This window comes from Prauserella cavernicola (genome assembly GCF_016595675.1).
Lineage (GTDB): Bacteria > Actinomycetota > Actinomycetes > Mycobacteriales > Pseudonocardiaceae > Prauserella_A > Prauserella_A cavernicola.
The window spans coordinates 113,592-170,204 of the sequence record NZ_JAENJH010000010.1 but is presented as its reverse complement, the minus strand read 5'-3'; the positions used below and the strand labels follow the sequence as shown (position 1 = coordinate 170,204).

The 56,613-nt window shown below is 70.6% G+C and carries 54 protein-coding genes, 1 pseudogene and 1 riboswitch (2 of these 56 running past the window's edge); of the genes and pseudogenes, 19 read left to right on the top strand and 36 right to left on the bottom strand.

Annotation, left to right across the window (positions count from 1 at the left end):
• The 3 genes from JHE00_RS29435 to JHE00_RS35990 all read right to left on the bottom strand — a co-directional run.
• Nucleotides 1-490: the 5' portion of an NAD(P)/FAD-dependent oxidoreductase gene (locus tag JHE00_RS29435; RefSeq protein ID WP_200324411.1), read on the bottom strand. Its footprint begins 476 nt before the window's first position; 490 of the gene's 966 nt are visible here — the first part of the coding sequence; its start codon is at nt 488-490; its stop codon lies beyond the left edge, outside the window.
• Nucleotides 491-577: 87 nt separating this feature from the next.
• Nucleotides 578-1,375: an ABC transporter ATP-binding protein gene (locus JHE00_RS29430; RefSeq protein ID WP_307832170.1), complete on the bottom strand. Its 798-nt coding sequence runs from the start codon at nt 1,373-1,375 to the stop codon at nt 578-580.
• An 88-nt stretch (nt 1,376-1,463) separates the two neighbouring features.
• Nucleotides 1,464-2,474, bottom strand: a complete 1,011-nt coding sequence (locus tag JHE00_RS35990) for a Gfo/Idh/MocA family protein (RefSeq protein WP_200324409.1) — start codon at nt 2,472-2,474, stop codon at nt 1,464-1,466.
• Between the two features lie 167 nt (nt 2,475-2,641).
• Here JHE00_RS35990 and JHE00_RS29420 point away from each other — a divergent pair, with 167 nt between their 5' ends.
• Nucleotides 2,642-3,913: a YeeE/YedE family protein gene (locus tag JHE00_RS29420; RefSeq protein ID WP_200324407.1), complete on the top strand. Its 1,272-nt coding sequence runs from the start codon at nt 2,642-2,644 to the stop codon at nt 3,911-3,913.
• Nucleotides 3,914-4,322: 409 nt separating this feature from the next.
• On the opposite strand, the gene JHE00_RS29415 is transcribed toward JHE00_RS29420, so the two are convergent.
• A complete protein-coding gene (locus JHE00_RS29415) occupies nt 4,323-4,811 on the bottom strand; it encodes a glutathione peroxidase (protein WP_200324405.1) in 489 nt (162 codons plus the stop codon).
• A 129-nt stretch (nt 4,812-4,940) separates the two neighbouring features.
• Nucleotides 4,941-7,217, bottom strand: coding sequence for an ATP-binding cassette domain-containing protein (locus JHE00_RS29410; protein WP_230425172.1), 2,277 nt, complete (start codon nt 7,215-7,217; stop codon nt 4,941-4,943).
• Nucleotides 7,218-7,331: 114 nt separating this feature from the next.
• Between JHE00_RS29410 and JHE00_RS29405 the strand changes: the two genes are divergently transcribed.
• Nucleotides 7,332-8,114: a TetR/AcrR family transcriptional regulator gene (locus tag JHE00_RS29405; RefSeq protein WP_200324402.1), complete on the top strand. Its 783-nt coding sequence runs from the start codon at nt 7,332-7,334 to the stop codon at nt 8,112-8,114.
• A gap of 1 nt (nt 8,115) precedes the next feature.
• On the opposite strand, the gene JHE00_RS29400 is transcribed toward JHE00_RS29405, so the two are convergent.
• The 3 genes from JHE00_RS29400 to JHE00_RS29390 form a co-directional block, all read right to left on the bottom strand.
• Nucleotides 8,116-8,901 (bottom strand): formylglycine-generating enzyme family protein, encoded by a 786-nt coding sequence (locus JHE00_RS29400; RefSeq protein ID WP_200324595.1) that lies wholly within the window; start codon nt 8,899-8,901, stop codon nt 8,116-8,118.
• Between the two features lie 138 nt (nt 8,902-9,039).
• Nucleotides 9,040-9,387, bottom strand: a complete 348-nt coding sequence (trxA, locus tag JHE00_RS29395) for a thioredoxin (RefSeq protein ID WP_200324400.1) — start codon at nt 9,385-9,387, stop codon at nt 9,040-9,042.
• On the bottom strand, nt 9,384-9,806 hold the full coding sequence (locus JHE00_RS29390; RefSeq protein WP_200324398.1) for a MerR family transcriptional regulator: 423 nt from the start codon (nt 9,804-9,806) through the stop codon (nt 9,384-9,386). The genes trxA and JHE00_RS29390 overlap by 4 nt, the downstream gene beginning before the upstream one ends.
• A 162-nt stretch (nt 9,807-9,968) precedes the next feature.
• Between JHE00_RS29390 and JHE00_RS29385 the strand changes: the two genes are divergently transcribed.
• Nucleotides 9,969-10,421: a VOC family protein gene (locus JHE00_RS29385; RefSeq protein WP_200324396.1), complete on the top strand. Its 453-nt coding sequence runs from the start codon at nt 9,969-9,971 to the stop codon at nt 10,419-10,421.
• 61 nt (nt 10,422-10,482) lie between these two features.
• On the top strand, nt 10,483-10,860 hold the full coding sequence (locus tag JHE00_RS29380; protein WP_200324394.1) for a VOC family protein: 378 nt from the start codon (nt 10,483-10,485) through the stop codon (nt 10,858-10,860).
• Here the strand turns inward: JHE00_RS29380 and JHE00_RS29375 are convergent.
• The 5 genes from JHE00_RS29375 to JHE00_RS29355 are packed head-to-tail and all read right to left on the bottom strand — an operon-like array spanning nt 10,782 to nt 15,488.
• Entirely contained in the window at nt 10,782-11,615 is an 834-nt protein-coding gene (locus JHE00_RS29375; RefSeq protein WP_200324593.1) for an MHYT domain-containing protein, read from the bottom strand. The two genes, JHE00_RS29380 and JHE00_RS29375, sit on opposite strands and share 79 nt — an antisense overlap.
• A 38-nt stretch (nt 11,616-11,653) precedes the next feature.
• On the bottom strand, nt 11,654-12,241 hold the full coding sequence (locus tag JHE00_RS29370; RefSeq protein WP_200324392.1) for a GTP-binding protein: 588 nt from the start codon (nt 12,239-12,241) through the stop codon (nt 11,654-11,656).
• Complete coding sequence (locus tag JHE00_RS29365; protein WP_200324390.1) at nt 12,222-12,611, bottom strand: DUF742 domain-containing protein; 390 nt, start codon at nt 12,609-12,611, stop codon at nt 12,222-12,224. Before JHE00_RS29365 ends, JHE00_RS29370 begins: the two co-directional genes overlap by 20 nt.
• On the bottom strand, nt 12,604-13,098 hold the full coding sequence (locus JHE00_RS29360; protein WP_200324388.1) for a roadblock/LC7 domain-containing protein: 495 nt from the start codon (nt 13,096-13,098) through the stop codon (nt 12,604-12,606). Before JHE00_RS29360 ends, JHE00_RS29365 begins: the two co-directional genes overlap by 8 nt.
• Nucleotides 13,095-15,488: a sensor histidine kinase gene (locus JHE00_RS29355; protein WP_230425171.1), complete on the bottom strand. Its 2,394-nt coding sequence runs from the start codon at nt 15,486-15,488 to the stop codon at nt 13,095-13,097. The genes JHE00_RS29360 and JHE00_RS29355 overlap by 4 nt, the downstream gene beginning before the upstream one ends.
• A gap of 516 nt (nt 15,489-16,004) precedes the next feature.
• Between JHE00_RS29355 and JHE00_RS29350 the strand changes: the two genes are divergently transcribed.
• Together JHE00_RS29350 and JHE00_RS29345 are read left to right on the top strand one after the other, a co-directional pair.
• Entirely contained in the window at nt 16,005-16,676 is a 672-nt protein-coding gene (locus tag JHE00_RS29350) for a hypothetical protein (protein ID WP_200324386.1), read from the top strand.
• A gap of 9 nt (nt 16,677-16,685) precedes the next feature.
• Nucleotides 16,686-17,591 (top strand): cobalamin-binding protein, encoded by a 906-nt coding sequence (locus tag JHE00_RS29345; RefSeq protein WP_200324384.1) that lies wholly within the window; start codon nt 16,686-16,688, stop codon nt 17,589-17,591.
• Nucleotides 17,592-17,601: 10 nt separating this feature from the next.
• On the opposite strand, the gene JHE00_RS29340 is transcribed toward JHE00_RS29345, so the two are convergent.
• The 3 genes from JHE00_RS29340 to JHE00_RS29330 form a co-directional block, all read right to left on the bottom strand.
• Nucleotides 17,602-18,432, bottom strand: a complete 831-nt coding sequence (locus tag JHE00_RS29340) for an HpcH/HpaI aldolase/citrate lyase family protein (RefSeq protein ID WP_200324382.1) — start codon at nt 18,430-18,432, stop codon at nt 17,602-17,604.
• An 80-nt stretch (nt 18,433-18,512) separates the two neighbouring features.
• Complete coding sequence (locus JHE00_RS29335) at nt 18,513-20,090, bottom strand: sensor histidine kinase (RefSeq protein WP_307832169.1); 1,578 nt, start codon at nt 20,088-20,090, stop codon at nt 18,513-18,515.
• Nucleotides 20,091-20,282: 192 nt separating this feature from the next.
• The gene (locus JHE00_RS29330) at nt 20,283-21,554 is read right to left on the bottom strand and encodes a cytochrome P450 (protein WP_200324378.1); all 1,272 of its coding nucleotides are present in this window, start codon (nt 21,552-21,554) and stop codon (nt 20,283-20,285) included.
• On the opposite strand from JHE00_RS29330, the pseudogene JHE00_RS36165 reads away from it, so the two are divergent.
• Nucleotides 21,536-22,378 (top strand): annotated as a pseudogene (locus JHE00_RS36165) (LLM class flavin-dependent oxidoreductase); the annotation flags it as partial. The gene JHE00_RS29330 and the pseudogene JHE00_RS36165 sit on opposite strands and share 19 nt — an antisense overlap.
• A gap of 121 nt (nt 22,379-22,499) precedes the next feature.
• Entirely contained in the window at nt 22,500-22,685 is a 186-nt protein-coding gene (locus JHE00_RS35350; protein WP_230425170.1) for a hypothetical protein, read from the top strand.
• Here the strand turns inward: JHE00_RS35350 and JHE00_RS29320 are convergent.
• Nucleotides 22,682-23,074 (bottom strand): SCO5389 family protein, encoded by a 393-nt coding sequence (locus JHE00_RS29320; protein WP_200324376.1) that lies wholly within the window; start codon nt 23,072-23,074, stop codon nt 22,682-22,684. The two genes, JHE00_RS35350 and JHE00_RS29320, sit on opposite strands and share 4 nt — an antisense overlap.
• 145 nt (nt 23,075-23,219) lie before the next feature.
• The gene (locus tag JHE00_RS29315) at nt 23,220-24,140 is read right to left on the bottom strand and encodes a DivIVA domain-containing protein (RefSeq protein WP_200324374.1); all 921 of its coding nucleotides are present in this window, start codon (nt 24,138-24,140) and stop codon (nt 23,220-23,222) included.
• 203 nt (nt 24,141-24,343) lie between these two features.
• Here JHE00_RS29315 and JHE00_RS29310 point away from each other — a divergent pair, with 203 nt between their 5' ends.
• Nucleotides 24,344-24,805 carry a hypothetical protein gene (locus JHE00_RS29310; protein WP_200324372.1) on the top strand — a complete coding sequence of 154 codons (462 nt, stop codon included), beginning with the start codon at nt 24,344-24,346 and terminating at the stop codon, nt 24,803-24,805.
• Here the strand turns inward: JHE00_RS29310 and JHE00_RS29305 are convergent.
• The 9 genes from JHE00_RS29305 to JHE00_RS29265 form a co-directional block, all read right to left on the bottom strand.
• A complete protein-coding gene (locus JHE00_RS29305) occupies nt 24,760-25,452 on the bottom strand; it encodes a CBS domain-containing protein (protein WP_200324370.1) in 693 nt (230 codons plus the stop codon). The genes JHE00_RS29310 and JHE00_RS29305 overlap by 46 nt on opposite strands.
• Before the next feature lie 105 nt (nt 25,453-25,557).
• Nucleotides 25,558-26,043: an anthrone oxygenase family protein gene (locus JHE00_RS29300; RefSeq protein WP_200324368.1), complete on the bottom strand. Its 486-nt coding sequence runs from the start codon at nt 26,041-26,043 to the stop codon at nt 25,558-25,560.
• 77 nt (nt 26,044-26,120) lie between these two features.
• Nucleotides 26,121-27,017 (bottom strand): methylenetetrahydrofolate reductase, encoded by an 897-nt coding sequence (locus JHE00_RS29295; protein ID WP_200324366.1) that lies wholly within the window; start codon nt 27,015-27,017, stop codon nt 26,121-26,123.
• A gap of 107 nt (nt 27,018-27,124) precedes the next feature.
• Entirely contained in the window at nt 27,125-28,582 is a 1,458-nt protein-coding gene (ahcY, locus tag JHE00_RS29290) for an adenosylhomocysteinase (protein WP_200324364.1), read from the bottom strand.
• A gap of 11 nt (nt 28,583-28,593) precedes the next feature.
• Nucleotides 28,594-32,142 carry a methionine synthase gene (gene metH, locus JHE00_RS29285; protein WP_200324589.1) on the bottom strand — a complete coding sequence of 1,183 codons (3,549 nt, stop codon included), beginning with the start codon at nt 32,140-32,142 and terminating at the stop codon, nt 28,594-28,596.
• Nucleotides 32,143-32,144: 2 nt separating this feature from the next.
• Nucleotides 32,145-33,122, bottom strand: a complete 978-nt coding sequence (locus JHE00_RS29280) for a carbohydrate kinase family protein (protein WP_200324362.1) — start codon at nt 33,120-33,122, stop codon at nt 32,145-32,147.
• Between the two features lie 52 nt (nt 33,123-33,174).
• On the bottom strand, nt 33,175-34,374 hold the full coding sequence (metK, locus tag JHE00_RS29275; protein WP_200324360.1) for a methionine adenosyltransferase: 1,200 nt from the start codon (nt 34,372-34,374) through the stop codon (nt 33,175-33,177).
• Between the two features lie 40 nt (nt 34,375-34,414).
• Nucleotides 34,415-36,118, bottom strand: coding sequence for a glycine/sarcosine N-methyltransferase (locus tag JHE00_RS29270; protein WP_200324358.1), 1,704 nt, complete (start codon nt 36,116-36,118; stop codon nt 34,415-34,417).
• A gap of 928 nt (nt 36,119-37,046) precedes the next feature.
• Entirely contained in the window at nt 37,047-37,580 is a 534-nt protein-coding gene (locus JHE00_RS29265; RefSeq protein WP_200324356.1) for a class I SAM-dependent methyltransferase, read from the bottom strand.
• 447 nt (nt 37,581-38,027) lie between these two features.
• Between JHE00_RS29265 and JHE00_RS29260 the strand changes: the two genes are divergently transcribed.
• Both JHE00_RS29260 and metE read left to right on the top strand, forming a co-directional pair.
• Entirely contained in the window at nt 38,028-39,716 is a 1,689-nt protein-coding gene (locus JHE00_RS29260; protein ID WP_200324354.1) for an EAL domain-containing protein, read from the top strand.
• Nucleotides 39,717-39,943: 227 nt separating this feature from the next.
• Nucleotides 39,944-40,167, top strand: a riboswitch (cobalamin riboswitch).
• Between the two features lie 45 nt (nt 40,168-40,212).
• Nucleotides 40,213-42,519 (top strand): 5-methyltetrahydropteroyltriglutamate--homocysteine S-methyltransferase, encoded by a 2,307-nt coding sequence (gene metE, locus JHE00_RS29255; protein ID WP_200324352.1) that lies wholly within the window; start codon nt 40,213-40,215, stop codon nt 42,517-42,519.
• Here metE and JHE00_RS29250 read toward each other — a convergent pair.
• Nucleotides 42,489-43,589 (bottom strand): hypothetical protein, encoded by a 1,101-nt coding sequence (locus tag JHE00_RS29250; protein WP_200324350.1) that lies wholly within the window; start codon nt 43,587-43,589, stop codon nt 42,489-42,491. The two genes, metE and JHE00_RS29250, sit on opposite strands and share 31 nt — an antisense overlap.
• Before the next feature lie 283 nt (nt 43,590-43,872).
• Here JHE00_RS29250 and JHE00_RS29245 point away from each other — a divergent pair, with 283 nt between their 5' ends.
• Both JHE00_RS29245 and JHE00_RS35985 read left to right on the top strand, forming a co-directional pair.
• A complete protein-coding gene (locus JHE00_RS29245; protein ID WP_200324348.1) occupies nt 43,873-44,739 on the top strand; it encodes a helix-turn-helix domain-containing protein in 867 nt (288 codons plus the stop codon).
• Nucleotides 44,740-44,788: 49 nt separating this feature from the next.
• A complete protein-coding gene (locus tag JHE00_RS35985) occupies nt 44,789-45,661 on the top strand; it encodes a helix-turn-helix domain-containing protein (RefSeq protein ID WP_200324346.1) in 873 nt (290 codons plus the stop codon).
• Between the two features lie 343 nt (nt 45,662-46,004).
• Here JHE00_RS35985 and JHE00_RS35340 read toward each other — a convergent pair whose 3' ends face one another.
• The gene (locus JHE00_RS35340) at nt 46,005-46,556 is read right to left on the bottom strand and encodes a helix-turn-helix transcriptional regulator (RefSeq protein WP_230425169.1); all 552 of its coding nucleotides are present in this window, start codon (nt 46,554-46,556) and stop codon (nt 46,005-46,007) included.
• 1,308 nt (nt 46,557-47,864) lie between these two features.
• Here JHE00_RS35340 and JHE00_RS29230 point away from each other — a divergent pair.
• Nucleotides 47,865-48,698: an IclR family transcriptional regulator gene (locus tag JHE00_RS29230; RefSeq protein WP_200324585.1), complete on the top strand. Its 834-nt coding sequence runs from the start codon at nt 47,865-47,867 to the stop codon at nt 48,696-48,698.
• 153 nt (nt 48,699-48,851) lie between these two features.
• Entirely contained in the window at nt 48,852-49,103 is a 252-nt protein-coding gene (locus JHE00_RS29225; RefSeq protein ID WP_200324344.1) for a GntR family transcriptional regulator, read from the top strand.
• 47 nt (nt 49,104-49,150) lie between these two features.
• Here the strand turns inward: JHE00_RS29225 and JHE00_RS29220 are convergent, their stop codons facing one another.
• Entirely contained in the window at nt 49,151-49,882 is a 732-nt protein-coding gene (locus JHE00_RS29220; RefSeq protein ID WP_200324342.1) for an SDR family oxidoreductase, read from the bottom strand.
• Nucleotides 49,883-49,911: 29 nt separating this feature from the next.
• Between JHE00_RS29220 and JHE00_RS29215 the strand changes: the two genes are divergently transcribed.
• From JHE00_RS29215 to JHE00_RS29205, 3 genes are read left to right on the top strand one after another with little or no spacing between them, the layout of a single operon-like run.
• Nucleotides 49,912-50,514 carry an NUDIX hydrolase gene (locus tag JHE00_RS29215; RefSeq protein ID WP_200324340.1) on the top strand — a complete coding sequence of 201 codons (603 nt, stop codon included), beginning with the start codon at nt 49,912-49,914 and terminating at the stop codon, nt 50,512-50,514.
• Nucleotides 50,515-50,574: 60 nt separating this feature from the next.
• Nucleotides 50,575-50,964 (top strand): DUF2237 family protein, encoded by a 390-nt coding sequence (locus tag JHE00_RS29210; RefSeq protein WP_200324338.1) that lies wholly within the window; start codon nt 50,575-50,577, stop codon nt 50,962-50,964.
• Nucleotides 50,961-52,070, top strand: a complete 1,110-nt coding sequence (locus JHE00_RS29205; protein ID WP_307832167.1) for an AI-2E family transporter — start codon at nt 50,961-50,963, stop codon at nt 52,068-52,070. The genes JHE00_RS29210 and JHE00_RS29205 overlap by 4 nt, the downstream gene beginning before the upstream one ends.
• Nucleotides 52,071-52,076: 6 nt before the next feature.
• Here JHE00_RS29205 and JHE00_RS29200 read toward each other — a convergent pair whose 3' ends face one another.
• The 5 genes from JHE00_RS29200 to JHE00_RS29180 form a co-directional block, all read right to left on the bottom strand.
• Nucleotides 52,077-52,511, bottom strand: coding sequence for a hypothetical protein (locus tag JHE00_RS29200; protein ID WP_200324336.1), 435 nt, complete (start codon nt 52,509-52,511; stop codon nt 52,077-52,079).
• Between the two features lie 91 nt (nt 52,512-52,602).
• The gene (locus JHE00_RS29195) at nt 52,603-53,358 is read right to left on the bottom strand and encodes an SRPBCC family protein (protein WP_200324334.1); all 756 of its coding nucleotides are present in this window, start codon (nt 53,356-53,358) and stop codon (nt 52,603-52,605) included.
• A gap of 9 nt (nt 53,359-53,367) precedes the next feature.
• Nucleotides 53,368-53,775: a VOC family protein gene (locus tag JHE00_RS29190; RefSeq protein ID WP_200324332.1), complete on the bottom strand. Its 408-nt coding sequence runs from the start codon at nt 53,773-53,775 to the stop codon at nt 53,368-53,370.
• On the bottom strand, nt 53,772-54,371 hold the full coding sequence (locus JHE00_RS29185) for an ArsR/SmtB family transcription factor (RefSeq protein WP_200324330.1): 600 nt from the start codon (nt 54,369-54,371) through the stop codon (nt 53,772-53,774). The genes JHE00_RS29190 and JHE00_RS29185 overlap by 4 nt, the downstream gene beginning before the upstream one ends.
• A 55-nt stretch (nt 54,372-54,426) precedes the next feature.
• Complete coding sequence (locus tag JHE00_RS29180; RefSeq protein ID WP_230425168.1) at nt 54,427-55,167, bottom strand: methyltransferase domain-containing protein; 741 nt, start codon at nt 55,165-55,167, stop codon at nt 54,427-54,429.
• A gap of 68 nt (nt 55,168-55,235) precedes the next feature.
• Between JHE00_RS29180 and JHE00_RS29175 the strand changes: the two genes are divergently transcribed.
• On the top strand, nt 55,236-55,841 hold the full coding sequence (locus JHE00_RS29175) for a CYTH domain-containing protein (RefSeq protein WP_200324328.1): 606 nt from the start codon (nt 55,236-55,238) through the stop codon (nt 55,839-55,841).
• Between the two features lie 4 nt (nt 55,842-55,845).
• Here JHE00_RS29175 and JHE00_RS29170 read toward each other — a convergent pair whose 3' ends face one another.
• Nucleotides 55,846-56,613: the 3' portion of an alpha/beta fold hydrolase gene (locus JHE00_RS29170; RefSeq protein WP_200324326.1), read on the bottom strand. It continues 60 nt past the right edge of the window; only the last 768 of its 828 coding nucleotides appear in the window; its start codon lies beyond the right edge, outside the window; its stop codon occupies nt 55,846-55,848.

The following is a 56,613-nucleotide window of genomic DNA, read 5'->3' as shown; positions in this document are numbered from 1 at the left end:
GGCGGAACAGCATCGCCTGGTGCAGCGTCATCGGGCCGGTGCCGAGGATGCCGATCGCCTGGTCGCGTACCTCCCAGCCGTGGCAGTACGGGCAGTGCAGCACGTCGCGGCCCCAGCGCGCCGCGAGCCCCGGCACGTCGGGCAGTTCGTCGACGAGGCCGGTCGCGAGCAGCAGCCGCCGGGCGCGCACCGGACCACGCTCGGCGAGGACGAGCCCGAACCCGCCGTCCGCCAGCGGTTCCGCGGCCGTGACGTGGTCGGCGACGAGCTCGCCGCCGTAGCCCGTGACCTCGGCGCGGCCGCGCCGCACCAGCTCGCCGGGTGGCGTGCCGTCGAGCCCGAGGTAGTTGTGCACTCCGTCGGCGGGGGCGTTGCGCGGGTCGCCCGCGTCGACCACCAGCACCGACCGGCGCGAGCGCGCCAGCGCCACGGCTCCGCTCAGCCCCGCGGCGCCGCCCCCGACCACCACGACGTCGTATGTCTCGTTCACCGTGCGACTCCCTCCACTGGTCCTGCTCTTCGCACTATGCGCGCGCGTCGACAGAACCGGCAAACGAAATTGCTGAAACGGCAAACCTCAGGCGCGGGCGGCCCAGCGCCCGTCCTCCCGCGTGATGCGCACGGGGTGGTCGAAGGCCTTGGTGACGTGGTCGCTGGTGAGCACCTCGTCCGCGACGCCGGAGGCCAGCACCCGGCCTTCCCGCAGCAGCAGCGCGTGGGTGGTGCTCGCGGGCAGTTCCTCGAGGTGGTGGGTCACCAGTACCGTCGCGAGCTCGGGCTGCTCCACCCGCAGAGCGTCGAGGCTGCTCAGCAGCTGCTCCCTGGCGGCGAGGTCGAGTCCGGTGGCCGGCTCGTCCAGCAGCAGCAGGGTCGGGCGCGCCAGCAGTGCCCTGGCGATCAGCGCCCGCCCACGTTCGCCCTGCGACAGGACCGGCCAGCGAGCGTCACGGCGCGTCGCGAGCCCGAGCATGCCGATGAGCTCGTCGGCCCGCGCCACCTGATCCGGCGTCGGCTGCCTGCGCGGCACCGGCTCCGTCGTGTTCGTCAGGCCCGTGAGCACGACATCGAGCACGCGCAGCGGCGTGGTGAGCGGGTAGCGAGGGTCGACGTGGCCGACGAACGCGCGCAGCTGCCGCAGGTCGACCTTGCCGAGTCGGTGGCCGAGCACCTCCACCGTGCCGCGAGTGGGATGCGTGCGCGCCCCGAGCAGCCCGAGCAGGGTGCTCTTGCCAGCGCCGTTGCCGCCGAGCAGCGCCCAGTGCTGTCCGCGCGACACGGTGAGCGACACCGACCGGAGCAGATAAGCGCCCTGGCGCACGAGGTCGACGTCACGGACCTCCAGTACGGGTCCGGCGCCGGACAGGTGCACGGTCACGGGCGCCCCGCGCTCTCGAAGTCGTTCACGAACGCCTGCCTCTCGTCGATCACCGGGCGGGACCCTAACAAGGCCAGGGGCCGCCGGTTCAGCGGACGCGCACCGTCGAGCGTGGCCGCGGCGGCAGCCCCGCCGCGCGGTAGCAGTCGTCGACGAGCCGCGTCGTCGCCAGCTCGTGCACGTCGTCCACGGGCAAGGGCGTGCCGGTGCGCAGGTGCTCGGCGAGGGCGTCCAGCTGGTAGGCGAACGACGAGCGCCGCCCGAGGTGCTCGGTGCGCGTGCCCTCGCCGGTGGTGATCGTGACGGCGTCGTCGAGATCGGGCCGGACGAACGATGCCGCGACCGCCTCGCCACGCGAACCCGTCAGCCTGGCCGCGAAGCGCATGTCCTCGCCCGCCAGGTGGCACCGCAGCGCACCCGTGGCGCCGCCCGGGAAGTCCAGCGTCGCGTCGAGCCACTCGTCCACACCAGGCCTGCCCGCGCGTTCACCGGCCCGCGCCCCGAGCACGCGCGGGGCGCCGCCCGCCCACGACGCCAGCAGCTGGTGCAGGTGCAGGCCGTAGCAGCCGACGTCCATCAGCGCGCCGCCCGCGAGCTCCAGCGACCAGCGCGGGTCGTCGTCAGGGGGCGCGGCGATGACCGTGTCGGTCTCCACCGCGCGCAGCTGCCCCAGCTCGCCGGAGCCGAGCAGCTCCAGCAGTCGCCGCGTCACCGGGTGGTGCAGGTAGTGGTAGGCGGGCAGCACCGTCACGCCCGCGCGCCGCGCGGCGTCGAACACCTCGGCGGCCTCGGCCGGGTCGCACGCGAACGGCTTCTCGCTCAGCACGTGCTTGCCCGCGCGCACGGCCGCGAGGTTCCACGGGCCGTGCAGCCCGTTGGCCAAGGGGTTGTAGACCACTTCGACCTCGGGATCGGCGAGCACGTCCGCGTAGTTCTCCAGCACGCGTTCGACACCATGCCGGGCGGCGAAGTCTTCGGCCCTGGACCGGTCGCGGGCCGCGACGGCGACCAGCCGGTGTCCGGCGGCGTCGGCGGGGACGGCGATGGCGGACTCGGCGATCCTCGCCGCGCCCAGAACTCCGATGCGAAGCGGTTCCACGCGAGGAGCCTATCGGCGCCGGGAATAACGTCCGATTCGGCGGCCGCGAATTGTGACGAACAATTCGCGGGCGAGCCGCCCACACCGTGGGATCACCTCCACAGGCGGCTTCACGGTGGCTTAACCTGGCGGTGATTCACCTACAGCATCTCCCTCTTGGAGCTCCCTTGTCCGCACCGACAGACAATTTTTCGGGCCGCAATTTTTTGCTGAAGTCACCCACGTCGTGTGCCGCGCCACAACCGGCCCCCGAAGAGCCGGTCAAGGTGGTGCCGCTCGCGATCTCCGGGGTACTGGCCGTGGGGCTGAGCTCCTACGTCTGGGCGGTGCACGGCGAGCGGTTCGGTGCGCTGCTCGTGATCGGCCTGTTCCTGGGCGGGGCGCTGTTCCACTCGCGCTTCGGGTTCACCTCGGCGTGGCGGCAGCTGATCTCGGTGGGCAACGGTGAGGGGCTGCGAGCGCACGCACTGCTGCTCGGCACGGCGGCCACGCTGATCGCGCTGATCGCCACCACCGGGTCAGGGTTGTTCGGCGCCACGCCCGAGTTCACGGCGGGGCCGATCGGACTGCCACTGTTCATCGGCGCCATGGTGTTCGCCATCGGTATGCAGCTCGGCGGGGCGTGCGCGTCCGGAACGCTGTTCGCGGTCGGCTCGGGTCAGTCGACGATCGTGCTGACACTGGGCGGGTTCATCGCGGGCTCGGTGATCTACACCGCCGCCTTCCCCGCGTTCGACGGCTGGCCGGAGATCGAGGGCGTGGCACTCGCCGACCACGTGGGCTGGTTCGGTTCGTGGGCGATCACCATCGCCGCTCTGCTCGCCATCGTGGTGGTCACCAGGATCGTGCAGTCGCGCCGCAACCCGCCGCCGATCGGTGCCGTGCCCACCGCCCGCGGGTTCGCCCGCGTGTTCCGTGGCTCGTGGCCGCTGCTGGTCGGCGCGCTGGTATTGGGCGTGCTGGCCGCCGCCGTGGTGCTCGTTTCGGGTGGCATCTGGGGTGTCACGTTCTCGTTCGCGCTGTGGGGAGCAAAGCTCCTGCAGCTGTTCGGCCTGCACCCGGAGACGTGGGAATTCTGGCAGACCACCAAGAACGCCGAGGCACTGGCGAGTCCGGTGTGGACGGACAAGACCACGCTGACCAACGTCGGCATCATCCTCGGCGCCGCGATCGCCGCGTCGCTGGCGGGTGCGTGGAAGATCCACTCCGAGATCCCGTGGCGCACCGCGGTCGCCGCCGTGCTGGGCGGGATCCTGATGGGCATCGGCGCTCGCCTGGCGGGCGGCTGCAACATCGGCGCCTACCTCGGCGGCATCTCCACCGGCAGCCTGCACGGCTGGCTGTGGGGCCTGTTCGCGCTGGGCGGCACGTGGATCGGCCTCAAGCTGAGGCCGTTGTTCCGGCTCGCCACGCCGAAGCCGGCCGACAGCGTCTGCTGACCCACGACCCGACGAAGGCCCCCGCGAGGTTCGCGGGGGCCTTCGTGCCGTGTGCTCAGAACGTCGGCGGGAGTGTGCCGGGTACCGCGGCGCGGGCGCGGCCAGCGCCTGCCACCGCGAGGTGCGCGGGTCCCGTCCGAGGACCATGCGACCTTGGCTCGGCCTTGTGGGTGGTGTCGTCCTGCTCGCGATGTCCGCGTGTCTACCGCACCCGGGCGGCGGCGACACCCCGATCTGGCACCGAGGGCGTCTCTGAGGGGTTCCCTGCCGAGCGAGCGGAGATCAGCGCGTCGGAGCGCAAGGCGGAGGGCTGCCGCCCTTGTACTGGGCGGTACTCGGGCTGTCCCGACAACGCGGCGAGCCTCGGCGCTCGCTCCGCACAGCCGGTAGCGGAATCGTCCGACGCGCCCTAGATGCCGAGCGCGGCCTCGATGGCGTCGGCGACCTCGGCCGACTCCGGGTCGGTGCGCGGACGGAACCTGGCGAGCACCTCACCGTCGCCGGAGACGAGGAACTTCTCGAAGTTCCACTGGATGTCGCCCGCCTCGCCGTCCGCGTCGGCCGCGCGCACCAGCTCGGCGAAGAGCGGGTGCCTGCCCTCGCCGTTGACCTCGAGCTTCTCGAACATCGGGAAGCTGACGCCGTAGGTCGCGGAGCAGAACTGGGCGATCTCCTCGGAGGTTCCCGGTTCCTGGCCCATGAACTGGTTGCACGGGAACCCCGCCACCGAGAAGCCGCGCTCGGCGTAGCGCCGCTGGAGCCGCTCGAGGCCCTCGTACTGCGGCGTCAGGCCGCACTTCGACGCCACGTTCACCACGAGCAGCGCCTTCGCCCCGAGCCCGCCGAGCGTCGCGGGTTCACCGGACAACGTGCGCAGTTCGATCTCGGAAAACGCCATGCCAGCGACCCTACCCGCCACCACCCAGCGCACTGCCCGCCTGCGGTGAAGGGCACCTTTACCGCATCCAACGCAGTAAAGGTGCCCTTCACCGCGGTCATCACACGCACCAGGGGCGGGGCAGCGGGGTCAGGCGGCGACGTACTGGCGGAGGTGGGTCGCCGTCAGGGAGTCGCCGCGCTCCACCAGTTCCGAGGGCGTGCCCGTGAACACCACGCGGCCGCCGTCCTGTCCCGCTCCGGGGCCGAGGTCGACGATCCAGTCCGCGTGCGCCATCACCGCCTGGTGGTGCTCGATGACGATCACCGTGTTGCCGTCGTCGACGAGCCGGTCCAGCAGCGCCAGCAGCTGGTCCACATCGGCCAGGTGCAGGCCCGTGGTCGGCTCGTCCAGCACGTAGGTGCCCGCCTTCTCCGCCATGTGGATCGCCAGCTTGAGCCGCTGGCGCTCACCGCCGGAGAGGGTGTTCAGCGGCTGCCCGAGGCGCAGGTAGCCGAGCCCGACGTCGGCGAGCCTGCCGAGGATCGCCCGCGCAGGGCCGGACTCGAAGAACTCGCCCGCCTCGGCCACCGACATGCCGAGCACGTCGCTGATGTTCTTGTCCCGCAACGTGTAGGTGAGCACCTCGGCCGTGAACCGCTTGCCCTCGCACTGTTCGCAGAGCGTCGCGACGCCCGCCATCATCGCGAGGTCGGTGTAGACCATCCCGATGCCCTTGCACGTCGGGCACGCGCCCTCGGAGTTGGCGGAGAACAGTCCGGCCTTGACGCCGTTGGCCTTCGCGAACGCGGTGCGGATCGCGTCGAGCAGGCCGGTGTAGGTGGCGGGGTTGCTGCGCCGGGAGCCGCGGATGGCCGACTGGTCGACCACCACCACGCCGTCGCGTTTCGGCAGGTGCCCGTGGATCAGTGAGCTCTTGCCGGAGCCCGCCACACCGGTGACGACGGTCAGCACGCCGAGCGGCAGCTCGACGCTGACGTCCTTGAGGTTGTGCAGGTTCGCGCCGGTGATCGACAGCTGACCCCGGTGCGGGCGCGGCCACTCGCGCAGGCGCGCGCGGTGGCCGAGGTGCCTGCCCGTGAGCGTGCCGGAGGCGCGCAGCCCGGCGAGGTCGCCGGTGAAGCACACGTGCCCACCGTTGGTTCCCGCTCCGGGCCCGAGGTCCACCACGTGGTCGGCGATCTCGATGGTCTCCGGTTTGTGTTCCACGACGAGCACGGTGTTTCCCTTGTCGCGCAGGCGGATGAGCAGTCCGTTCATGCGCGCGATGTCGTGCGGGTGCAGCCCGACGGTGGGCTCGTCGAAGACGTAGGTGGCGTCGGTGAGGCTGGATCCGAGGTGGCGCACCATCTTCACTCGCTGGGCCTCGCCGCCCGAGAGCGTTCCGGACTCGCGGTCGAGGCTGAGATAGCCGAGCCCGATCTCCACCAGCGAGTCCAGCGTGCCCCGCAGCGTCTGCAGCAGCGGCGCCACCGACTCGTCGTCGAGCTCGCCGACGAACCGGGCGAGGTCGCTGATCTGCATGGCCGCGCACTCGGCGATGTTGCGGCCGTTGACCTTGGCCTCGAGCGCCGCCCGGTTGAGCCTGCCGCCCTCGCACGCGGGGCAGTCCGTGTACTTCACCGCCCTGTCCACGAACGCCCTGATGTGCGACTGCATCGACTCGCGGTCCTTGCCGAGGTAGATGCGGCGCACCTTCACCAGCAGACCCTCGTAGGTGATGTTGCTGGTGCCGATCTTGACCTTGGTGACGGGCTTGTGCAGGAAGTCGTGCCACTGCTGCTCCGTGAACTCCTTGAGCGCCACGTCCGGGTCGACGAACCCGGCGTGGGCGATGGTCTGCCAGTACCACGAGCCGACGGTGAACTGCGGGACCGTGATCGCGCCGTCGTTGAGCGACTTCTCGACGTCGATCAGCTCGTCGAGGTCGATGTCGGTGACGTGCCCGAGGCCCTCGCACTCGGGGCACATGCCCTCGGCGTTGTTGAAGCTGAACGCGCTCGACGTGCCGACGTGGGGTGTGCCGAGGCGGGAGAAGATGATCCGCAGCATCGTGAGCGCGTCGGTCGCGGTGCCGACCGTGGACCGCGAGTTGGCGCCCATGCGCTCCTGGTCCACCACGATCGCGGCGCTGAGGTTGCGCAGCGCGTCGACGTCGGGCCTGCCGAGGCTCGGCATGAACGACTGGATGAACGCCGTGTAGGTCTCGTTGATCAGCCGCTGCGACTCGGCCGCGATGGTGCCGAACACCAGCGACGACTTGCCCGAGCCCGAGACTCCGGTGAACACGGTGAGCCTGCGCTTGGGGAGGTCGAGCGAGACGTCGGCCAGGTTGTTCTCCCTGGCGCCGCGGACCTCGATCACGTCGTGCCCGTCCGCGGGGTGCCGCAGGCCGTCCGAAGTCATACTTCTCCCCCTGTATCTTTATGCCGTAAAGAGATGAGGGCGCTACTTTATGCTGTAAAGAGTTCGGGCGGCAAGTCACGCCGGCCGAGCGCGCCGAACACGTCTGGAGGCACCGTGGTCGTCTTCGCCGCACAGGGCGACGCCCGCCGTTCCATGGCCCTGCTCTGGCGCGGGACGGACCCGGAACCCGTGCGCCCCGGTCCGCGACCGGCGCTGAGCGTGGACGCCATCGTCGACACCGCGATCGAGGTCGCCGACGCCGAGGGCATGGCCGCGCTGTCGATGCGCGCGGTCGGCGAGCGGCTCGGCCGGACGGCGATGGCGCTCTACACCTACGTGCCCAGCAAGAGCGAGCTCGTCGACCTCATGTACGACCGCGCGTTCACGGAGCTGGGCGAGCCCTACGACCTGAGCGAGGGCTGGCGCGCGGCCGTCACGGCGTGGGCCTGGGACCTCTGGGCGTTCTTCGTGCGGCATCCGTGGGTACTGCAGGTGTCACAGGCGCGGCCGGTGCTCGGTCCGCACGAGTACACGTTCCTCGAGAACCTGGTGACGATCGTGCGCGAGACCGGCCTGCCTGCCTCGCGCCTGCGCAGGCTGGTGTCGACGCTGGTCCACTTCGTGCGCGGCTCGGCGCAGACGGCGTCCGACACCCGCAGGGCGCCCGACGCGACGGGGATGTCCGACGACGAGTGGTGGTACGCGCGCTCGGCGGAGCTGGAGACCGTCGCGCCCGACTTCGCGCAGCGCTTCCCCGCGCTGACCGAGATGGAGTCGCACGGCGCGTTCGAACTCGACGACGAGTCGGTGCCCTACCTGGAGCAGGAGGCCAGGGAGGCGTTCACCTACGGCCTCGAGGTGCTGCTCGACGGCGTCGACGCGCGGCTGCGGACCTGAGTCAGTCGGCGTTGTCGGTAGCGTCGGCGGTGTCGGCAGCGCAGCGGAACCCGAGGTTGCCGCTGGAGCTGTCCGGGGTGTTGCCGGTGCGCGCGGCCACGCGGTAGCGGTTGCAGTAGGAGTCGTGGCACAGGTAGGAGCCGCCGCGCATGGCCCGGTGCTCCGGGTCGAACGCGCACGCGCACCACTCCCACACGTTGCCCGCCACGTTGTGCAGGCCGAAACCGTTGGGAGGGAAGGAATCCACGGGCGCGGTGCCGACGAAGCCGTCCTCCTCGGTGTTGCGCACGGGGAAGGCGCCCTGCCAGATGTTGCACCGGTGCTGCCCGTCCGGGGTGAGCTCGTCGCCCCACGCGTAGCGGGCGCCGTCGAGCCCACCGCGCGCGGCGTACTCCCACTCGGCCTCCGTCGGCAGCCGTGTACCCGCCCAGGAACAGTAGGCCTGCGCGTCGTTCCAGGAGATGTGGACGACGGGGTGGTGCTCTCGCCCGTCGAGGGCGCTGCCAGGGCCCTCCGGCTCGCGCCAGTACGCGCCCTGCACGCCACACCACCACGGTGTCTGCTCCGGCCGGGGCGAGTTCTTGCGCAGCGCCCCGGGCAGGAACTTGGCGAAGACGTAGCTCCAGCCGAACCGCTCCGCGTCGGTGCGGTAGTCCGTGGCCGCGGTGAACGCGGCGAAGCGCTCGTTGGTGACGCAGTGGGCGTCGACGGCGAACGACGCCACGGTGACCTCGCGCACCGGGCCCTCGCCGTCGCCGGGGAAGCCGTCGCTGTCGTCGGTGCCCATCCGGAAGGTTCCGCCCGGCAGCACGAGCGGTCGGTCGAGAGCGGCCAGACCGCCGTCCTCCCGCGCGGCGACGACCTGCGCGGCTACGGCGGGATCACTGGAGCGGGAGGGCGGGCAGCAACCGGACACCCGGCCACCCTAACCGCCGAGCGCGTCGTCCAGTTCGGCGAGCAGCCGGGCCTTGGGCCTGGCGCCCACGAGCATCCGGATCGGCTCGCCGTCCTGGAAGAGCACGAGCGTGGGCAGCGACATCACCTGATGGTCGCGGGTGGTCAGCGGGTTCTCGTCGGAGTTGATCGAGCGGATCGTCAGCATGTCCGCACGCTCGGCGGCGATCTCGGCGAGCACCGGCGCCACCATGCGGCAGGGCGGGCACCACTCGGCCCAGAAGTCCACGAGCACGGGCCCTGGCCGGTCGAGCACCTCGGCGCGGAACGTGTCGTCGGTGACGGCGAGGACCTCGCCCGTCCGGTTCGCTGTGGTCATCTGTCCTCGTCCCCTGTCGCGGAGTTGTCGGAGTGATCACCGCCGGGCACGACGCACGGCAGCGGGCGGCGCGCGAGCGCCTGCGCGAGCTTGGCCACGAGGCCGGCCCGCACCTCGCCGAGATGGGCGAGCACGTCGTCCACCTCGGCGATCTTGCGTTCGTAGACCTCGATCGAGTCGGCGCACGCGTCGCCGGAGTCGTGCCCGGCGCGCAGGCACTCCACGAACGGTCTGGTGTCGTCGAGGCTCAGGCCGACCTCGCGCAGCGTGAGGATCTCGCCGACCAGCCGCACGTGGCCCTCGTCGTACTCGCGGTAGCCGTTGGCCGAGCGGGCCGCCGTGAGCAGTCCCTGCTCCTCGTAGAACCGCAGCGCCCTGGTGCTGGTCCCGGCCCGCCTGGCGAGTTCGCCGATTTTCATGAGTCGAGCCTAGGGATTGACGTGGACGAGAAGGCACGACAACAGTGACTCAGGTCACAGCGCATTCGGGTCGTTCCCTGTCGAAGTGCGCTCGGCGGCTCCGACATACCAGCGTGGCCTCGCGAGGCCACGCACACCGAGACGACGAGTCAGGAGCAGACGATGAGCAAGATCTCCACCTTCCTCTGGTACGACGGCGCGGCCAAGGAGGCCGCCGAGTTCTACGTGTCGCTGGTGCCCAACTCCACGGTCGGCGAGGTGACCACCGGCCCCGACGGCTCGGTCATGCTGGTGACCTTCGAGCTCGACGGGCAGCGGTTCGCGGCCCTGAACGGCGGCCCGGCCAACGCGTTCACCGAGGCGACGTCCATCTTCGTCAGCTGCGACTCGCAGGCCGAGGTCGACGAGCTGTGGGACAGGCTCACCGAGGGCGGTTCGGACGGCCAGTGCGGCTGGCTCAAGGACCGCTACGGCCTGTCGTGGCAGATCATCCCCAAGCGGCTGCCGGAACTGCTCGCGGACCCGGATCCCGCCCGCGCGAAGCGGGCCATGGAGGCGATGCTGACCATGGGCAAGATCGATCTCGCCGCGATCGAGGCCGCGGCAGGCGCCTGACCCGGGCGCGCGGCGGGTTTTCCCGGTGGAGCCCGCCGCGCCCGCCTGGCAGGGTGTGGTCATGTCCGAGTCACTTCCGGCACTGAGCATCGGCACGGTCGTGCTCGGCGTCGACGACGTGCCCCGCGCGGTCCGGTTCTGGACCGTCGCACTCGGCTTCATGCCCCGCGACGACACGACTGACACCGACTGGGCGGTGCTCGTGCCGCCGGGCGGTTCCGGCACCGGCCTCGCGCTCGGCCGCAGTGAGTCCCCCGTGCAGCCCGAGCCGCGCGTGCACCTCGACCTCTACACCGAGCGGCCCGAGGCCGAGGTCGAGCGGCTGCTGGGCCTCGGCGCGACCCGGGTCGACTGGGACCGCTACCCCGACGACGCGGACTTCGTGGTGCTCGCCGACCCGGACGGCAACCGGTTCTGCGTCATCGACAAGCGCGGCTGAGGCCCGGTCACCTCGTGCCTTCCCCTGCGGGGCACCGGTTTCACGGGTTCGTCCTCGACCGTCTCGTCGAGCGGCGCCGCCATGAGGACGGCGCAGATGGGCACCGCCATCGCGATCGCGGCGATCACGAACACGGGGAACAGGAATGAGAACACCTCGACCCCGGCCGGGTCGGGTGCCGCCGGGTCGAGGTCCACGCGCACCGCCGCCATGCCGGTGTAGTGCATGCCGGTCACCGCGAGTCCCATGACGAGACCGGCGAGCAGACGGTGGGCGAGCTTCTTCGTGATCACCGTGAACCACAGTGCCGCCGTGGCCGCCACCACGGCGATCAGGATCGAGAGCGTCACCAGACCCGCGTTGTAGCCGATCGCGCCCTTCACCTGCACCGCCCACATTCCCGTGTAGTGCATGAGGTTCACGGCCAGCCCGGTGATGAGCCCGGCAACACCGAGCCGCCACCACGAGAACCGCGACCGCACGCCGAACACGAGCAGCCCGCCGAACACCGCGCCCACCGCGAGCACCGCCGACAGCACCGTGCGCGTGATGTCGTAGCGCACCGGCAGACCCGGCGTCGCGAACCCGAGCATCGCGATGAAGTGCATGACCCAGATGCCGGTGCCGCCGATCGAGACGGCGGCGAGCGCGAGCCACGTGAGCCTGCGGCGCTGGTCCAGCGTGTAGCGGGCCTGCAACGTGCAGGCCAGGCCGAGCGCACAGCCCACCACCGAGGTGAGGTAGGCCAGCACCATCAGCCAGCCCCCGAGTTCGAAGTGCAGGACGTGGTGGCTCACGACGGGCTCCTCTCCGCGTGCAGCCGCGCGATGGCGTGCTCGCTGGCGGTGATCAGGGTCAGCTTGGTGGACTCGGTGGACCTGGCGTCGCACGTGATCACGGGGACGCCGGGGGCGAGCGCGAGCGCGTCGCGCACGTCGTCGACCGCGTGCTGGCGGGATCCGTGGAACTGGTTGATGGCCACCACGAACGGCAGCGCGCGCGACTCGAAGAAGTCGATGGCGGCGAAGCTGTCGGCCAGCCGGCGGGTGTCGGCGAGCACGACGGCGCCGATCGCGCCGCGCACGAGGTCGTCCCACATGAACCAGAACCGGTGCTGGCCGGGCGTGCCGAACAGGTACAGCACGAGGTCGCCGCCGAGGGTGATGCGGCCGAAGTCCATCGCCACCGTCGTGGACGTCTTGTCGGGCACGGCCCAGTTCTCGTCCACGCCGATGCCGGCCGACGTCAGCACGGCTTCCGTGCGCAGCGGCACGATCTCGGAGATGGCGCCGACGAATGTCGTCTTGCCGACCCCGAATCCGCCCGCGACCACGATCTTGGCGGAGCTGATGCGGGCGGCCTCAGAGCGTGCGTAGTCCACTCAGGACCCTTTCCAGCAGGTCGTGACGCTCGTCCCAGCTGGCGTCCTCGCCGAGGGTGTCGCGCACGATCACGTATCCGGAGCCGAGCAAGTCGCTGACGAGTACCCTCGCCACGCCGAGCGGCACCGAGAGATGGGCGGCGATCTCGGCGACCGACCGCGGTTGCAGGCACAGCTGGGTCACTGTCGACGCGGGGCTGGCCCTGTTGAACGGAACGGCGTGGCCGTCCGCCGTGGTCTGTACCAGTGCCTCGATGGCCAGCTCGATGACCGGCCTGGTGCGACCCTCGGTCCACGCGTAGGGACGCGCGAGCCCCGGCACGGACCGGGTGCTCTCGCGCCGGGAGCCGGATCGCTCGGCCTCACTCACGGCCTGGCCTGGTGCCTGCGGGTTGGCGCACCGGTGTGTCGACCATCTTGCCGACCCGGTCGACGAGCAGGGTCATCTCGTAGCCGACCAGGCCGATGTCGCAGCCGGGGCTGGCGAGCACGACGAGGTTGGATCCGTCACCGACGCTCATCAGCAGGAGGAAGCCCTGCTCCATCTCGATGACCGACTGCACCACGCGGCCCGCCGTGAACAGCTCGGCCGTGCCCACCGCGAGGCTCGAGAGACCGGAGGCGATCGCGGAGAGCTGGTCGGCCCTGTCCTGCGGCAGGTTCCGGTCCGCGGCCACGAGCAGGCCGTCGGCCGAGACCAGCACGGCGTGCGCGACGCCGGCGACGTCCTCGCTGAACGCCGACACCAGCCAGCCGGGGCCCTGCTGAGCGGCGGTCTTCGAGTCGGTCCTGGTCCCTGCCCGTCGTCGGGGCAGCCCGTTCGCCTGCGGCAACGCCGAGGCCCCTGCGTCGTTCATCGTGGGTCCGCCTTCCCCTGGTCGGCCGTGCCGGGTTCGGTGTCCGCGCGACGCCTGGCCGCGCGCATGCCGTTGTAGTGCCGCGAGAGGTTGTTGCGCACGGCGTCGGGATCGCGGAAACCCGTCGCCGGGCCCGTGCGCCCGCGGGGCGCGGCCGCACCGGGCGCGAGCTGGGCGCCCGGCCGTCTGGTCGGCAGCCCGGCGGGGGTGAGCGCGGGCGACGACGACGGCTCGATCGCGCTCTCCGCGGCGCGGCGAGTCTCGTCGGCAGGGCTCACCCAGTCAGTGGTCTGCGCTCGCGACGCCTGCTCCGCGGAGGTCTCGGTGAACCAGTTCGACACGAGGTTCTCGTAGATCGGCGTGCGCGCGGGCGGTGCGACCGGTCTGCTGCGGCCGAGCGCCAGTTCGGTGATCGGCGAGCCCGGCGCGGCGGGGCGGGCGCCGTTGACGGCGGGCGCGAGCTGAGCCGGGCGGGCGCCGTTGACCGCGGGCGCGAGCTCACGGCGCGGTGGCGCGGCCTGCCCTCCGTCGGCGAGCACGAGTTCGCCAGGCACGTGCACGCTCGCGGTGATGCCGGCGGCGCCCGACGTGCCCTGCGTCGTCCGCAGCCGCACCGTGACGCCGTGCGGCGCGGCGAGCCTGCCCACCACGAACAGGCCCATCCGCCTCGCGGTCTCGGGGCTCACGGTGTCGCCGGAGGCGAGCCTGCGGTTGGCGTCGGCGAGGTCGTCGGCCGCCATCCCGAGCCCGCGGTCCACCACCTCCACCAGCAGTCCGCCGTCGGAGCCTCGATCGGCGGTGAGCACCACCTTCTCGTCCGGCGGTGAGAAGCGGATCGCGTTCTCCAGCAGCTCGGCGAGAATGTGCACCACGTCGGCGGCCACGTGCGAGCGCACCGAGCAGTTGGGTGCGTTGACCACAGTGACCCGGCGGTAGTCCTTGACCTCGGAGGTCGCGCCGCGCAGCACCTCGATCGTCGAGACGGGACCGAGGTCGCGCCTCGACGGGGTGCCGCCCGCGAGCACCTGGAGGTTCTCGCCGTTGCGGCGCAGCCGGGTGGCGAGGTGGTCGAGCCGGAACAGTTCCTCCAGCCGCGCCGGGTCCCGTTCCTCGGCCTCCAGGTCCTCGATGACGCCGAGCTGCAGCTCCACCAGCGACTGGCTGCGCCGCGACAGGGTCATGAACATCTCGCTGACCTGCTTGCGCAGCTCGGCCTGTTCTCCTGCCAGCAGCACGGCCTGGCGCCGCATGTCGTCGAAGGCGCGGGCGAGCTGGCCGATCTCCTCGTCACCGTCGACCGGAACGGGCTCCACGGTGCGCCACGAGACGTGCTCGCCCGCGCGCACCCTTCCGATCGTCGCGGGCAGCGTGCGCCGGGCCGCGTCGAGCGCGGCGGCGTGCAGCGCGCGCACCGGCCGCACGAGCGAACGCGCCACCAGCAGCGCGATGGCGAGCGCACCGAGCAGTGCCGCCATCACCAGCGCGGTGTCGCGCAGGGCGTCCGACCTGGCCTCGTTGGTCCGCTCCGTGACCGTCCCCGTCAGCGAGCCCGCGAGACCGGTGACCAGGACGTCGATCGCCTCGGCCTCCCGCGCCAGCGGGGTCACCAGCGCGGACAGGTCGGCGACGCGGACACCGGTGAGCGCGTTGCGCAGCGCGCCCTGCCGCGCCGAGGCCGAGGCCACCACCGACTGGAACCGCTCAGCGTCCTCATCGGACATCGCGCGCTGGATCTGTGCGCTCAGCACGGCTTCCTCGGCGGCTACCCGGTTGGCCGCCGCCAGGGTGGTCCGGTCGCCACCCGAGTTGAGCAGCGCCTCCTCGACGGCCAGGTTCATCCGCAGCTGCATCATCGAGCGCGTGGTGGCCGCCGTGGCGTCGAGATCGCTGCTGCCCGCGTCGGAGATCAGGCCCGGCACCAGCTCGCTGAGGGTCAGCACCACCTCGCGGTAGCCCTCGGTCAGCGCGATCGGGTCGGCGACGCCGGTGCGCAGCCCGCTGAGCCAGCCGAGCGCGGTGTTGAGCTCGCGCCCGGTTTCCGTTGGCAGACCGGCGAAATCGGCGTCCCGCTGCACCGCGACGACCGCGGCGTCCACCTCGTCGACCATCGCGCGCAGCGCCCCGCTGCCGGGCTGGGTCGTGGCGGTCACCATCTCGTCGGCCACGAGCCGGGACAGTTCGATCGTGCCGTTGAGCACGGGCAGCCGGTCGCGCACGGCGCTGAGCCTGCTGGCCTGGTCCAGTCCTGTCTGCACGCGGACGCCCGCCAGCACTAGGGCCACCACCACGGGCAGCAACAGCACCACCGAGATCTTGGTGCGCAGACTCCATGCCTTCGGATGCCACGGCGCACCGGTCTGGCGACCCGGTGCCTGCGCTGTCTCGTCCATGGTTTCGTGGCCCGCCCAGTTCGTCGCCCCGCCCCGGCCCCCGCGTACGTGGGCCGCGGTGTCCGGACCGGGACATTCGTTGCCGTGAAGGTGCGCCCCGCGAATAACCGAACAATTCTTTCGCGAGCGATCGATTCGGCCCCCGCGCCGATCGCTCACTCAGCGATACGTCCCCACGTGATCAGTCACGAGGAGACAACCGCAGCCGGATGCCGTTGTCAAGACGACGACGTGATTCTATTGCCGGTTGTAAATAAACCCCGGGAACCATTCGTCCAAATGGCCGCAATGATCGTGAACAATGATCAACTTCGGCCGCCGGTATTGTTGGAAAAACATTGTCGAGTCCCCGGCCGTGACACCGGGAATTCACTCACCACGTGGTTCGGACAATGAATCGGCCGATCCAGTTGATCCCGCATCCCGGGTGAGCGTCCGGCCACGTTTGCGGCCGGTTCCCGAGCGGGCGCATACTGCCTGAATGGCGATGAAGGCCGCGACCGGGCGCCAGACGCCGTGAGTACCGATTCCGGGCAGCCCGAGCAGCAGGCGGAGCGGGAGCTGCTCGCCCACGAGCGCGACCTCCTCGCAGTCCAACGCGACAAGATCGCCGACGAACGGGAACTGGCAGCCAACACCCGTGAGCACGACGCCGACGCGCGCGAGCGTCTGGCCAACCGCCGGGAACAGCAGCTCGACCAGTGGGAATGGCGGCTCGATCGCACCGCGCGTGAGGGCAGGCCCACCGCCGCCGTACGCCGGGCCCGTGCCGAGGAGGCCGTCGAACGGGCCCGTGCGCTGTTGCACGCCAGCTCCAACCGGCTCGACCGCACCGAAGCCGCACTGCGCCGCACCGAGGCGGCGGACGCACGAGCCCAGCACGCCATCGCCCAGGAGCACATCCGCACCCGGCTGGTCCAGGGGCGGCGCGATCCGCCGGAGACCTCACTCGACGACCTGGTCGCGGGCCTGCGCGCCCGGTTCGTCTCGGTCGCGGTCGAGTTCGCCAACGCCGCGGACCTGCTGGTCGCCGAGTGCGAGGCCGCCGTGTGCGACCAGCCGGACGAGGCCACGGACCACCGGCACCGCGCGCTGGACGCCGAGCACGCGGCCAGAACGGCGCGGGAGGCCGTCGACCGGCTCGACGGGCCACACTCGGACTCCGTCACCCGGAACCCGGTCCCCTAGCCTGACGGGATGCGGATCGTCTCGCTGCTGCCCGCGGCCACCGACATCGTCGCCGAGCTGGGCAGGCTGCCCGACCTCGTCGGCCGCACCCACGAGTGCGACTGGCCGGAGGAGGTCGCGGCCGTGCCCGTCGTCACCGCCGATCACCTCGGCACCGGCCACGGCAGCAGGGAGATCTCCGACGCCGTCGGCGGCGCCCATCGCGGGTCCGCTCTGTACACAGTGGACACTGGGCTGCTGGCCCGGCTCGCGCCGGACGTCGTGCTGACACAGGATCTCTGCGACGTCTGCGCCGTGTCCTACGCACAGGTGTCGGACGCCGTGCGGTTGCTCGACAGCGGACCACGGGTGTTCAGCCTCGAGGCGAAGACACTGCCCGGGGTACTCGGCTCCGTGCGCACGATCGGCGAGGCGCTCGGCTCGGCCGAGGTGGCCGCCGGCCGCGTCGCGGCGCTGACCGCGAGACTCGACGACGTGCGCGGCCGGGTCGCGGGCAGGCCGAGGCCCCGGGTGGTGGCGATCGAATGGCTCGACCCGCTCTGGCCCGCGGGTCACTGGGTTCCCGAACAGATCGACGCCGCGGGCGGCACCCCACTGCTCGCCGAACCGGGAGAGCACACCACTCCGATGCGCTGGCAGGACGTGCTCGACGCGCGGCCCGACGTGCTGCTCGTGCTTCCGTGCGGGTTCCCGCCCGAGCGCACCCTCGCGGAGCTGGACCTGCTCACCGGCTTGCCGGGCTGGGCCGGACTGCCCGCCGTCCGCGACGGCGCCGTGTGGATCCTCGATGGACCCGCCTACTTCAACCGGCCCGGGCCGAGGGTGGTGCGCGGCGCCGAGGTGCTCGCGCACGTGCTGCACGGCGTGGCACCGGCGGTCCCGGTCACCGAGGCCGAGGCCCGCCGCGTCGGCTAGCCTGCCCGGTCTAGGCGGGCGCGCCGGACAGGCCGGCCCTGCTCAGCAGCCGCTCCGCGCGCAGCACCACCGGACGGTCGACCATCGTTGACTCGAACACACCCACCGCGCCGTCCGTGGTCGCCACGGCCAGCACACCCCTGGCCCAGCGCAGCTCGTCCGCCGAGGGCTCGAGCGCCGCGTGCACGGCGGCCACCTGGCGCGGGTGCACGCAGAGCTTGCCGGTGAAGCCCAGCGCGACGGCGTGCTCGGTGTCGGCCACCAGCCTGGCCTCGTCACCGATCGCGGCGGTGACCCCGTCCAGCGGCGGGGCGCATCCGGCACCGGCCGCGGCGAGCACGAGCGTGGAACGAGCCGTGGCCAGCGCGGTGTGGGAGTCGGGATCGACACCGAGCTGCGCTGCCAGGTCGATGCTGCCGAACGCGGGCCGCACCGCGGCGGGCGCGGCACAGATCTCGCGGGCCCTCAACACGCCGTCCGCGGTCTCGATCAGCGGCACGACACCGGTGCCCGAGCCGAGCACGGCCGCCGCGGCGGTGACGTCGCGCGCGTGCTCCGCCTTGGGCAGCATCACCACGGTGGCGAGTCCGCCGAGTGCCGCGAGGTCGGCGTCGTGGTGCTCGGTGTCGGCGGCGTTGACCCGGACGACGGCCTGGTTGCCCTCGGCGAGCCAGGTCCGGACGTGCTCGCGCGCGGTGTCCTTGTCCTCCGCGGCGACGGCGTCCTCGAGGTCGAGCACCACACCGTCGGCACCCGCTGCCGCCGCCTTCGCGAACCGGTCGGGCCGGTGGCCCGGCACGAACAGCAGAGTGCGAGCGGACGCGACGTCGTTCAACCGCATCGGGCAGATCCCTTCGTTGCTCACCGATACCCAGCGGACTGCCACGCTACGCGACGTCCCGTCGCGGGCCGCCGGGGTCGTCAGACGCCGGGCAGCGGCACGCGCCAGCCGAACCGCGTGCCGCCCTCGGGACGAGCGGTGAGCACCACGTCACCACCGCGCGCGTGGGCACCCGCCCTGAGCTGGGCGAGATCCGCCGTGCCCGCGTGCTCGTCGGCGTCGCCGTCGTCGGCCACCTCCACCACCACGTCGTCATCGACGGTGATGTCGAGGCTGATCCACGTCACGGACGCGCGCAACGCCACGCCGAGACCCATGCGGACCGCTGCCTCGACCTGGCCGGTCAGGTCGGCGGGCACGAGCGTGTCCACGGCCCCGCTGATCCGGACCGACGGTGACACGGCTGTGCGCTCGCTGAGGTCGGCCGCGATGTCGAGCAGTCGGCGGCGCAGACTAGCCGACTCGCCCCGCTCCCCTGAGGAGTTGAGGTCGAAGATCGACGTGCGGATCTCCCCCACGGTCTGGTCGAGCTGCTCCACGGCGGCGGCGATGCGCTGACGGGAGTCGAGATCGGTGACCTTGCGCATCGTTCCCTGCAGCGCCATCCCGGTCGCGAACAGCCGCTGGATCACGTGGTCGTGCAGGTCGCGGGCGATGCGGTCGCGGTCGGCGAGCAGAGCGAGCTGGCGCTCGTTGTCCTGCTTGTCCGAGAACTCCAGCGCCACCGTGGCCTGATCGGCGAACGACGACAGCACGGGCAGCAGATCGGTGCCGAACTGCGGCGCCTCGCGCTCCCGCACGGCGAGCAGCACTCCCCCGATGCCGCCCGCGTTGCGCAGCGCGGTCACCACGGCCGGCCCGAACGCGGCGCCCAGCAGGGTCGGTTTGGCACGGGGCACCAGGTTGAGATCCGCGATGAGCGTGGTCTCCCCGGTGCGGAAGACGTCGCACACCACCGGATCGGCAGCGGAGACGCTGACTCCGGCCAGCGCGTCGGCGCGCTCGCCCGCGGCCGCCGCGATCGCGAGCCCGTCCCCCTGCCCGCCGAGCAGGATCACCGTGAGGTCGGCGTCGGAGATCTCGGCGGCGAACTCGGCGATGAGGTGCAGTGTCTCGTCGGTGGCCGCGTCGGCCAGTATCGCCGCGTTGACCGTCCCGATCGCCTCGAACCAGCGCTCCCGCATACGCGAGTACTCGAACAGCCGCGCGTTCTCGACGGCGACGCCCGCGGCCGCGGCGAGCGACTGGAGCACGATCTGGTCGTCGGCGGTGAACCCGGTACCGTCCCGTTTCTCGGCGAGATAGAGGTTTCCGAACACCTCGTCGCGCACCCGCACCGGGACGTCGAGCACGCCGGGACCACGCGGTGGCTCGCCGAGCCGCTCCTGCACGTCCCCGCTGCCGTCGTAGACGAAACGCCGCAGCCTGGTCCGGTCGTCGCCGAGCACGCCCAGCACGCCGTGGCGCGCGCCCACCAGTTCCGTGGCCGCGTGGACGATGCGCCGCAGCGTGGAGTCCAGTTCCAGCCCGGCTCCCACCGCGAGCACGGCGTCGAGCAGCGCCTGCAGCCGGTCGCCGGTCCTGCCGAGTTCGGCGAGGCGCTGCTGGACACCGGAGAGCAGGTCGTCGAGTCGCAGGCCGGTCAGTGCTTCGGACACGGACCGGGTGCGATGACCGTCGAAGTATTCGGACCTGGAAGACATCCTCGGCGGGGCTCCCATTGGGGACAGGGGGACGTGGGTCCCGGCGATCACCGGGAACGAGGGCGACACATCCAAACCTAGCCGCTCGCGTTGTCGCAGGACAACGACGCTCCGACGGTCAAGTCAGTGGCCCCCTGCCACCGAGCGCTAGCGGAGGGTGACGGGCAGGTGCTCGACGCCGTAGACGATCGAGACCTTGCGGAAGTCCAGTTCGTCGGCGTCGCAGGCGAGGCGCATGTCCGGGAACCGGCGCACCAGCGCGGGATAGGCCTGCCGCAGCTCCATGCGCGCCAGCTCCGCGCCGATGCAGCGGTGCACGCCGTGACCGAACGCCAGGTGCTTCGTGGGCACGCGCGTGCCGTCGAAGCCGCCCATCGCATGGCCGAGCAGGTCGTCGCGGTTGGCGCCGCTCAGCGACACCACCACCATGTCGCCCTGCTTGATGGTCTCGCCGCCGATCGTCACGTCCTCGCGCGCGAAGCGGGGGAACGCCACCTGCACCACGGTGAGGTAGCGCAGCAGTTCCTCCACGAACCCGCTGACGTACTCGTCGTCGTCGCGCACCTTGGCGAACGCCTCGTTGTCCTGCAGCAGCACCAGCGCGCCCAGCGCGAGCATGCTCGCCGTGGTCTCGAAGCCGCCGGTGAGCACGCCGTCGGCGAGACCGGCCAGCTCGCGGTCGTCGACCTCGTCGCCGTGCTCGGTGATGATCATGCCGAGCAGCCCGTCGCCGGGGTTCTCGCGCTGCGCGCGGACCACGCCGAGCAGGTAGTCCAGCGACTCGGAGATCGCCCCGAGCGAGGCGCCGGCACCGCCGAAGAGGTCGAACCGGGCGACGGCCAGGTGCTGGAAGGCGTCCCGCTCCTCGTAGGGCACGCCGAGCAGCTCGCAGATCACCAGCGACGGGATCGGCAGCGCGAACTCCTCGACGAGGTCCACGGGGCCTTCGGCCTTCGCCATGTGCTCGAGCCGCTCGGTGACGATCGCGTCGATGCCGGGCCGCAGCCGTGACAGGCGCCGCATCGTGAACTCCGGCGTCAGCAGCTTGCGCAGGCGGGTGTGCACGGGCGGGTCTGCGAACCCGAGGCCGCCGGGGTTCTCGTCCGCGCCCTCGGCCTTGCCGACGAGGTGCTCGAAGTCGTTGCTGAACGACTTGGCGTCGCCCAGCACGGCCTTGGCCTCCTCGTAGCCGCTGACCAGCCAGACGTTCAGGCCGAACGGCACCGGCAGCTTGGTGACGGGGGTGTCCTCCCTCGCCCGGTCCAGCTCCCTGACGGGGTCGAGCCCGTCGCGCTTGAGCGGCATGAGCGCCGCGTCGGGCAGGACCGAGAGCTTCGACAGGTCGAGGCCCTTTTTCTGCACTCTGGCCAGGTACCTGCGCGTGGCCCACGAAACGATGCGTGTACGGAGACTCCCCACAAATCCGACGTTACCAACCGCTCAGTAATGGCCGCAGCCGCCTCGGCCCCCATGAGAGCTGTTCCACGCCGTCCATTTCGGACGTCGGTAACGTCCTCGGGGTGAGGTTCGGGATTTTCACGCTGGCAGGCCGGTTCCCCGGTCAGGACGACACCGAGGCGCTGCTGCGGTCCGCGGAGGCGGTGCGCGCGGCCGAGGACGCGGGCTTCGACGACGCGTGGATCGCCGAGCACCACTTCATGTCCTACGGCGTGTGCCCCTCGGCCGTGACGTTCGCCGCACACGCACTGGGCGCCACCAGCAGGATCACGCTCGGCACCGGCGTGAGCGTGCTGTCGACGGCGCATCCGGTGGCGCTCGCCGAACAGGTCGCGCTGCTGGACCGGCTCTCCGGCGGACGCTTCCACCTGGGCGTCGGCCGGGGCGGGCCGTGGGTGGACCTCGAGGTGTTCGGCACCGGTCTCGACCGCTACGAGCACGGGTTCGAGGAGAGCCTGGACCTGCTGCTGCGGTGCCTCCGTGACGAGCGGGTGAGCGCCGACGGCGCGCGGTTCGCGTTCAGGGAGGTGCCGATGGTGCCGCGGCTCCCGGTGCCGCCGCCGGTGACGGTGGCGTGCACCTCCCGCCCGACGGCCGAGCTCGCGGCGGTGCGTGGTCTGCCGATGCTGCTGGGCCTGCACGCGGGCGACGACGAGAAGGCGGCGCTGGTGCGGACCTACGAACGGGCGGCGGCCGACGCGGGCCGCGACCCCACGGGTGTGCCGCACGTCTCGGCGATGCTCTGTCACGTCGCCGACGACCGTGAGCGGGCACGACGGGAGCTGAGGGAGGCGATGCCGGGGCTGGCTCACCGAGGGACTGGCTGGCTACGTCCCCGTCGACGACCGGCCGCGCACCCGCCGGGACCCGCACGCCTACACGGACCTGCTGTGCTCACTGCATCCGGTGGGCAGCCCCGCCCACTGCACAGCCCGCCTGCGCGAGAGCGTCGAACGCACGGGCATCGAGCACGTGATCCTGATGGTCGAGGGCTGCGGCTCCCGCGAGCGCACGCTGGACACCATCGCGCGACTCGGCGCGGAGGTGCTGCCCGCGCTGCGCGGGAGCCGCGGTCCCGAGGATCGGGTCTAGCAGTCGCGCAGCTCGGGGCTCTGGTTGAGCAGCTGACCACGGACGGAGATGAAGTCGCGGTAGTCGGCACTGTCCACGGCGGCGGGCCGGAACGCGCCCACGCGGTGGCAGTTCTGGAAGGCGAGCTTCACACCGAAGTGCCGCTCCAGTCCGCCGCGGATCGAGTCGGAGGCCAGCGCACGCAGCAGCTGACCGCGCTCGGCCTCGCTCGGCGGCGGCGTGGAGTCGTCGGCGAAGGGCTCCCTGCCGGTCTCGAGATCCGCGACCACGCCCGAGACCACCTGCCACGCGTAGGGCAGCGACTCGCGCACACAGGCGACGAACTCGGCGTCGGTCACCTCGCCTCGTTCGGCGCGGTCCAGCAGCTCGGTGGGCACGTTCAGCGACATCAGTCGGCCTCCAGCCTCTCAGCAGTGGGATAACCAGCACTTCCAGTGCTACTGGTGATGATCATCGTTTGCAAGAGAGGCGCGACGTGACCACCGGGACGGAGGAGCGGGCACGTCACCTGTGCCCACGAGCGCCCGGTCGCGCTCAGGATCCCGCGGCCGGCTGGATCACCGGTGGCGAGATGTCGCGCTGCTCGGGCAGCGTCGACGGCGCCCTCGGTTCGGGCGAGGGTCGCCGCGACTCCGGATCGGGCTCCGGTGCCGCCGTCGCCCTCACCTCGTCCTCGCCCTCCAGCGGCTCGGTCAGCGGGATCGCCGCCGCCAGCACCTCGCGGGCCGTGCGCAGCTCCTCGGCGATGCGGCGCCGGAGCGCGTCGCACTCCCGCGCCCGCTCGGTCGCGTCGGCCACCAACCGCTCCGCCTCGGCCTTCGCCGCGGCGTCGCGTTCCTCGATCAACCGCGAGGTCTCCTCGCGCTGGCGCAGCATCGCGGCCGCGAACTCGCGCTCGGCCTCCTGCCTCCTGCGCGCGGCCCGCTCGTCGAGCTCCCTGCGGTGCTGCTGCGCCCTCTCGGTCATCGCCTCGATGTCGGCGCGGGCCGTGGTCATCAGCTCGCGGTGCTCGGTCTCCATCTGCTCCCGGCGCTCGTCCAGGTCGACCAGCATCCGGTCGTAGCGCTCCCGCAACCGTTCCGCGGCCTCGTGCGCGCGGGCCCAGCTCTGCTCGGCCTCCGTACGGGCGTGCTCGATGATCTCGTCGGCTTCGGCGTGGGCGAGATCGACCATGCCCAGCAGTCGTTCCGACAGTCCGTCCGACTCGATCGGTGTGCGCATCACCCGTTCGAGACGTTGCTGTAACTCGTCGTTCTCGGATCGGGCGGCATCCAGATCATCCGCCAGCCGTTCGGCGGTGTCGGCGGCCGAGTCGCGGTCGGCGGCGAGCAAGCGCAGCTCTTCCTCCACCGCCCGCACGTACTTGTTGACGCGGCCGCGATCGTATCCACGCCACACCAAGGTGAACTCGGTGCGAACAGGCAACACACCGCTGCGGCTCTCCGTGATCGACATGTGCCACCTCCGGGTCGTGGCCCGTGTTCCGAATCGGACTCGAGGCCTGGACGAATCAATTCTCCTGGCGTACTAAGGAATTGTGAAGCCTGCGGCGACCGCGGTGAAACCTTTGCCAAGGTTTTCCCGTCCCGCCGGGGGAGGGCAGGCGGCCGCCCGTGCGACCGCCGTTTCAGCAAGCTCGCACGGCTGAAGGAGCGGTTGTGGACGCGCTCGAGCTGACCCATTCCGACTGCCTCCGACTCGTCTGCGCACACGGCCACAGCCACACGGCGATGGTCGCGGTCGACGGGGAGACTCCCGTGCCACTCGCCTGCTTCGTGCAGGACGGTGGCGACGTGCTGGTGCCCACCGGCATCGATCCCACGCTCACCCGCGCCGCCACGGGAAGGCCCGTGACGATCTCCTTCGCGGGTGAGCACTCCAGCTGGACGGTCACCGGGGTCGGGCTGGCCCGTCCGCTCGATCATCACGATCGCCCTGCCTTCCAGCACGTGCTGGCGTTGCGTTATGCCTTCGACAACGGCATCCACGTGCGGATCGCCCGGCTGTCCGGCCAGCGCGTCGCCCTGCTGCCCATCCCGGAGCAGCGGGACTCCTCGCCCGCGCCCGCCGGACGTCAGCGCCGCGCGAGCCCGGACGCGTCGTCGTCGACCACTCGGTGAGTGAGCTCGTTACGCACGTGCACGACGCCGAGCACGTGCTCGGCCAGGCGCTGCGCGAGGTCGGCCTCGGAGCGGCTGCGCACCGTACCCACCAGCGTCACCACCCCGCGGTCGACGGCCACGTCCACCCCGCCGGGGTCCGCGGCCAGCGCCCGCCCGAACACCTCGTGCAGTACGTCGTGCCGGAGCTCGTCGCGGATCTCGTCGTCGGACCGGACGAAGGCCTTGAGCAGGTCGCCGCGGGTCATCACGCCCGCGAGCAACCCGTCCTCCAGCACGTACAGCCTGCGCACGCCAGAGCGGCCGAACTCGCGCGCCGCCGCGCCGAGTGAGTCGCCCGCGTCGAGCGTCAGCACCGGGGTGGTCATGAAATCGACCGCCCGCGTGACCCACGACCGGTTCCACCGCTGCCGCGCGCGCTGCCGGGCGAGCACCGGCGGCTGCTCGTCGCGCGCTGCGAGCTCCTCGTGTTTGAGCACCAGGTCGGACTCCGCGATCACGCCCAACAGCACCTGCTCGGCGTTCACGACGGGAACCGCGCCGAAGTCGTGACTCATGAGCAGCTCGACGATGACCCTGAAGTCGGCGTCGGGCCCAACCGACACGGGATCGCGCGTCATCACGGCACCCACCGTGGTCTGGTACATGCGGGACTCCTCACTGACCCCTCGGCCGTGGTCCACTCCACGGTCTTGGGTCGGGTTCCGCCGCACTAGGGCCTTAGGACCCGCCGTCCCCCGGCAACCGGGTCGTCATCGAGTCACGAGCGCGACGACGAACAGCGCGCAGGCGGCGAGGGAGGCCAGGGTGCGCACGTGGTTCCACGCCGTCCAGACCGGCACGTAACGCGCCCAGAACGCCGCCGCCTCACCACTGTCCGGATCGATGCGCCCCAGCGCCTCGTTCCGCGGAACGTGCACCACGGCCGTGAGGACGAACGAGCCTGCGACGTAGGAGACGCCTGCGGCGAGCGACCAGCCGCCACCGTGGTCCGGCCAGCTCACCACCGACAGCACCGCGAGGACGGCCGACAGCAACGCCGTGCCGCCGAACACCGACAGGAACAGCGGGTTGAGCACGGTCCGGTTCACCGACCGCATCGCCACGGCACCGGTCGCGGCGGGCAGCCGGGCGAACGCGGCCATGACGAACGTGGAGAACGCGAAGAACACCCCGGCGATCAGGCCGCTGCCGAGCGCCGCGAGCAGGGTCAGGGTGACGAACAGCCCGTCGGTCATGCCGAGCAGTCAACCCGGGCGGCGTCACCACGCCCATGGCCACGACGCTCGACTGCATCAGCGCGCGTCTGGCCGGCTCAGGTCAGTGCGAGCGACGGCGAGCGCAGGCCGAGCCGGTCGACGAGCTCACGCGTCGCCTTCGACCGGTTGAACGTGTAGAAGTGCAGCTCGGGCACACCCTCGTCGAGCAGCTGCGAGCAGAGCTCGGTGACCACGTCGAGGCCCTCGGCGCGAAACGCCTTGGGGTCGTCGGCCAGCGGTTCGAGCCGCTCGAGCAGCCTGCGTGGCGGGGTGGCCCCCGACAGCTCGATCGTCTTGCGCAGGGTCCGGGGCGTGGTCAGCGGCATGATGCCGGGCAGCATCGCCGCGTCGCACCCCGCCGCGGCCACGCGGTCGCGCAGCCGCAGGAAGTCGTCGGCCTCGAAGAACAGCTGCGCGATGGCGAAGTCGGCGCCCGCCCGCAGCTTGCGCACCAGGTAGGTGGTGTCGGTGTCGAGGTCGGCCGAGCGCGGGTGGCCGTAGGGAAACGCCGACACCCCGACGCAGAAGTCGCCGAGCTCGCGGATGAGCCGCACCAGCTCCTCGGCGTAGTTCAGGCCCTCGGGGTGGGCGACCCACTCCCCCATCGGGTCGCCGGGCGGGTCGCCGCGCAGCGCGAGGATGTTGTGCACCCCGACCGCCGCGAAGTGGCCGATGACGTTGCGCAGCTCAGCCACGGAGTGGTCGACCGCCGTCAGGTGCGCCATCGGCACGAGGGTCGTGTCGGTGGCGACCCTGGCGATGTTGCGGATGGTGCCGTCGCGGCTGGAACCACCGGCGCCGTAGGTGATCGACATGTACGCGGGATCGAGCGGCTCCAGCTCCCGGATCGCCCGCCAGAGCACGGCCTCGTCCGGCTCGTCCCTCGGCGGGAAGAACTCCACCGAGAACGTCGGACCGTCAGCCGCACTCAACCGGTCGGCAACCCTGCGCACGAAGCACCTCTCTCACTCGCTCGAACCCAGCAGAACCCTGCAGAACCGCGGTGAAGGGCACCTTTACCGCGTTGAACGCAGTAAAGGTGCCCTTCACCGCAGGTGACTCAGTAGCGGTAGTGCTCGGGCTTGTACGGGCCCTCCACGTCGACGCCGATGTAGGCCGCCTGCTCCTTGGTGAGCTTGGTGAGCTTCACGCCGAGCGCGTCGAGGTGCAGCCGGGCCACCTTCTCGTCGAGGTGCTTCGGCAGGACGTACACCTGCTTGTCGTACTCGCCGGGCTTGGTGAACAGCTCGATCTGCGCCATCGTCTGGTTGGTGAAGCTGTTGGACATCACGAAGCTCGGGTGACCGGTCGCGTTGCCCAGGTTCAGCAGCCTGCCCTCGGACAGCACGATGATCGAGTGCCCGTCGGCGAACGTGTACTCGTGCACCTGCGGCTTGATCTCGACCTTCTGCACGCCCTGGGTCTTCTCCAGGCCTGCCATGTCGATCTCGTTGTCGAAGTGACCGATGTTGCCGACGATTGCCTGGTGCTTCATCCGCGCCATGTGCTCGGCGGTGATGATGTCGAAGTTGCCGGTGGTGGTCACGAAGATGTCGGCGGTCTCCACCACGTCCTCGAGCGTGGTCACCTGGAACCCGTCCATCGCGGCCTGCAGCGCACAGATCGGGTCGATCTCGGTGACGATCACGCGCGCGCCCTGGCCGCGCAGCGACTCGGCCGAGCCCTTGCCCACGTCGCCGTAGCCGCACACCACGGCGACCTTGCCGCCGATGAGGACGTCGGTGGCGCGGTTGATGCCGTCCACCAGGGAGTGGCGGCAGCCGTACTTGTTGTCGAACTTCGACTTGGTGACCGAGTCGTTGACGTTGATCGCCGGGAACAGCAGGTCGCCGGTCTTGGCGAACTCGTACAGGCGGTGCACGCCGGTGGTGGTCTCCTCGGTGACGCCCTTGATGCTCTCGGCGATCCGGGTGAACCGCTTCGAGTCGGCGGCCAGCGAGGCCTTCAGCGTCGAGAGGATGACCTGGTACTCGTGCGGGTCCTCCTCGGTGGGGTCCGGCACGGCACCCGCGGCCTCGAACTCGACGCCCTTGTGCACGAGCAGGGTCGCGTCGCCACCGTCGTCGAGGATCATGTTCGGGCCCTGGTCACCGAACTGGAAGAGCTGCTCGGTGCACCACCAGTACTCCTCGAGCGTCTCGCCCTTCCACGCGAACACCGGGACGCCCGCGGGCTGCTCGGGCGTGCCGTTCGGGCCCACCACGATCGCGGCCGCGGCCTCGTCCTGGGTCGAGAAGATGTTGCACGACACCCAGCGCACCTCGGCGCCGAGCGCGACCAGCGTCTCGATCAGCACGGCGGTCTGCACGGTCATGTGCAGCGAGCCCGCGACGCGAGCGCCCTTCAGCGGCTGGGAGTCCGCATACTCCCTGCGAGTCGCCATCAGGCCCGGCATCTCGTGCTCGGCCAGCCTGATCTGGTGCCTGCCCGCCTCGGCCAGCTTCAGGTCGGCGACGGCGAACTCGAGGCCGTTGACCTTCTGCAACTTCGCGTTCAAGAACTCTCTCCTCACGTGTTGAAGTACTTCGCTTCGGGGTGGTGGGCGACGATCGCGTCGGTGGACTGCTCGGGATGCAGCTGGAATTCCTCGGACAGCTCGACGCCGATGCGCTCCGCCTCGAGCAGCTCGACGATCTTGGCCCGGTCCTCGAGGTCGGGGCACGCCCCGTAGCCGAGGGAGAACCGCGCGCCACGGTATCCCAGCTTGAAGAACTCCTTGACGTCCGCCGGGTCCTCGTCCGCGGCCGAGGAGCCCGACGAGAACAGCAGCTCCTGGCGGATGCGGCGGTGCCAGTACTCGGCGAGCGCCTCGGTGAGCTGCACGCCCAGGCCGTGGATCTCCAGGTAGTCGCGGTAGGCGTTCTTCGCGAACAGGTCGTTCGCGTAGTCAGCGATCGGCTGGCCCATGCTCACCAGCTGCAGGGGCAGCACGTCGACCTGCCCGGTCTCGATCGCCTTCTCCTTGGACCGGTAGAAGTCGGCAAGGCACAGCCGCCGGTCGCGGCGCTGCCGGGGGAAGGTGAACCGCAGCCGCTCGGGGGCGTCCGGCTCGTCCTTGTCGAGCACCACGAGGTCGTTGCCCTCGGAGTAGCACGGGAAGTAGCCGTAGACCAGCGCCGCGTGCTGCAGGATGCCCGCGGTCGACAGCTCGTCGACCCACGCGCGCAGCCGGGGCCTGCCCTCGGTCTCGACCAGCTCCTCGTACGAGGGCCCCTCGCCCTTGCGCGCGCCGCGCAGGCCCCACTGGCCGAAGAACGTGGCGCGCTCGTCGAGCAGCGAGAGGTAGTCGTTCACCGCGACGCCCTTGACGACCTTCGAGCCCCAGAACGACGGCGTCGGCACGGGCGCGTCGGCGTCCACATCGGACCGGGTGGTGTCGTCGAGCGTGGGCTCGTCGCCCTGTTCGGCCTTGCGCTTCTCGGCGATGCGCAGCGAGCGCTCCCGCCGGGCCTTGCGCTCGGCCTTCTTCTCCTGCTCGGCGGCGTCCTCCTCCGGAGTGTCACCACGCTTGATCGCCATCAGGCGGTCCATCAGCGTCAGGCCCTCGAAGGCGTCCTTGGCGTAGCGGACGTCGCCCTCGTAGACCTCGTCGAGGTCGTTCTCCACGAACGTCCGCGTGAGCGCGGCACCACCCAGCAGCACCGGGTACTTGGCCGCGACGCCGCGGGAGTTCATCTCCCGCAGGTTGTCCTTCATGATCACCGTGGACTTCACCAGCAGGCCGGACATGCCGATGGCGTCGACCCGGTGCTCCTCGGCGGCCTCCAGGATGGCGTTGATCGGCTGCTTGATGCCGATGTTGACCACGTCGTAGCCGTTGTTGGAGACGATGATGTCCACCAGGTTCTTGCCGATGTCGTGGACATCGCCCTTGACCGTGGCGAGCAGCAGCCTGCCCTTCCCGCCGGAGTCGTCCTTCTCCATGTGCGGTTCGAGCTGGGCCACAGCGGCCTTCATCACCTCGGCCGACTGGAGCACGAACGGCAGCTGCATCTGCCCCGAGCCGAACAGCTCGCCGACCACCTTCATACCGGCGAGCAGGTTCTCGTTGATGATCGCCAGCGGCGGCTTCTCCGCCATCGCCGCGTCGAGGTCGGCGTCGAGGCCGTTGCGCTCGCCGTCGACGATCCGGCGCTCCAGCCGCTCGAACAGCGGCAGCTTCGCCAGTTCCTCGGCGCGCGACGCCCTGCTCGACGAGGCCGTCTTGCCCTCGAACAGCTCCATGAGCTTCTGCAGCGGGTCGTAGCCCTCGCTGCGCCGGTCGTAGACCAGGTCGAGCGCGACCTTCCTCGGCTCCTCCTCGATCTTGGTCATCGGCAGGATCTTCGAGGAGTTCACGATCGCCGAGTCGAGCCCGGCTTCCCGGCACTCGTTGAGGAACACCGAGTTCAGCACCTGCCGCGCGGCCGCGTTGAGCCCGAACGAGACGTTCGACAGCCCGAGCGTCGTCTGCACCTCCGGGTGGAGCCGCTTGAGCCGCCGGATGGCCTCGATCGTCTCGATGGCGTCCTTGCGGACCTCCTCCTGGCCCGTGGTGATCGGGAACACGAGGCAGTCGATGATGATCGCGGAGGCGTCGAGCCCCCAGTTGTCGGTGAGGTCGGCGATGGCGCGCTCGGCCACGCGCACCTTCCAGTCCGCGGTGCGGGCCTGGCCCTCCTCGTCGATGCAGGTGACCACCACGGCGGCGCCGTGCTCGACGGCCATCTCCATGACCTTGTGGAACCGGCTCTCGGGCCCGTAGCCGTCCTCGTAGTTCACCGAGTTGATCGCGCACCGGCCGCCGAGGTGCTCGAGCCCGGCCTCCACGACCTCGGGCTCGGTGGAGTCGACCATGATCGGCAGCGTGGACGCCGTGGCCAGCCGCGAGGCCAGCTCACGCATGTCGCGCGTGCCGTCCCTGCCCACGTAGTCGACGCACAGGTCCAGCATGTGGGCGCCCTCACGCGTCTGCGCCTTGGCGATCTCCACGCAGTCGTCGTAGCGCTCCTCGAGCATCGCCTCGCGGAACGCCTTGGAGCCGTTGGCGTTGGTGCGCTCGCCGATGTTGAGGATCGACGCGTCCTGCTGGAAGGGCACCGACTGGTAGACCGACGACACCGACGGCACCACCTCGGGGGTGCGCGGCCTCGGCTCCAGCTCCGCCACGGCCTCGGCGACGGCACTGATGTGCTCGCCGGTGGTGCCGCAGCAGCCGCCCACCAGGCGGGCGCCGAACTCGGTGACGAAGCCGCGCAGCGCCTGGGCCAGCTCGTCGGGCTGCAGCGGGTAGACGGCACCGTTGGGACCCAGCTCCGGCAGGCCGGCGTTGGGCATCACCGACAGCGGAATCCGCGCGTGCTGCGCGAGCACCCGCAGGTGCTCGCTCATCTCGGCGGGCCCGGTGGCGCAGTTCATGCCGATCAGGTCGATGCCGAGCGGCTCGAGCGAGGTCAGCGCGGCGCCGATCTCGGAGCCGACCAGCATCGTGCCCGTGGTCTCCACGGTCACCTGGGCGATGATCGGCACCCGCCTGCCCGCCTGCGCCATCGCGCGCTTCGCGCCGATGATCGCGGCCTTGGTCTGCAGCAGGTCCTGCGAGGTCTCCACCAGCACCGCGTCCGCGCCACCGTCGAGCAGCCCCAGCACGTTGTCGACATACGCGTCGCGCAGCGCCGCGTACGGCGCGTGGCCGAGGGTGGGCAGCTTCGTGCCCGGCCCCACCGAGCCGAGCACGAAGCGTGGTTTGTCCACAGTGGAGAACTCGTCCGCCGCCTGCCTGGCCAGGGTCGTGCCCTTCTCCGCCAGGTCACGGATGCGCTCGGGGATGTCGTACTCCCCGAGGTTGGCGAGGTTGGTGCCGAACGTGTTCGTCTCGATCGCGTCGGAGCCCGCCTCGAGGAAACTCCGGTAGACCGCGCTCACCACGTCGGGCCGGGTCTCGTTGAGGATCTCGTTGCAACCCTCGAGCTGGGCGAAGTCGTCCAGCGTCAGGTCGTAGGCCTGCAACGCGGTGCCCATGCCACCGTCGGCGACCAGCACCCGTCGTTCCAGCGCGTTCAGGAACGAACTCTCCATGCTCACACTCGCAGTTTCGACTCGATCTCGGCCGCGGCGTCATTGCCGTAGGTCCTGGCGACGCGTTCAGAGAGGTCAGCCCTGTCCAATGTGTACTCCTGGGTCCCGACGCTCTCCAGCACGATCGCAGCCAGCGTACAGCCAACCTGGGCAGACCTCTCCACCCCGAGCCTCGCGTGGACGCCCCACAGGAAGCCCGACCGGAAGGCGTCGCCGACGCCGGTGGGGTCGGTCTCCTCCGTCACCTTGTGTGCCGGAATGGTCACCGATTCGGCATCCTTGCCCTCGATCCGCACCCCGTCGGGACCGTGGGTGCGGACCCACAGCCCGACGCGGTCGAAGACCTCCTTCTCGGACCAGCCCGTGACCTTGAGCAGCAACGACGTCTCGTACTCGTTGGTGAACAGGTACGACGCGCCCTCCACCAGCGAACGGACGTCCGGCCCCTCCATGCGGGCCAGCTGCTGCGACGGGTCAGCGGCGAAGGCGTAGCCCCGCTCCCGGCACTCCTGGGTGTGCCGGACCATCGCCACCGGGTCGTTGGGGGCCACCACCACGAGGTCGAGCCCGCCGAGCCGGTCGGCGACCGTGCGCAGCTCGATGTCACGGGCCTCCTCCATCGCCCCCGCGTAGAACGAGGCGATCTGCGCCTGCGTCTCGTCGGTGGTGCAGAGGAACCGCGACGTGTGCCTGGTCTGCGAGACGTGCACCGACTTGGTGTCCACCCCGTGACGCTCCAGCCACGATCGGTATTCGTCGAAGTCGGTGCCCACGGCGCCGACCAGCACCGGCGTCATGCCGAGGCTGCCGAGCCCGAACGAGATGTTGGCCGCGACACCGCCACGGCGGATGTCGAGCTGGTCGACCAGGAAGGACAGGGACACCTTCTCCAGCTGGTCCTCGACGAACTGGTCGGCGAACTTGCCGGGGAACACCATCAGATGGTCGGTCGCGATCGAGCCGGTCACAGCGATGCGCATGACAGGGGCACACTCCTCGGGTCGTCTTGGCGGGGCTGCCGTGCGGTGCGGCTCACGCCTTCGCGGCGTCCTTCAGCGCGGGAGCCCGGTCGGTACGCTCCCACGGCAGGTCGACGTCGGTGCGCCCGAAGTGCCCGTAGGACGCGGTCTGGGAGTAGATCGGCCGCAGCAGGTCGAGGTCGCGGATGATCGCGGCGGGACGCAGGTCGAACACCTCGTCGATCGCGGCCTGGATCTTCTCCGGCGCCACCTTCTCGGTGCCGAAGGTCTCCACGAACAGGCCCACGGGCGCGGCCTTGCCGATCGCGTAGGCGACCTGGATCTCGGCGCGCTCGGCCAGGCCGGCGGCGACGATGTTCTTGGCGACCCAGCGCGTGGCGTAGGCCGCCGAGCGGTCGACCTTCGACGGGTCCTTGCCCGAGAACGCGCCACCACCGTGACGGGCCATGCCGCCGTAGGTGTCGACAATGATCTTGCGACCCGTCAGGCCCGCGTCGCCCATCGGCCCGCCGAGCACGAAGCGGCCCGTCGGGTTGATGAGCACCTTCGGCTCCTCGGCCGAGAGCCCGAGCGAGGCGATCTCCGGCTTGAGCACCTGCTCGGTGAGGTCGACGGCCAGCATCTTGTCCAGGTCGATGCCCTCGGCGTGCTGGCTGGAGATCACCACGGTGTCGAGCCGGACCGGCTGGTCACCGGCGTACTCGATGGTCACCTGTGTCTTGCCGTCGGGACGGAGGTACGGGATCGTGCCGTTCTTGCGCACCTCGGTCAGCCTGCGCGAGAGGCGGTGGGCCAGCGCGATCGGCAACGGCATCAGCTCCGGCGTGTCCGAGCACGCGTAGCCGAACATCAGCCCCTGGTCACCGGCGCCCTGCTTGTCGAGGTCGTCGAGCGCGTTCTCCAACCGCGACTCGTACGCGGTGTCCACACCCTGCGCGATGTCCGGCGACTGCGAACCGATCGCCACGTTCACACCGCACGACGCGCCGTCGAAGCCCTTCGCCGACGAGTCGTAGCCGATCTCCAGCACCTTGTCGCGCACCAGCGTCGGTACGTCGACGTAGGCATCGGTGGTGACCTCGCCCGCCACGTGCACCTGGCCGGTGGTGATCAGGGATTCCACCGCGACGCGGCTGCGGGGGTCGGCGGCGAGCATCGCGTCCAGAATGGAGTCGCTGATGGCGTCGCACATCTTGTCCGGGTGGCCCTCGGTCACCGACTCGCTCGTGAACAACCTTCGATTTGCAGTCACAGTGTTTCCTTTGCCGTTGGGGGGACGGGGACTCTCGGGCTCACGCGCGGACGTGGAAGATCCCCCACGCCAGGTTGCCCGCACGACCACCTTCGACCCAGTTCTTCAGTCCGATCTTCATCCGCGTCAGATATTCGGTACTAACGTTGCCAGAGAGGTCCCCGTTACGTCGCTCGGTCTCCTCGAGAACCCGTCCATAATGCGTCGCGAGCTGCTGAGTGTGGTCCTCGAACTCGACCGACGACATGCCCAGCCTGGCCAGCTCGCGGCGGTAGAACGACGGCGATCCCATCGTATCGAGGTGCAGGCGGTCGAGGATGGGCCGCAGCGACATCTTGTCGCAGTCGTCGGCGGCCATCGGGTCGGTGAACAGGAACTGGCCCCTCGGCGTGAGGACCCTGGTCACCTCCTGCAGCACGCGGACCCGATCGCCGCTGTGCAGCATCGCGTCCTGCGACCACACGACGTCGAACTCGTTGTCCTCGAACGGCAGATCCTCGAACGACCCGTCGACGACCTCGATGAGGTGCGACAGTCCCTGTTCCTCGGAGAACCGGCGGTTCCGCTCGTTCTCGACCTCGCTGAGGTTGAGACACGTCACCTTGCACCCGTAGGTCTTGGCGAGGTAGCGTGCCGCGCCTCCGTAGCCGGAACCGATGTCGAGCACGCGGTCGCCCTCGGCGAGCCCGAGTTTGCCCGCCATCCGTTCCACCGTGCGCCTGCTGGCCGGGGCGATCTCCTCCTCGGGCGCCTCGTACAGCCCGACGTGGATGTCCTCGCCTCCCCAGACGTGGTAGTAGAAGTTGTCCGCGTCCCCGGAGTTGTAGTAGTCGCGGGCGACGTTCACCGCGGTCGAGTAGGTCCGCGACTCGTCGCCCGCCTCGACGTAGCGCTTCTCGGCGACGTGGATGAAGAAGTCGGGATCCTCCGCGCTCACGGTCTCCTGGAAGTCCCCGAAGGTCTCGACGCGCTGGAAACCGACCTCGCGCAGCAGTGTGCGCGTGTAGTCCTTGCGCAGCGGGAACATGTTGAGGTGGTACTGCGAGTTGTCCGGGAACTGGTACCGGAACCGCGCGAGGCCCTCGTCGACGTACTCCGGTTCGGCGGTCACGGCCTCGCCGCAGTAGTAGTACGTGTGCTTGCTGCTGAAGCCGTTGTCCAAAATGGAGTCATAGTTGCGCTGGTCGAGGATCAGCACGCCGTCGTGCTTGAGCACGGCGTAGAACTCGGCGAGCGCCTTGCGCCGGTCGCGTTCGGAGAACAGGTGCGTGAACGAGTTGCCGAGGCACACCACGGCGTCGAACTGGCCGTGCACATCGCGGTTGAGCCAGCGCCAGTCGGCGTGCACCACGCGCAGGATGTGCCCGCCGTAGTCGAGCCCGTTCTCGAACGCCTTCGCCAGCATCTCCGCGCTGCCGTCGACGCTGACCGTGTCGAAGCCCTCCTCCACGAGCCGCACCGAGTGGAACCCCGTGCCGGTGGCCACGTCGAGCACCGACTTCACCCCACGGGACTTGAGCAGGTCGACGAAGAACCCGCCCTCGCTCTCGTAGCGCTTGCGCCAGTCGATGAGCTCGTCCCACTTCTCGACGAAGCCCTTCACGTACTCGTTGGTGTAGTGGCCGGTCTCGCGCACGGTCAACGGATCCGCCCCGAACTCCTGCGCTGGATGCGCCTGCTGCCGGGACGTCTCCGCGGTCACGGCTGTCTGCACGTCCGTCTGGTCGGCCGTTGATTCCTTCATCTACGCGTTGCCTCCTCGGTCACGGCTCGCTGTCACGGCTCGCTTCGATTCGCCGGAAAATGGCACCCGAAATAGAACAGGCCGGACCCACGATTTCGCGGTCAGTCCGAAATGCGGCCTGCGGCGCGCTGGTGAGCGCAGCCGACACCGGGTCTCCCGCAAGACCCGTTTCCTCCACCCCGACTCGGCCGGGTTGCGCACATCGGCGCTGATCTGTGCAAACCGCCTGAAACCAATCTATTGATGTGAGCGGCACCCGATCAATGCGTCGATTGCGTGACGTGCGATTTCACCCCATGTATAGCGCCGTGGGACGCATTCCGTACCGCCGTGCACTGCGCGAACACGGCCCCCACACGCACCCCGTACGCGTATACCGCGTGGTAGGAGCGTTGTGGCGCCGCGATACCGTTGCCCACTTGACACCCCGTCCAAGCGAAATGTGCGCCATGCAACAAAATAACTCGTTTGGAGTAGCCGATGCTACTCAAGGTTGCCCTGGGTCGATATTCCGGCGGATTTCTCGCCCGAACTTCCGACAGGCGGGCTCACGCTGAGTTCGTAGCGTATTCAGCAACAGGTTGCGTAATGATCAACACAAGCGGTTTTGGCGACCCCGGGTACTCGCCCGCGCACCCGGGGTGGACCACCGTGGCAGGCCGTCCCACGGCACGCAACCCCGTTCGCGACAGCATCGGAGAACGGGTGGCGCCGCGATTTTCCGGATCGCGCGCGCCGGGGACAGGTCCCGCCGGAAATTTCGTCGCGCTCGCGCCGCCGGCCGGGAAAACGGGGCAGATCAACCACCACCCCCAGAATCGTTTCGATCCGCGGGGCAACGTGGCCCCGGCAAATCCACGACCTCGCATTCTCCGCCCGTGGATGTCCACACCAGACAGTCAGAACCCGGTGATCGAGAGACGGAGAATCACGCCACCGTCGCCGCGACGCTCACCGCGGGGCCCTTCTCCAGCCGTTCGACGACCACGTCCGACACGGCGAACCCGTTGCCGGTCAGCACGGCGCTCAGCCGCGTCGCCGTCGGCGCGGCCTGCGCCGGGTCCAGCGGCTGCCCGATGACGACGAACCGGCCACGCGGCGCCAGCAGTCCACGCACGACGGCCAGTTCCCGCGCGGGGTCGCCGCGCAGGAACACCGGGACGTGGATCGCGAAGACGACGTCGAACCGGGCGGAGCCGAACTCCGCATCGAACTCGGCGTCCAGCAGCGAGGTGGCCGCGAGCGTGGCCGTGCCGCGCTCGACGTGGTCAGCGTTGCGCCGCGCCGCGTGCTCGATCATCACCGGCGAGCGGTCGATCGCGGTGATCGAACCGCCCCGGAGCCGCCCGCACACGAGCGAGACGGCGACGCCGTGACCGCAGCCGATCTCCAGCACCCGGTCGCCGGGGCCGACGCCGAGGGTGTCCACCGCCCAGCGCAGCCGCTCAGCCGCTGTCGCCATGTCGCGAACCTACTGCAGGACCGGGGCGCCCTTCGGCAGGTGAACGCCTCCGCCGCGCCGTCCCGTCGTCGCCGCCGTCGGGTTCCGGCAGGCCGAACAGCGCGCCGACCGCGGGGATCGCCCGCCTCCGGTGCTCGGCACGATGGGAACGGCTCACAACGCGCGCTCGTCGAAGCGGCCGTGGAGGTGCTCCGTGCTCAGCACGCCCCCGGTCACGTGGTCGCGCGCCTACTCAGCGAGGTCACGCGAGCACACAATTCAGTAACGGTCACCTGTTGTCACTACTGCTCAGTAGCTGTTCAACAGAACTTCAGCTGGATGGCCTAAACAGGAAGGTGACAGTGGTGCGCGCCAGGTTGATTGCGCTGTTATTGGTGTGTAACTATCAGGCAGCTTTTCACTGATGCGGGCCAGAAGCGGGTGAATATTCGGAGCGTGGGAGTCGGTGTGAACCAGGTTCGCTTCGCGTTCCAGCCGCTGTACAGCCTTCACACGGGCGGGGTCGTGGCGGTCGAGGCACTGGCACGCCCGGCGTCCGGCGGCGTCGGCGACCTGCTCGGTTCCGCCCTCCGGCGTGGCCGGCTGGTCGAGGTCGACGTCGGTCTCGCCGCCCGCGCCGTGCTCGACGAGGCACCGCACGCCACACTCCTTCCCTTGCACCTCAACGTGACGGCACTCACGGCGGCCGCGCCCAAGCCCGCGCTGCAGGCTCTGTTCGACGCGCTCGGCCAGACGAGCCGCCGGCCCCGCGAGGTCGTGCTCGAGATCGGCCCGCCCTTCCACGGCATCGCGCCCGGCGCGCTGCTCGCCGGCCTGGCGCGGCTGAGCGAGCTCGGCTTCCGGCTGGCCTTCGACGGTCTCGGCGCCGGCGATCTCCCGCTCAACCTGCTCGCGGAGTCGAAGGTCGATCTCGTCAAGATGGACCGCACGGCGCTGCGCAGGCTGCCCGACGACCCGGCGACGGTCGCGCTCGTGGAGTCGCTCGTGCATTTCGCGGCCCGGACCGCCGTCCGCCTGGTGGCCACCGGGATAGAGACGGAGGCGCAGCTCGACACCGTCCGCAGCCTCGGTATCCGGATCGTGCAGGGCAATCTGTTCGCCCCCGCTCGCAAGGGCATGGTGTCGACGGGCTCCATCACTCTCGCGACACCGGAAGGGCATCAGGGCCCGCACACGTTCGCCCCGACGAGCACCCCCACGGTCAAGGACTACCTGCGTCCCGCCACGACGCTGCCGCTGGACGCGACGTGCGAACAGGTCCGCAACGTGCTCATCGACAACGACGCCCCGACGGGCATCGTCGGACTCGACGACGACGGCCGTCCACAGTGGTCGATCGACCGCACCCGGTTCCTGCTCGCGGTCACCGGACCGTTCGGCCACGCACTGCACGCCAACCGGCCAGCCGAGCGGCTCGCGGACGCTCCGCACGTGATCCGGCACGGCGCCGCGGCGCTGGAGCTGCTCGACCTGGTGACCGACGCCGACTGGGACCGCACGGCCGACGACGTGGTGGTGATCGACGACACCGGACGTTGTCAGGGCGTCGTGCTGGTGCACGAGGTCGTGCGCGGGCTCGCGGACGCCAAGATCGAGGAGGCGGCCGCCCTCAACCCGCTGACGCGGCTGCCCGGCAGCGATACGGTCGCCCGCGACGTCGACCGGCGGATCGCCGCGAACCAGCCGCTCGTGGTCGGCTGGATCGACGTCGACGCCTTCAAGAAGGTCAACGACACGGTGGGGTTCGCCGCGGGCGACGACCTGATCAGGGCGCTCGGCCGCAAGCTCGGCGACCTGGCCGCGAAGCTCGGCGGGGTCACGGTCAGCCATGTCGGAGGCGACGACTTCCTCATCGCGTGCGACGTCGACAAGATCACCACCGTGGCCGACCACCTGCTCGACTCACCGTGGTACGCCGAGGGGCTCGCCGTCACGGTCTCGCTCGCGACGCTGGTGTGCGCGGGCGCGTCGGTCGGTTCCTACCGCGAGATCTCGCGCCTGCTCGCACCGCTCAAGAAGAGCGCCAAGGACGTGCAGGGGTCGAGCTGGGTCAACAGCTGGCCCGGCACCGAGCGGATCGAGATCCTGCGCGGGCTCAACCCGCAGCAGATGCCCAAGCAGCGCCCCGCGAGCTGAGCCGGGGCAACCCCGGAGAGCACAGTGCCCCGGTGCTGCTGGGGGTTCAGCACCGGGGCACTCTCAGGTGCCGGCGCCCTGGGGAGGGGGACTCTCGGGCGCCGGACAGGCTACGCAAACATGAAACTCTTTGCGATCAGCTTCATGTTTGAGCATACGCCATCGGTGATGTTTTGCATAGATTTCCATCGTCGTGCATCTCCTGTCTGGCCGGGCGCCGACGACGTATAGTCGAGCGTGCTGGTGGTTCGTCGCGTCCCAGACCGGGACCGGCGAGGCAAGAGGGAACCTGGTGTGAGTCCAGGACTGCCCCCGCAGCGGTGAGCGGGAACGACCGCCGTCAAGACGCACTGGGCACACGCGGCCTGGGAAGCGACGGCCAGTAGGAACGCCGGAGACGATCCGGCGCACGCCCGCGAGTCCGAATACCTGCCACCGCCGCGCGTACCGCCGGTGCGCGCGTCTGCACCAGTCTCGCGAGGAGAGAGCTGAGGCAATGTCGCAACACAGTCATGCCCTGAACGAGTCCATCGGTTCCACCGTGCTCGGCTACCCGAGAATCGGCCCGCGCCGGGAGCTGAAGAAGGCCCTCGAGTCCTACTGGGCGGGGCGCATCGACTCCGACGAGCTCCAGGCCACCGCGGCCGAGCTGCGCAGGACGACCTGGGAGAAGCTCGCCGCGAGCGGGCTCGATTCGGTTCCGGGCAACACGTTCTCGTTCTACGACCAGATGCTCGACACCGCGCAGCTCTTCGGCGCGGTGCCGCGGCGGTACCGTCATCTGTCCACAACGGACGCCTATTTCGCGATGGCCCGCGGGCGCGACGACCTCGCCCCGCTGGAGCTCACCAAGTGGTTCGACACCAACTACCACTACCTGGTGCCGGAGCTCTCGCCGGAGACCCGGTTCGCGCTCACCACGGACAAACCGATCGCCGAGTACCGCGAGGCCTCGGCCCTCGGCATCGTCACGCGCCCGGTGCTGCCGGGACCGCTGACGTTCCTGCTGCTGGCCAAGGCCGCACCCGGCTCCCCGTCCGGCTTCCAGCCGCTCGACCTGCTCGACGGGCTGATCGAGAGCTATGCGGAGCTGTTGTCGCGGCTCGCGGACGAGGGCGTGGCGTGGGTCCAGCTGGACGAACCCGCGCTCGTCGCCGACCGCACCCCTGCCGAGCTGCGCGCGCTCGAGCACGCCTACACGCGGCTGTCCGCGCTGCCGTCGCGGCCCCGGCTGCTCGTGGCCGGCTACTTCGGCAGGCTCGGCGACGCGCTCGGCGTGCTCGCGGGCACCGATGTCGAGGCGCTGGCCGTGGACCTGGTCAGCGACGAGCGGGCACTGGCCGAGGTGAGCACCGAACGCAAGCTGCGCGACAAGACCGTGGTCGCGGGGCTCGTCGACGGCCGCAACGTGTGGCGCACCGACCTGCGCGCCGCGGTGAGCACGGCGGCCGGGCTGCTCGGCTCGGTCCGCGATCTCGGCGTCTCGACGTCGTGCTCGCTGCTGCACGTGCCCTACGACCTCGACGCCGAGCACGACCTGGAGGAGCCGCTGCGGCGGCGCCTCGCGTTCGCCGAGCAGAAGGTGGCCGAGGTCGTGACCATCGGCAGAGCCCTGCGCGAGGGCCCCGAGGCCGTCGCCGGGCAGCTTTCCGCCGCCGACGAGGCGACGCGGGTCGAGGGCAGGCGCGACGACCAGGTGCGTGCCCGGCTGGCCGCGCTGCGGCCGGAACACCGCGCCAGGGCGAGTTTCGAGCGGCGAGCCGACGCGCAGCGGCGCAGGCTCGGGCTGCCCGAGCTGGCGACCACCACGATCGGTTCGTTCCCGCAGACCGGCGAGGTGCGTGCGGCCCGCGCGGGACTGCGGACGGGTCGTCTCGACGCCGCCGAGTACACGACGGCGATGCGCACGGAGATCGAGCGGGTGGTGCGCCTGCAGGAGGACATCGGGCTGGACGTGCTCGTGCACGGCGAGCCCGAGCGCAACGACATGGTGCAGTACTTCGCCGAGCAGCTCGACGGGTACGCGGCGACCGAGTTCGGCTGGGTGCAGTCGTACGGGTCCCGCTGCGTGCGGCCGCCGATCCTGCACGGTGACGTCTCGCGGCCACGGCCGATGACGGTCGACTGGAGCACCTACGCGCAGTCGCTCACCGACCGGCCGGTGAAGGGCATGCTGACCGGGCCGGTGACGATGCTGGCGTGGTCGTTCGTGCGCGCCGACCAACCGCTCGCGGAGACCGCCGACCAGGTGGCGCTCGCCCTGCGCGACGAGGTGTCCGACCTGGAACGGGCCGGGTTGCGGATCATCCAGGTGGACGAGCCCGCGTTGCGCGAACTGCTGCCTCCCCGGCGCGACCGGCAACAGGAGTACGTGGAGTGGGGTGTCGCCGCCTTCCGGCTGGCGACGTCCGGGGTCGCCGACGCCACCCAGATCCACACGCACCTCTGCTACTCCGAGTTCGGTGACGTGATCACGGCCATCGACGCGCTCGACGCCGACGTCACCTCACTGGAGGCGGCTCGGTCCAATATGGAGGTCGTGCAGGACCTGGCCGGCATCGGGTTCGGCAGGGCCGTCGGCCCCGGCGTGTACGACATCCACTCGCCGCGGGTGCCCGGCAGCGAGGAGCTGCGCACGTCGCTGGCGGCCGCCGTGGCGGCACTGCCCGCGGAGCGGTTGTGGGTCAACCCGGACTGCGGGCTGAAGACCCGGCGCTATCCGGAGATCGAGCCCGCGCTGCGGGCGCTCGTCGACGCGGCGAAGGCGGCACGTCAGGACTCCGCGACGGAGAGCCGCCGGTAGATCGCCGCCTGGTGCCGTAAGCGTTCGGCATCTTCACCGCGGTTCTCGTCGTCGAGGTGACCGGCCAGCCGGTCGGCCTCGGCGGCGAGCCGCCGCAGTTCCGAGGGCGGCTTGCCCTCCGCGATCGACCGGGCCCGCTCGGCCGCGTTCCGCAACGCGGCCGAGCGGGCCTCTCGCGCGGCGTCGGGGACCGCGCAGTCCGCGGCGTCCCGGTGGAACGCCGCGCGAAGGTGTTCCGCCGCCCGGCCGAGTACCGAGGCCAGCGCGCCGGGCAGGCCGGTGTCGTGCTCGGCGGCGTCGTAGTCGTCCCACAGCGCACCCGCACCGAACGGGCCAACACCGTCGGCGGGGTGCACCCAGTGCCCGTCGGCCGGGCTCGGGTACCCGTCGTCGGCCTCGACGGACGTCACCGTGGCGACTTGTCGACCGGTTCCGTCCACAATGGTCCCGGCCAGCTCGTCCGCCCTCGGGTGGGCCTCGCCCGGTCCGGCGAGGAACCGCACCCGCTGACGGACTCGCCAGTACCCGAGCCTCGTTCCCGGTGGGAGCGGGCCGCGCGCTACGAGTGCGGGCTCGTTCCGCTCGCCGTGCCGGGCGAGCAGGCGCGCGCGGCCCGAGGTCAGTGAATCGGCATAGTGGTCGACGTGCGCCCGCTCGAACGGGCCGTACGGTTCACGCCGCGCGAGGTACTCCAGAGCAGACCACGGGTAGTCGGCGTCGAGACGTTCGCGCTCCCCCTTCGCCGGTTCCCCGCACCGCTCCGGAGTGTCCACGTAGTACAGCGACGGCCGATCGCCGGTGCGGTGGAAGGGATGCCGCAGATACCCGGCGAGCCGCAGCTGCGCGTCGTCCTCGTCGAGGGCGGCCGCGCGGACCTCGAGCCGCGCGGTCCAGAGCCGCACGGCCCTGCCGCTCCTGCGCCGCTCCCACGCCTCGATGTCGGCGACCTCCCGGCGCGCCCGGTAGGCGAGGTCGCTCCAGTCGTCGGGGGCGAACCGGTCGGCCCGCACGCGGGCCTCTTCCACCGCCCTCGCGAGCCTGGCTCGATCGCCTGCGCCACTGATACTCACGGACTTCCCCCATCTGGTCCCGGCAAGGCGGTTTCCCGCCTCACACACCCGGCGTGGCACTGCGGCCACCGGACCTCCTCCCGGCCGACGACGTGGTTGCACCGGCGACGCGACCGCGTTCCAGGGGGTGTCACGGCCGCGGCCACCGGGGGCTAACGTGACAGGTGTCAACAGCACGAAGCCTCGCCCAATGTAGCGCGCTACGTATGTAGTCCGCTACAGCCCGGCGTGGCCAATTCGGGTGAACGCTGCCGCGTACCCACCCACGCCGAGAGGTGGCGACTTGGTCGAGCCGGGCAAGACCGCGGTGAGAAGAGCAGTCGGCCGCGAGCTCAAGCGCATGCGCAACGCCAAGGGCCTCAACCTCAGGGCCGCGGCCGAGTCGACGGAGGAGACCGGCGACAAGGCACTGATGCAGGTGGAGCGCGGCCGCAATCTCCCCCAGCTCGCCGACGTCGACGCACTCCTGTCGACCTACGGCTGCCGCGACCAGATCCCGAACTTCCAGTCGCTGCTCGCGAACGCGGGCAAGCGCAGCTGGAAGGACTGGTGGGAGAACCGGTTTCCCGCCGACTTCGTACCCGAGCACGCCAAGCTTCTGCTGAGCTGCGAGGCCTCCGCCGTCACGGTGCGCAGCTACCAGGCGCAGTTCGTACCCGAGCTGTTCCAGACCCGCGACTACGCCACGGCGATGGTGCGCGCGAGCATGCCGCACGCGAGCGACGACGAGGTCGAGCTGTGGAGCAGGCTCGCCGAGGGCAGGCAGGACGTGCTCGACCGGGCGGATCCGCCCGAGGTGCTGAGCGTGCTCGACGAGTCGGTGCTGCGCAGGCGCGTCGGCGGCGAGGACGTGTTCAAGGCCCAGCTGGCGCACCTCGCCGAACTGGCGACGCGGCCGAACATCGACATCCGGGTGCTCACCGAGGACTCCGGCGCGCACGCCGGCGCGGGCGGGAGCTTCACGCGCATCGCGCTGCTGCCGGAACTGCCGACGTATCCGGGAATCGTGCACGTGCGCACCGCGGCGCACGATCTCTACTACGAGGATCCGCAGGACATCGATCCCTTCGACGAGGTGTGGACCTTGCTGGAGGAGCGGGCGCTGCCGACCACCGACTCGCGCGCGCTGATCGAGGAGTTCGCGGGCTAGAGTGACCGGCGAGCTTCGCCCGTGACCCCAGCGCCGAAGGACGGTCCCCGTGGTCGCACCGACCCCTGTCGTCACCGCGGACTGGTTCGCCGCGCGCATCGCCACACTGCGTGAGGCCAGCGGCCGCACTCCCGGCGAACTCGCCGCGGCACTGGGCAGGAGCGCCTCGGGCGTGCGCCATTTCGAGTCCTCGACCCGCCTCGTCGGCAGGCGTTACCTCACGCTGGTGCTCGAGGAGCTCGGACACGGACATCTCGTGGGCCCGTACTCGACCGTCATCGACCGGTCACGAGCGAGAACCCTGTGGTGGCAACAGATCCTTCCCCAGGTGAAGCGGTCCGAGAAACCCGCCGAGTTGCACCAGCTGGAACTACTGGTCAACTTCGAGTCCTCGGCGACCGCGATCTGCTGCTACGCCCCGCACACTGTGCCCGATCTGGTCCAGACCCCGGGCTATGCCGAGGCGCTGCACCGGATCGCGGAGCCGGCACTGCCGGAACTGCACCGGGCACTGCTGCCGGGCAGGCGCGCGATCCTCGACCAGGACGAGCCACCCGAGCTGACCGTGATCATCGACGAATCCGTGCTGTGCCGCGAGATCGGCGGGCCGGACGTGCTGACCGAGCAGCTCGCCCGGCTGGACGCCCTGGCCGAACGTCCCGGCGTCACGATCAGGATCGTCCCGTCGGACGCCGCAACCGGCGTGGAAGGCAACTTCTCACTTCTGGAGCTGACCGCCGAGCTCGACGATGACCCGGGCGCCGTGTTCGTCAAGACCGCGGCGGACTGGGTGCATTTCCGCGAGCCGGGCAAGGTCGCCCGGTACCGCGCGCGATGGTCGGCCCTGCTGCGGCACGCGCTCCCCCTGGAGCAGTCGCGAGAGACCATCGGCCGGCTGCTCCGGCGACGGCACGCTCCTTAGCCACACCCCCTTCGATCGGCCCCGGCGCTGTCAGGTGGCGACGTGGCCGGAACCCGAAAGGAGCACTGGCCACGCCGCCCGCGGCCACGTGTTGCGGATGAACGGTCCTGAAACAGCAGCCGCGGTCAGCGTAGCAGCCTACTCCGTGCCGCGCTACACCGCGTTGGTCAGGCGCACGCCACCACGAAATCCACTGTGGACAGGGGAGTCCGGCCCGAGCCCTGACGCCCGGTCGACCAGCCAGCGGTCCAGCGAGCTCCCGGGACGCGACTCGGCGCTCTCGGCAGCCCCTCGCCGAACCGCGGACCGAGGCCGGGCGCGGACCGCATGTCGCCGTCCGGGATCAGCGAAGCCTGCGCCCGCACCGCACCGCGGCGGCGAGCTCCTCGCTGGGCACGTCGAGCGCGGCACTGAGCCAGCGGCGCCAGTACGGCCCCGGCACACGCTTTCCGCGTTCCCAGCGCGCCACCTCGTCGCGGCTCACGCTCTCGTTGGACGAGAGGTCCACGAGCACGTCCGCGAGCTGGTACTGCGTCAGTCCGCGCAGCTTGCGGACCCGCCTCACCAGTTCCCAGATGGGCTCCTCGCCGCTGTCGTCCTTCGCAGGCTCGGGTTCCTTCTCCGCAACAGGCCGGCCCTCGACGACGGGCATACCCTCCGTTACCGGCGAGTCCACCGCGGGCGGACCGGCCACGACGGGCGGGTCCGCCGCGACAGGCGGGTCCGCCACAACGGCGCGGTCCGCCTGAGCGGGCAGGTCCTCCGCTCCCGGAAGGTCCTCCAGGCCGGGGTGGTTCTCCATGATGGGCGGGTTCTCCACGACCGGGAATCTCGGGCTCGTCACCGGGCCGTCGTACTTCTCGTCGCGCTCTTCGTGCGCATTGTATGAATACATGATCATCGTTTAGGCGGGGTCCGGGATGGAGTCTCGTTGTCCGGGTGGCGGAACGTGATGGCGAACGACCGTACGTGCGACGCGTGATACTGCAATGTCTGCGGATTCCCTGTCCGCGGTGCCCTCACACTCGCGCCCGCCTCGGGCGCGAGACTCCCCATGCGTGGGCCTGCTCCAGGTAGCTCTCGATGATCTCGACGAACCTGCCGAGATCGCACAGCGTCGCCTCGATAGCCGAGGTAACTCGTCCCCAGTCGTCGAGCCGGGTCGTCGTCGCCCTGGCGTCGCGCTCTCAGGCCCAGTCGGTCGAGATCTTTCGAACCGGCTTGAAAGTCTGTGAATCATGAACGCGCCCGGGGTGTCGATCGGGACTCGGCTTTCCCCGCTTCACCTCCTCCGAAGCTAGCGTCTTTCGGCCCAGGGGCCGCTGGTACCACCAAATGGGTGTGGTTTGCGATCAGCAAATTGCAGATTTCAACGCCTTGTGCCATACCCACTCCTGCCGCGAGAACACTCGCGGCAGGAGCTCGGACTCCGACCTGCTCCACCCCTGACCGCAGCGGCGAGGGGGCCGACCAGATCCCTTGGTGTGCGTGGATTTCCAACTCGGCGACCGTGACCGTCCGACAGAGCGCGCGCGAGAGCGCCCGCGCGCCGACGCGGCTGCGGATCGCCCTCTCATGGCACATGCCCGGCCCCCACCCAGAAATGAATAGTTCATTCAATGAATCGCGAGTACGACCAGTGGTTCACCTGCGAAACGCGTCCTGCTGAGTCAAACGCGCATCACGCGCGCTGACGAGGCCGCATTCGCGACAGTCACCGCGTCGAGAAGTTTACTCGCGGCCATTGGACCGGTCCAACAGTCGGTTTTTCAGTTCGACCACCCGTCCACACTGGCGCCGCGGCAGCCTTGATGGCGGCGACCCCACGCGTAGCCGAGGTGGCGGCGAACGGCGCGGACCCGGCCGAGTCGAACTCCCCGCAGGCGCCGATCGTCTCATGTGGAGTGTCCTCGTCCGGGCCGGCGACGACGGTCGGGCACCGCCGCCCTCCATCACCCGATCCGGCGGCGACCTCCGCCGACCAGACCGGCGCACGTCGCGGAGTTGAGCCACGGCAACAGAAAGACGTCGGCCGGACGAGCCTCACTACCAGGAGCCTGGCAGGCCCGCCACGTGGTCGGACCACTCGCAGGGCCGCGCTCGGCACACCATCGTTCCCACCTGCTGGCCCCCTGCTTCACCAGGTGAGACGCGCTAGGCTTCTGAAATGTCCGGTCCGATTTTCTGAGGGGAAGTGAGCACGCTGCCACGGCGAAGGAACCAGGGGCAGAACGGGAACTCGGACGAGGCTTCCATCGGCGAAGAGCGGGACTACACGGTTCGCGCGGTGGAACGCGTCTGCTCGATTCTGAACCTGCTGCAGAATTCGATCGACGGGGTGTCCCTGATCGAAGTCGGACAGGCCACCGAACTACCGAAATCCTCCGCATTCCGTTATCTGTGGACGCTCGAGGCTCACCGCTACGTGGAGCGTGACGAACAGACTGGCCTGTACCGCCTCGGCCTCGGGTTCGTCGGCATGCAGTCGCGCCACCTCGAGGTGCTGCGCGAACGGGCCAGACCGTGGCTCGAGGAACTGCGCGACGAGTTCGAGGAGACCGCCAACCTCGGCATCCTCGACGGCGACCACGTGATCTATGTGGACATCGTGGAGAGCAGGCACAAGGTCCGCTCGGCGGCCTCGCGCGGCGACCGCGACCCGCTGCACTCCACGGCGCTCGGCAAGGCGATCGCCTCGCGGCTGCCCGAGGCCCGCCTGCGGGACCTGCTGCAACGCACCGGAATGGAACAGCACTCCGACAACACGATCACCTCCATCGAGGCCTATGTGGACGAGCTCGCCAAGGTGCGCAGGCTCGGCTACGCCGTCGACAACGGCGAGAACGCTCCCGACGGACGGTGCATCGCGGCGCCACTGCTCGGTACCCACCTGCCCGCCGCTCTGAGCATCAGCGCGCCGTCGGCACGGTTCACGCTCAAGGACGTGGAGAAGGCGGCCAAGAAGCTGCTCGACGTCGCCGAGCAGATCACCACCAACCCGATCGCAGACCTCCAGCTCGACCAGACGCCCGCCTGACCGGCGGGTCGCGGTGTCACTACCCCGCGGCTGCCCGGCACCCACGATGCCGGGCAGCTGTCGTTCTCGGCGGCGCCAGAAGTGCCGCACCCTAGCGCGCTACCCCGCGTTCTGCCACTTCGTGCAGCTCAGGACCGTTCTAAGGTTCGCTGTATGAGCGGTCCCGCCAAGAAGTACAACCCCGAGAACAAAACGGGGTACGAGTACGAGCTGCTCGCCGAGCACCTGGTCGGCCTGATCGAGAACGGCGAGTGGGCCCCCGGCAGCAGACTGCCCGGCGAGCGGGCGTTGTCCGAGGAGTACGGCGTCGCGCTGGACACCGTCCGCAAGGCGACCCAGATCCTGCGCGACCGTGGCCTGGTGCAGACGCTGAAGTCGAAGGGCACGTTCGTCGCCAGACGCTGAACCGCCGCTCCTGGTCAGCCTGCTCCACAGTGGAGCCCTGAACGTCCTCAGCGCCCGCCGCTGACGTCCACGATCGTGCCTGTCACGTACGACGCCGACGGTGAGAGCAGGAACCGGATCGCCTCGGCCACCTCGTCCGCCCGTCCGCCCCTGCCCAGTGGCACAGACGGCCCGAGCCGCGCGACGCGCCCCGGCTCCCCGCCGCTGGCGTGGATCTCGGTCTCGATGAGCCCCGGCCGGACCGCGTTCACCCGGATCCCGTCGCCCGCGACCTCCTTGGCGAGCCCCACCGTGAGCGCGTCGACCGCGGCCTTGGCCCCCGCGTAGTCCACGTACTCCCCCGGCGCGCCGAGCACGGCCGCTCGCGACGAGACGTTGACGATCGCCGCACCGTCGCTCATCCGCCGCACGGCCTCCCTCGCGCACAGGTACGCGCCCAGCACGTTGACCGACAGCACGCGCTCGATGCGGGCCGCGTCGAGGTCGGCGACCCGCGACTGCGGGGCCACGACACCGGCGTTGTTCACGAGGCCGCGCACCGGCCCGAGCCGGTGTTGCGCCTGGTCGAACAGTTCCACGACGTCGGACTCCACCGCGACGTCGGCCCGCAGCGCGAGCGCCTCGACGCCGTGCGCCCTGCAGTCGGCGGCGACCTTCTCGGCGGCGTCGGCCTCATCGCGATAGCCGACGCAGACGTCCCAGCCGTGCGCCGCGAGCAGCCGCGCGGTCGCCGCGCCGATACCCCTGCTGCCCCCGGTGATGATCACAAGTCCGCTCACGTGCCCGAGTATGCCCTTACGATGGCCGGATGCCGCAGGTCGTTCGCAGCGAGGTCGCCGGAGCACTGAACGCGTTTCCCTCGGTCCGCGAACCGGCGAACGGCAAGCGCGCCGCCGCCGTCGCGATCACGCTGGTCGAACGCGACGGCGAACAGGGCGTGTGGGTCACCAGGCGCGTACCCACGCTGCGCGCGCACGCGGGCCAGTGGGCGCTGCCGGGTGGTCGCCTCGACGAGGGCGAGGACGCCGTGACAGCGGCGCTGCGGGAGCTGCACGAGGAGCTGGGCGTGGAGCTCGGCCCCGACCACGTGCTCGGCAGGCTCGACGACTACGTGACGCGCTCGGGCTACGTCATCACGCCCGTGGTGCTGTGGGCCGGCGCCGAGCCCGCGACCAGCCCCAACCCCGACGAGGTCGCCAGGCTGGTGTTCCTCTCGCTGGCCGAGCTCGACGTGGACGCGCGGTTCGTGCACATCCCCGAGTCCGACCGGCCCGTCATTCAGCTGCCGGTGCTCGACACGCTGTTGCACGCCCCCACCGGCGCCGTGCTGCACCAGTTCCGCGAGCTCGTCCTGCGCGGCAGGACCACGCGGGTCGCCGGGTTCGAGCAGCCGGTGTTCGCCTGGCGTTAGCGCGTCCGAACGGGCGGGAAACCACTGCCGCATCGGCGGCACACGTGCCAGGCTGGGGCCATGACCGATCGCAACGTGCTCGGCGGGAACCTGGAGCCCTGCGGCACCGATCCCCTCACGGGGTTCTACCGCGACGGCTGCTGCACCACCGGACCCGCCGACCTCGGCAATCACAGCGTCTGCGCGGTCGTCTCGGCGGAGTTCCTCGCGCACCAGAAGGCGACGGGCAACGACCTCGTCACCCCGAGACCCGAGTACGGCTTCCGTGGGCTGGTTCCCGGCGACCGGTGGTGCGTGTGCGCCGCCAGGTGGCTCGAATCGTACGAGGCGGGTCACGCGCCGCCCGTCGTGCTGGCCTCGACGCACGAACGCGCGACCGACGTGATCCCCCTCGGCGCACTGCAGGAACACGCCGTCGACGTACCCGCTGATCCCAGCGGGTTGTGGTGACCGAGCCGGCGAGCTCGGGAAAGGCGGGGCTGCCGCTGCCGCGGGGGCTCGTCGTGCTCGTCGGGATGGCCGCGCTCGTGGTGGTGGTCGCGGGCATCCGCAGCCTGGGCGGGATCCTCGGCCCGGTCTTCCTCGCGCTGATCCTCACGCTCGCCGTGAGCCCCGTCGTCTCGTGGCTGCGGCGTCGCGGTGTTCCCGCGTGGCTCGCGGCGACGGCGGGCATCCTCACCGCGTACCTGCTGCTCGCGTTGCTGGCGGGCTCACTCGCGTTCGCCGTCGCCGAGCTGGTGCGGCAGCTGCCCGCCTACAGCGACCAGTTCAACGCACTCGTCGACCAGGTCACGGATCTGCTCCAGCGCCTCGGCATCCAGCAGACCCAGATCCAGGACGCGCTGGCCCAGCTCGACCTGGGCAGCGTGGTCGGCGTGCTGCAGAACGTGCTCGGCCAGGTCGCCAGTGTCGCCTCCGACCTGCTGCTGATCGTGCTCGTGGTGCTGTTCATGGGCATGGACGCGGTGAGCTTTCGCAGCAGGCTCACCGGGATCGCCGGTGAGCGCGGCGACGTGGTGACGGCGCTGTCGTCGTTCGCCTCGGGCACCCGCAGGTTCCTGTGGGTCACCACGGCGTTCGGGCTCGTCACCGCGTTCTTCGACGTGATCCTGCTGCTGGTGCTGGGCATCCCGCTGGCGTTCGTGTGGGGACTGCTGGCGTTCATCACGAACTTCGTGCCCAACATCGGTTTCGTACTCGGCCTGGTACCGCCCGCGCTGCTCGCACTGCTCGAGGGCGGTCCCGGGACGATGCTGCTGGTGATCGTGCTCTACATCGCGATCAACTTCGTGGTGGAGAGCGTGGTGATGCCCAAGATCGTCGGTGACGCGGTGGGCATCAGCGTCACTCTGTCGTTCCTCGCGCTGGTGTTCTGGGCGTGGGCGATCGGGCCACTCGGTGCGCTGCTGGCCATCCCGTTGACGCTGATGGCCAAGGCCCTGCTCATCGACGTGGACCCGAACAACCGCTGGATCGGCGTGCTGCTCGCCGCGAGGCCCCCGAGACCGCCACCGAAGGCCGAGCCCGACGAGCAGTCCTCAGTGGACGACGACTAGCACGGGTCAGCTCGCCCGCGCGACGGCGGCCTCGGCGAGCCGCTCCCGCAACCAGCGCGGGATGTACTCGTCGGCGCGGGGAAACGACTCGAGGTCGCGGGCGAACACCGCGGCGGGAACGTCGGGCAGCCAGCGCGGGTCGCGGTCGAAGTTGAACCCGGCCTCAGGCGGCTCACCGGCTCGCAGATCGAACCACGCCGAGAACCAGGTGCCCCTGTCCGGCGCGTACATCTCCCGGCGCAGCTCGGTCAGCGTGCCCGTGAGCTCGGGCGGCGTCTCGACGGAGGCGGCCTGCCCGTCGGCGGTGCCGACCGAGAACTCGAGCCGGAAGACGACGACGCTGGCCCACACGTGGAGCCGCACGCGGCGGGAGCCGCCGGGCACAGCGGCCACGAGCGTGTCGCAGACCTCCTGGATGAGCTCGGCATCCCTGCCCGTCATGACACCACCTTCCTGAGCCGGCGCCCGAGCGTACGCCACGATCAGGTGACTCGCGGTCCTCGGCGTTCAGGCCGGGGTCGGAGTCACCGCATTACCGCATGACGCCGTCGAGCCACGTCTGCCACGAGCCCGTCAGCGAGGCCCCGTCGACGTCGGCGCCGTACCGGTAGATCGTCACGTTGACCATGCGGTGGGTGCCGCCGCCGAGCCCGAGGAACCGGTAGAGGCCGTCCGCGGACCGGACGCCCAGCACGCCCGGCTCACGCACGTCGAGCACGCCGTCGACCGGCGCGGGCCCCGCCGGGCTGAGCCGGACCCGCTCGCCGGGCGCCGCCGACGTCGCCACGCCCAGCGCGCGGTGCAGGCGGTCGGACACCTCGTCGCCGCCCAGCTCCGTGAACGCCGTCGCCACGGCACCCGTGACGGGAAGACCCGCGAAGTGCTCGAAGTAGGCGACGAGGTTGCGGAAGAACAGGTCCCAGCCCCTGCTGTGCTGCCCGTACTCGTCGGCCCAGTCCTCGTCCCCCGCAAATCCACTGTGGACGAAACGGAGCACGGTGCCGCCGCGGTCCCTGCCCTCGACGAGGAACTCGAGCGCGACGGCGGCCGTCTGCTCGGACTCGTCGTCAGGGCCGCCGTAGACGACGCGCCTGCCCTCTTCCCACGCGAGAACCTTGCCCGCCTGCGTGTTGCCGTCGCCGAAATCGGCGGAGACCTCACCCGACTCGTCGGCCTGGTGGGGCACGAACCACACCGAGAGCCCGGCGGTGGTCGACACCGCCTCCCAGACCTCCTCGGGGCTGGCGTCGAGCTCGATCCGCTTCTCCAGCCTGCGCCGCTCGCTCACGTGGCCCCCTCAGCCCGACACGATCATGATCAGGTTGCCGCACGTGTCGTCGAAGACGACGGAAGCGACCTCGCCCGTGTACGCGGGTTCGCCCTGGAACCGCACGCCCAGCGATCGCAGCCGCTCGTACTCCTCGGGCACGTCGTCGACCGTGAACGTCGTCCACGGGATGCCGGCGTCGTACAGCGCCTTCTTGTAGACCTGCGCGGCCGGCCTGCCGTCGAGCACGACGGCGGGGTTGGCGTCGGGTTCGAGCAGCAGCTCGACGTCGCCGGGCCCGTCGGGCGCGACGACGGTCAGCCACTTGGCCCCGCCGGCCGGGAACTCGTTCTTCTTCACGAAGCCGAGCACGCCGGTGTAGAAGTCCAGCGCCTTGTCCTGGTCGTCCACCAGCACGCTCGTGAGGTTGATCCTCATGGGGTCTCCTTCGTGACACCCTCGGCGCAGGGGTGCACGGCGACGACGATCCGGTGGTCTCGGCCGCCGGGCGCGTTCTCGTCGTGGTACTTCGACACGAGGCCAGTGACGGCGGCGGCCAGTTCGTCGGCGAACGCGGCGCGGTCGGCGGCGGAGGCGAAGCGGACCTTGCCGTCCACGGCGAACGTCGCCAAACGCTTGCGCGCCTTGGTGGCACCGGTGATGAGCTCGCCCATCTCGCGCACCATCCGTGAGGCCAGCGCCAGCAGCCAGCGAGCGGACAGCTTGTCTGGCGAGTCCTCGGGATCGGGCTGCACGGCGCCGAGGACGTTCGGCGAGATCACGTAGGACGCCGCACTCGCCCGCAGGACGCGTTCGGTGACGTTGCCCTTGCGCCGTTCCTCGACCAGCTCGACCAGACCGTGCCGCTCCAGTGCGCGCAGGTGGTAGTTCACCTTCTGCCGGGGCAGGCCGATGCGCTGGGCGAGCGTGCTGGCCGAACCGGGCTCCGCCAGCTCGGCGAGCAGCCTGGCGCGCACCGGGTCCAGTGAGACCTCGGCCGCCTCGGGGTCCTCGATCACCGCGACTTCGTGCATGCGGCCACGGTTTCACCGACAAGAAGTCTTGTCAAGACATGTCCTGTTGTCGGACTCAGACCGCCTTCCTCGCGAGGACCCTCAGCACCAAGCTCTGCTGCCGCGTGTGCACCGTGGCGGCGCCGCTCGCGTGCAGCGTCTCGGCCAGCTCGTCACCGGTCAGCAGTCGCACGCCCGCGGGCTCCGCGACGAGCCCGCCCAGGCGCGACGTGAGCCTGCCGCCGGGGCTCGGCACCATGATCGCGAGCCTGCCGCCCGGCGCGAGCACGCGCATCAGCTCCGCCACCACCGCGAGCGGTTCGGGGATCAGCTGCAACACGGCCAGGCACGTGATGGCGTCCACCGTCCCGTCGGGAAACGGCAGCCGCCGCGCGTCGGCGCGCAGAAAACCCACGTTGGGCGATCCGTACGCACGCACGGCCCTCGCCAGCATGGACTCCGAGACGTCGACGCCCAGCGCCAGCCCGTCGGGGCCGACGACGCGTCCGAGTTGGGCCGTGACCCCGCCAGGGCCGGACCCCACGTCGAGCGCGAACCCTCCCTGAGGCAGGCGCAGCGCCCCTGCGGGCGGCCGCAGTGAGGAGAAGATCCGCCGCCCCAGTCCCTGCGCGGCGTCGTAGCCGGCCGTGCCCGCGGAGGACTCCCACAGCGCCTGGACCGGGCCCGGTGGTTCGTGCGCCGTCGAGCCGAGGAGGTCGAGGTAGCCACGGCTGACGTCCGGCGCCCGCGGCGCGTCGCGCAACAGCGGGAGGGCTCTGGCGATGGCGTCCGGCAGTTCTGCGTCCTCACGATCCATGCCCGCAGACAGTAACGTCAGGGGCTTGGCCACGCAGGACACCGAGCACGACGAGGGAGAGGGCGAGAATGATCGAGAGGGAAGCCAAGTTCGAGCTGGACCTGGACGCCGCGGTACCCCGCCTCGACGGTGTCGGCCCGGTGTCCAGGCAGGCCGAACCGGTGAAGTCGGTGCTCGAGGCGACCTACTACGACGTCCGCGACCACCGGCTGCTCGGCTCCGGCATCACACTGCGCCGCCGCACGGGCGGCACCGATGCGGGCTGGCACCTCAAGCTGCCGCGCCCCGACGGGCACCGGGAGGAGGTCGCCGAGCCGCTCGGCTCCACGAGCTCCATCCCCGCCCCACTGGCCGAGAAGGTCCGCGACCGCACCGGCGACGAGCCACTGGTGCCGGTCGCCCGCATCACCACGACACGGTTCTCCTACTCGCTGCTCGACGGCCAGGACCGTCCACTCGCGACGCTGGTGGACGACCACGTGACCGCCGAGGCGGGCAAGGGCACCGGGCCGGACAGCTGGCGGGAGCTGGAGGTCGAGCTCACCGACGACGCCGACGACAGCCTGCTCGACCAGGTGACCGAGGCGCTGCGCGGCATCGGCGTACTGCCGTCGACGTGGCCGTCGAAGCTGCGGCGCGTGCTGGGCGAGCACCTGCCGCCCGCCGCGGGCTGACCGGCTACCGGGCCGGTGCCAGGAACTCGGCGAGCGCTCCGGTGAGCCTGGCCGGGGCGTCCTCCTGGGCGAGGTGGCCCGCGCCGTCGAGCCGCGTCAGCCGCGCGCCCGGGATGCACGAGACGAGCTCGGCGCCCCGTTCGATCGGCAGCCACGAGTCGGCCGTGCCCCAGCACACCAGCACGGGCAGGTCCAGTTCGCCGAAGCGGTGCTCGATCTCGTCGGTGTAGCGCTGGTCGGCCTGCGCGATCTGGCGGTAGAACGCGGCCTGGCCCGCTTCGCCGAGCCACGGGAGCGTCAGCGCGTCCAGCGTCTCCGGGTGCAGGCCGGGCCCGCTGGCCGTGCCGACGTACTCGCGCACCAGTGCCCGGTGCAGGTTCGGTGGCAACTGCTCGAACACCTCGGCGTTCTCGGCGACGAGCCGGAAGAACGGCGAGCCCCACGGCGCCAGCGCCACCACGTCGACGAGCGCGAGCCTGGCGTAGCGCGCGCCGTGCAGCAGCCGGGCGCGCAGGGACACGGCACCGCCGAAGTCGTGCGCCACCACCGACGGGGCGTCGAGGCCCCAGTGCTCCAGCAGGTCGGCGAAGACCGCGGCCTGCGCGCGCAGCGAGACGTCCTGGCCATCTCGCATGTCCGAACGGCCGTAGCCGAGCATGTCCCAGACGTAGACCTCGTGGTGCTCGGCGAGCGCGCGTCCGACGTCGCGCCAGACGTAGGACGAGAACGGGGTTCCGTGCAGCAGGACCACGGGCGATCCCTTGCCGAAGCG

What these genes read in the sequence shown, in the direction of transcription:
- JHE00_RS29415 (WP_200324405.1), bottom strand. Translation starts at nt 4,811, where the DNA reads ATGGCGTTTTCCGAGATCGAACTGCGCACGTTGTCCGGTGAACCCGCG.
- JHE00_RS29410 (WP_230425172.1), bottom strand. Translation starts at nt 7,217, where the DNA reads ATGACTTCGGACGGCCTGCGGCACCCCGCGGACGGGCACGACGTGATC.
- JHE00_RS29400 (WP_200324595.1), bottom strand. Translation starts at nt 8,901, where the DNA reads ATGGGCACCGACGACAGCGACGGCTTCCCCGGCGACGGCGAGGGCCCG.
- trxA (WP_200324400.1), bottom strand. Translation starts at nt 9,387, where the DNA reads ATGACCACAGCGAACCGGACGGGCGAGGTCCTCGCCGTCACCGACGAC.
- JHE00_RS29390 (WP_200324398.1), bottom strand. Translation starts at nt 9,806, where the DNA reads ATGAAAATCGGCGAACTCGCCAGGCGGGCCGGGACCAGCACCAGGGCG.
- JHE00_RS29385 (WP_200324396.1), top strand. Translation starts at nt 9,969, where the DNA reads ATGAGCAAGATCTCCACCTTCCTCTGGTACGACGGCGCGGCCAAGGAG.
- JHE00_RS29380 (WP_200324394.1), top strand. Translation starts at nt 10,483, where the DNA reads ATGTCCGAGTCACTTCCGGCACTGAGCATCGGCACGGTCGTGCTCGGC.
- JHE00_RS29375 (WP_200324593.1), bottom strand. Translation starts at nt 11,615, where the DNA reads ATGGTGCTGGCCTACCTCACCTCGGTGGTGGGCTGTGCGCTCGGCCTG.
- JHE00_RS29360 (WP_200324388.1), bottom strand. Translation starts at nt 13,098, where the DNA reads ATGAACGACGCAGGGGCCTCGGCGTTGCCGCAGGCGAACGGGCTGCCC.
- JHE00_RS29355 (WP_230425171.1), bottom strand. Translation starts at nt 15,488, where the DNA reads ATGGACGAGACAGCGCAGGCACCGGGTCGCCAGACCGGTGCGCCGTGG.
- JHE00_RS29345 (WP_200324384.1), top strand. Translation starts at nt 16,686, where the DNA reads ATGCGGATCGTCTCGCTGCTGCCCGCGGCCACCGACATCGTCGCCGAG.
- JHE00_RS29340 (WP_200324382.1), bottom strand. Translation starts at nt 18,432, where the DNA reads ATGCGGTTGAACGACGTCGCGTCCGCTCGCACTCTGCTGTTCGTGCCG.
- JHE00_RS29320 (WP_200324376.1), bottom strand. Translation starts at nt 23,074, where the DNA reads ATGTCGCTGAACGTGCCCACCGAGCTGCTGGACCGCGCCGAACGAGGC.
- JHE00_RS29315 (WP_200324374.1), bottom strand. Translation starts at nt 24,140, where the DNA reads ATGTCGATCACGGAGAGCCGCAGCGGTGTGTTGCCTGTTCGCACCGAG.
- JHE00_RS29305 (WP_200324370.1), bottom strand. Translation starts at nt 25,452, where the DNA reads ATGTACCAGACCACGGTGGGTGCCGTGATGACGCGCGATCCCGTGTCG.
- JHE00_RS29300 (WP_200324368.1), bottom strand. Translation starts at nt 26,043, where the DNA reads ATGACCGACGGGCTGTTCGTCACCCTGACCCTGCTCGCGGCGCTCGGC.
- metH (WP_200324589.1), bottom strand. Translation starts at nt 32,142, where the DNA reads ATGGAGAGTTCGTTCCTGAACGCGCTGGAACGACGGGTGCTGGTCGCC.
- JHE00_RS29280 (WP_200324362.1), bottom strand. Translation starts at nt 33,122, where the DNA reads ATGCGCATCGCTGTGACCGGCTCGATCGCGACCGACCATCTGATGGTG.
- JHE00_RS29270 (WP_200324358.1), bottom strand. Translation starts at nt 36,118, where the DNA reads ATGAAGGAATCAACGGCCGACCAGACGGACGTGCAGACAGCCGTGACC.
- JHE00_RS29265 (WP_200324356.1), bottom strand. Translation starts at nt 37,580, where the DNA reads ATGGCGACAGCGGCTGAGCGGCTGCGCTGGGCGGTGGACACCCTCGGC.
- metE (WP_200324352.1), top strand. Translation starts at nt 40,213, where the DNA reads ATGTCGCAACACAGTCATGCCCTGAACGAGTCCATCGGTTCCACCGTG.
- JHE00_RS35340 (WP_230425169.1), bottom strand. Translation starts at nt 46,556, where the DNA reads ATGTATTCATACAATGCGCACGAAGAGCGCGACGAGAAGTACGACGGC.
- JHE00_RS29225 (WP_200324344.1), top strand. Translation starts at nt 48,852, where the DNA reads ATGAGCGGTCCCGCCAAGAAGTACAACCCCGAGAACAAAACGGGGTAC.
- JHE00_RS29215 (WP_200324340.1), top strand. Translation starts at nt 49,912, where the DNA reads ATGCCGCAGGTCGTTCGCAGCGAGGTCGCCGGAGCACTGAACGCGTTT.
- JHE00_RS29210 (WP_200324338.1), top strand. Translation starts at nt 50,575, where the DNA reads ATGACCGATCGCAACGTGCTCGGCGGGAACCTGGAGCCCTGCGGCACC.
- JHE00_RS29200 (WP_200324336.1), bottom strand. Translation starts at nt 52,511, where the DNA reads ATGACGGGCAGGGATGCCGAGCTCATCCAGGAGGTCTGCGACACGCTC.
- JHE00_RS29190 (WP_200324332.1), bottom strand. Translation starts at nt 53,775, where the DNA reads ATGAGGATCAACCTCACGAGCGTGCTGGTGGACGACCAGGACAAGGCG.
- JHE00_RS29185 (WP_200324330.1), bottom strand. Translation starts at nt 54,371, where the DNA reads ATGCACGAAGTCGCGGTGATCGAGGACCCCGAGGCGGCCGAGGTCTCA.
- JHE00_RS29180 (WP_230425168.1), bottom strand. Translation starts at nt 55,167, where the DNA reads ATGGATCGTGAGGACGCAGAACTGCCGGACGCCATCGCCAGAGCCCTC.
- JHE00_RS29175 (WP_200324328.1), top strand. Translation starts at nt 55,236, where the DNA reads ATGATCGAGAGGGAAGCCAAGTTCGAGCTGGACCTGGACGCCGCGGTA.